This is a genomic window from Flavobacterium sp. WC2421 (genome assembly GCF_040822115.1).
In the GTDB taxonomy this organism is placed as follows: Bacteria; Bacteroidota; Bacteroidia; order Flavobacteriales; family Flavobacteriaceae; genus Flavobacterium.
On the sequence record NZ_CP162004.1, the window covers coordinates 2,998,916 to 3,056,586 of the forward strand.

Below are 57,671 nucleotides of genomic sequence, written 5' to 3' on the forward strand. Positions count from 1 at the left end.
AATCGTTATTCCTTATGTTGCTTTTGGAGTAGTTTTAGCAGCAAATGCAATTTCTGGACAAGATGTTACGCCATTGTATGCTTATGCTTTTGTAATTGCATTTCAAATTGTAGGTTTCTTTTTAGGAAAAGATCAACCTTCAAGAACATTAATGATTTTTGGTTTAATGGGTATGATAGCAATGTTAATTGGATTATCAACTACTGGTACAATTGCTATTTTTGCTTTTATGAGTGGTGGTTTGTTTTTAAGTATCATGTGGCCTTCTATATTCTCTCTTGCTATTGCTGGATTAGGAAAATACACTTCTCAAGGTTCTTCATTCTTAGTAATGATGATTTTAGGTGGTGGTATCATCCCTCCATTACAAGGAAAGTTAGCTGATATTATTGGTATCCATGCCTCTTATTTCATTCCCGTTTTATGTTTTGCTTTCATTGCATTCTACGGTTGGAAAGTAATTGCTATATTAGAAAAACAAGGTATTGGACATGACATTGAAGTTGGTGGAGCGCATTAATTCCTTTTTCAAGAAAAAACTATTTTAATATAATAGCGTTTCAATTTTTAATTCAAAATAATAGAACCATCAAAATTTAATTTTGGTGGTTTTTTTTTGGCATTAAAATTGATTTTAGATAATCAAATAAATACATTTGTTTAAACTATTCCTTATGAGAAAATCTTTACTCCTCCTTGCATTTATAATTATTTTTTCGGCTTGTGGCGTTAAGCAAACTCGCAATTTATTAACTTCAGGAAACTATGATGATGCTATTGATAATTCAATTTCTAATCTAAGGTCCAATAAAGACAAAAAAGGGAAGCAAGACTATATTTACATTCTTGAAGAGGCATTTGCAAAAGCAAAAGAACGCGATTTAAACACTCTTAATTTGTTGAACCAAGATGCAAACTCATCGAATTTAGAAAAAATTTACACTACCTACATAGGACTAAATATTCGTCAAGAAAAAATAAAACCATTACTCCCCTTAAAATTTATACCACAAGGAAAAAATGCTCGATTTCCATTTGATAATTACAACACACAAATTATAGAAAGTAAAAATGCTTTATCACAATATTTATATGGTAATAGTAAAAAATTATTAGCGTCTAATTCAAAAATAGATTTCCGACAAGCTTACGACGATTTGGTTTACCTCAATCAAATAAACCCCAATTTCAAGGATGTTTTAAAATTAATAGAAGATGCCCAATTCAAAGGAACTGATTTTGTACATGTATTTTTGAGAAATGAAACCAATATGGTTATTCCAATTATTTTACAAAATGAGCTGTTAGACTTTAGCACTTATGGCATGAATGACAAATGGACCGTTTATCACAACAATAAACAGAACGGAATTAACTATGATTATGGCTTAATCATGAATTTTAGAGAAATTAACATCTCCCCTGAGCAAATTAAAGAGAAAGAATTTTTCAACGAAAAACAGATAAAAGACGGGTTTAAAACAGTTATAGATAGAAACGGAAAAATAGTAAAAGACAGTCTTGGAAATCCAATAAAAGTTGATAATTTTAAAGCAATCAAAATTAGAATTTACGAATTCAATCAATTTAAAGCGTGTCAAATAACCGCTAAAGTTGATTATGTAAATCTAAAAACCAATCAATTATTAGAATCATTTCCAATTGCATCTGAGTTTATATTTGAAAATAGATATGCAACTTACAAAGGAGACAAAAGAGCTGCTGATATTGATTACTATAACTATTTTGACCGAAGACCATTACCATTTCCTTCCAATGAACAAATGGTATATCATACTGGTGAAGACTTGAAAGAAAAACTAAAAGCTATAATTACACAAAATAAATTCAGAAAATAAATAATCTTCAATTTGAATAGTACATTTTAGCAATGAAATATTAAAATATCGAGTTTTACTAACATTTTGCTAAAAAATTGTTAGAAAATATAAAATAAAGATTACATGTCAAAAATAAGTGTACTTTTGCACCAATGAATTATACAAGATTACATATAACATCTATCTCACGGATAAAACCAGCTAGTACTTCGCCCGAAGTACGGATACTATCTTTATAGTAGCCAAAACAAGTTTAGTTATATAGTATTCATTTTTCATTTTACCGTTTTGAAATCCCAACTGTTAAACATTGGATTATCATATCCTAAAAACAATAAAAAACAACATTCAATAACATTTATATCTAATTGTTATTCAATACTTTATTACTTTGTTTTTACATATAAATTCTTTAACTTTTGCTTCTCAAATTTAATTTATAGCTTATTTTTTAACCAAAAAATTCATCTTCTGAAATGAATATCTCTATTATTATAGCCCAGGAAGAACATTTTAAGTACGCACAAATTATATGCGATACCATAGAATCATCTGCCTTATTGAGAGGAACTGGAATTGCAAAACGTACTCCTGAATACATCCAAAAAAAGATGGAAAATAAGGATGCCGTAATTGCTTTAGACAATGGTGTATTTGCAGGCTTTTGTTATATCGAAAGTTGGCAAGACAGTAACTATGTTGCACATTCTGGATTAATTGTACACCCTGATTATAGAAATTTAGGTTTAGCCAAAAAAATTAAATCTAAAGTTTTTGAATACTCTTTAAAGAAATATCCAAATGCTAAAGTATTCGGAATCACAACAGGTTTGGCCGTTATGAAAATAAATTCAGAATTAGGATACAAACCCGTGCCTTTTTCTGAACTAACTACCGATCCAAGTTTTTGGAAAGGTTGTCAAACTTGTACGAATTATGAGATTCTAAAAAGCAAAGACAATAAAATGTGTTTGTGTACAGGAATGCTTTATGACCCGAAAGAAAAACAAAAGATCCCACCAAAGCATCCTTTTAATGTCCGGATTTGGAACCGTTTAAAAAAAATTAAGCAGGCCCTTTTTTTGGAAGACTAAAAAGGAAATTAAAATTAAAATAAAATTAGCTAAATGAAACTAACACATTTAGCCCATAAAAGCTCAAAAATGAAAAAAGTAGTATTAGCATATAGCGGAGGTTTAGATACTTCATATTGTCTTAAATATTTAAAAAACGAAAAAGGATATGAAGTTCACACTGTATTAATTAATACAGGAGGATTTGATGATGAAGAATTAACAGCAATTGAAGAAAGAGCATATGAATTAGGAAGTGCACAACACGCAAACCTGACTATTGTAGACAAATATTACGATAAAGCTATCAAGTATTTAATTTATGGTAATGTACTTAAAAACAATACCTACCCTTTATCTGTAAGTGCCGAAAGAGTTTTTCAAGCAATTGAAGCCATAAAATATGCGAAATCTGTAGGTGCCGAAGCTATCGCTCATGGAAGTACTGGTGCAGGAAATGATCAAATTCGTTTTGACTTGATTTTTCAAACCATCGCTCCTGAAATCGAAATCATCACTCCTATTCGTGATTTAAAATTATCAAGACAAGAAGAAGTAGACTATTTATCAAAAAATGGTGTACACTATTCTTGGGAGAAAGCACAATACTCTATCAACAAAGGACTTTGGGGAACTAGTGTTGGTGGTAAAGAAACACTTACTTCACACCAAGCTTTACCAAGTGAAGCCTACCCTTCTCAATTAACAAAAGAAGGCGAAGAAAAAGTAACTCTAGAATTTAAAAAAGGGGAATTGGTTGCCGTAAATGGAAAAGCAGATAAGCCATCCAATAATATTGTTGTTTTAGAGAAATTAGCAAACGCTTTCGCAATTGGTAGAGACACTCATGTAGGCGATACCATTATTGGAATAAAAGGAAGAGTTGGTTTTGAAGCAGCTGCTCCGCTGATCATAATTAAAGCACACCATTTATTAGAGAAACACACTCTAGGAAAATGGCAGCAATACTGGAAAGAGCAACTAGGAAACTGGTACGGAATGTTATTTCACGAAGGTCAATTTCTTGATCCTGTAATGCGTAACATCGAGGCTTTCCTTGAAGATACTCAAAAAACAGTTAACGGAACAGTTACAGTTTCTTTAAAACCATACCATTTCTCATTGGACGGAATAGAATCTGCTAATGATTTAATGAATACTGGTTTTGGTCAATATGGGGAAATGAACAATGCTTGGACATCTGACGATGCGAAAGGATTTATTAAAATTCTAGGTAATGCTCAAAACATATTTTCATCGGTAAACAATGAAACTTACGAGTAAAAATTTAACAGTCGAAAGTCAAAAGTCATAAAGTCGAAATTACTTGGTATTATAAAATAATCCCATGTGATGAAGCAATTGACTTTATAAACTTTAAGACATTTGACTTTCTACTAAAAAAACATAGATTATGATTACTATTGGAATAATAGGTGGTTCAGGATATACAGCAGGAGAATTAATTAGAATTCTAATGTTTCACCCTAATGCAAAATTAGATTTTGTTTACAGTACAACTAACGCAGGAAAACCACTTTCTATAGCGCATCAAGATTTAATGGGCGATATCGAAATGAATTTTACGGACACTATCAATCCTAATGTTGATGTTCTTTTCTTGTGCTTAGGACACGGAAAATCAATTTCGTTTTTAGAAAACAACACATTCTCTGATAAAACCAAAATCATCGATCTAGGAAATGATTTCCGTTTAACGAAAGACAAAGATTTTGAAGGAAAATCTTTTGTTTACGGTTTACCTGAATTGAATAAAATAGACATTCAAAAAGCTAATTATATCGCAAATCCTGGTTGTTTTGCAACAGCTATCCAACTGGCTTTATTGCCATTGGCCGCTGACGGATTATTAACCGAAGATGTTCACATCAACGCTACTACGGGTAGTACTGGTGCTGGTGTTGGTTTATCCCCTACATCGCATTTTAGTTGGAGAAACAACAATTTCTCACACTACAAAGCTTTTGAGCACCAACATTTGGGCGAAATCAATCAAAGCATCAATCAATTGCAAGCTTCCTACAGTGACGAATTAATTTTTGTTCCAAACAGAGGTGATTTTCCAAGAGGTATTTTTGCAACTTTATACACAAAATCTGAGGAAAGTTTAGAAGATTTAGTTGCTAAATATGAAGCATTTTATGTTGACCAACCGTTTGTAACCGTTACTACAACTAACATTAACATGAAGCAAGTAGTACAAACAAACAAATGTATTATTAGTTTATTGAAAAAAGGGAACCGGATATTAATAACCTCTGTTATTGATAATTTACTCAAAGGCGCCTCAGGTCAAGCCGTTCAAAACATGAATTTAATGTTTGGATTGGAAGAAACTACAGGATTGCATTTGAAACCATCTGGATTCTAAAAAAGTTTAATCGGTGAATCGTTTAATCGATTAGCCGAATAAGCGATTAAACAATTAAACAAAAAATCAAAATGAACTTATTTGACGTTTACCCATTATACCCTATCACGCCTGTAAAAGCATTAGATTGCACTATTACAGACGATAAAGGAATTGAATATTTAGATTTATACTCTGGTCACGGAGTAATTTCAATAGGTCACACTCAGCCAGATTATGTGGCTAAAGTAAAAGCACAATTGGATAATTTGAGTTTTTACTCGAATGCTATCCAAAATCCATTGCAAGTAGAACTAGCTGATAAATTAGGAAAAGCGTCTGGCTTGACTGATTTTAGTTTGTTCTTATGTAGCTCTGGAGCTGAAGCCAATGAAAACGCTTTAAAAGTAGCTTCTTTTCATACCAATAAATCAAGAGTGATTGCTTTTGACAACTCGTTTCACGGAAGAACATCTGCTGCTGTTGCAGTAACCGATAACAAAAAAATTGTAGCGCCATTAAACGCACAACAAGCAGTTACTTTCTTGCCATTGAACCAAATCGAACTGGTTGAAACAGAATTGAAAAAAGGAGATGTTTGTGCCGTAATCATTGAGCCTATTCAAGGGGTTGGTGGTTTAGACCAAGGAACAACGGAATTCTTTCAAGGGTTGGAAAAAGTTTGTGCTGCTAATGAAGTCGTATTAATTTTAGACGAAGTACAATCGGGTTACGGAAGAAGCGGAAAGTTTTTTGCACACCAACATCACGGAATCAATCCTGATATTGTAACCACTGCTAAGGGAATGGGGAATGGTTTCCCAATTGGAGGTGTTTTAATTTCTCCAAAATTCAAAGCAAGCTACGGATTACTAGGAACTACGTTTGGTGGAAGTCATTTGGCTTGCGCTGCTGGTATCGCAGTTCTAGACGTGATGGAAAGCAAGAACTTACTTGAAAACACGAATAAAGTATCCGAATACTTTTTTGAAGCAATTAAAGTAATTCCAGAAATCATCAAAGTAAAAGGAAGAGGATTAATGCTTGGAGTTGAATTTGACTTTGACGTGAGTGCTTTGAGAAAGAAAATGATTATTGAAAAACATATATTTACAGGTGGAGCCAACAATAAAAACTTATTGAGAATCCTTCCTCCATTGACTATTACAACCGAAGCAATTGACACATTTATCGTTGCTTTACAAGAATCATTGGCCGAATTGAAATAATATTTTAAACATATAAGTCTAATAAGCCCTCAAACTTATATGACTTATATGTTTAATTTCTTCTATACTATTAAACTAAAAACGATGAATACCTTATTATCCATAGAAAAACGAAATGCTGTTTTAAGTAGAATGGCTGTACTTCTTGAACAAGAGAGAGCCCCTCTTAAAGCAATCAATCAACAGGATTTAAACAATTATTCTGGGGATGATTTGGCTATGGAAAAACGTTTATTAGTTGATGATACTAAGATTGATGGAATGATTTTATCGTTGCAACAATTGGCTAGTCAGGAAGATCCAGTAGGTAAAGTTCGTTTTAACTTCACTCATGATAACGGATTAAAAATCAGTAATAAAACTGCTGCATTTGGAACAATTCTAATCATCTACGAATCACGTCCAGACGTAACTGTTGAAGCAGGCGGAATTGCTTTCAAATCGGGAAATAAAATTTTATTGAAAGGCGGTAAAGAATCGTTACTTTCGAATCAAAAAATCGTGAGTCTATGGCATCAAGCATTGACTGATAATGACGTTGCCACTTCTTGGGTAGAATACCTAAATTATGATAGAACTGAAACCCAAGCTTTCTTAGAAAAACCAACACAAAAAGTTGACTTAATTGTTCCGCGTGGTGGAGAAAAATTAATTGCCTTTACAAAAAAACATGCTACTTGCCCCGTTATTGTAAGTGGTAGAGGAAACAATTTTGTTTACGTAAATGCAGAGGCCAATTTAGACCAAGCACTTTCTATCATTGTAAACGGAAAAACCTCAAACATATCTGTTTGTAATGCTTTAGATAAATTATTAATTGATACTAATCTTCCTAATTGGGAAGTATTTGCAAATAGAGTTGTGGCAAAATTAAAAGAGTTCAATGTAATTGTTTTAGGAGATTCAACTGTAGCTGCAGCTACAAACGTTCCTGCAATCGAATCCGATTTAATTTGGTATGAAGAGTTTCTAGATTATAAAATTGTAATTGGTACAACCAATTCTGATCAAGGCGCCATTGATAAAATAAATAAATATTGTGGCGGGCATTCAGCTTCGATAATTACAACAAATAATGAAACAGCGCAGGTATTCATGGACAATGTAGATACTGCCGCAGTTTATCAAAATGCCTCTACTCGATTTACAGACGGTGGTCAGTTTGGCCTAGGAGGAGAATTAGCAATAAGCACTGATAAATTACATCAAAGAGGTCCTATTGGTTTACAGCACCTAGTTACTAATAAATGGTATATTTACGGTGAAGGACAGATTAGATAGGGATTTAAAGATTAAAAGATTCATGTATTAAAAGATTGGGATAAAGAAATTTTTAAATTCTTAAATCTTTCAATTTTTAAATTAGAAATAATGGCTAAAAAAAGAATATTACTAAAAATAGGAAGCAATACCTTAACCAAGGAAACCAATCATATTTCGAGAGGAAAGATTGAAGATATTGGAATGCAAATAGCTGCTTTAAACGATCAATACGAATTTGTAATTGTAAGTTCTGGTGCTATTGCAGCTGCAAAACAATTTGTAAAGTTAGAAAGTAAAGGAAAAGAAATTTTCGTTAAACAAGCATTAGCATCTATTGGACAACCCCATTTAATGCGGATTTTCCATGAAAACTTTAGTGATTTAGGATTATTGACTTCACAGTGTTTATTGTCATATTCAGATTTTGAAAAAGAACAATCCAAAGTGAATATCGTTAACACCATCAATGTATTGATTGAGAATAATTATATCCCAATAATTAATGAAAATGATACAGTTGCTACAGACGAAATCCAATTTGGAGACAATGATAAATTAGCAGCTTTAACAGCGGTACTTTTAAAAGTTGATATTTTAATAATCGCAACAAACACAAACGGAATCTATACAAAAGCTTCAATTCATAACGATATTCCAGAAACCATTACATTAGTAACTGATTTAGCTTTAATGCAACAAGAAGTTGGCGATTCTAAATCATCGCATGGTACTGGTGGAATGCAATCTAAAATTGAAGCGGCAGCAATTGCAAAAGCCGCCAATATTGAAACTTGGGTTGTCAATGGATTAAAAGATGATTTTATTTTGAATGCGATAAACAACAGTATTCCGTTTACGAAAATTATATAAATGTTTATGTGTTTAATCGGTTAAACGATTAACTGATTAAACAAAAACCGATTAAACAATAAAACAATGAACTACATATCAGTAAAAAATATAGATTCACTCGACACATGGGTGAAACAAGCTTTAAAAATTAAAAAGAAGCCTCTTAAAAACAAAAAGCTAGGTAAAAACAAAACCTTAGGAATGTTGTTTTTCAACCCGAGTTTAAGAACGCGTTTGAGTACTCAAAAAGCAGCTTTAAATTTAGGAATGAATGTGATGGTAATGAATTTTACCAATGAAGGTTGGACACTAGAGTTTGAAGATGGCGCAGTGATGAATCAAGGCGCTTCAGAACATATTAGAGAAGCTGCCGAAGTAGTTTCTCAATACTGTGATATTATTGCGGTAAGAGCATTTGCTGGCTTAGTTGACAAAGAAAAAGACAATGCCGAAACAGTTTTGGCTGGATTCTTAAAATTTGCAACTGTACCCGTTGTCAACATGGAAGGTTGTACAGGACATCCATTACAAGCATTGGCTGACGCCATAACCATGGAAGAACACAAAACGGCACACCGTCCAAAAGTAGTTTTGTCTTGGGCGCCACACCCTAGAGCTTTACCTCAAGCTGTAGCCAATTCTTTTGTGGAAATGATGCAGTTACAAGATGCCGACTTTGTAATTACTCATCCTGAAGGCTACGAATTGAATCCAGAAATTACAAAAAATTCAATCATTGAATACGATCAAAACAAAGCGTTTGAGAATGCCGATTTTATTTATACTAAAAACTGGAGTAATTATATTGATTACGGAAAAATAACAAATTCAGACCCAAACTGGACTGTGACTGCTGAGAAAATGGCATTAACGAACAATGCCAAATTCATGCACTGTTTACCTGTGAGACGAAATGTAATTGTTACAGATGAAGTGATAGACAGCGAAAATTCAATCGTGATTGAACAAGCCAACAACAGGACTTATGCAGCGCAATTAATATTACAAAAAATATTAGAAAATGCACAATAAAAAACCCATTACAGTAGTTAAAATTGGTGGAAATATTATTGATGATGCCGCAGAACTTAAACAATTCCTAGCTGACTTTTCAAAAATAGAGGGGCATAAAGTATTGGTTCACGGTGGAGGAAAATCGGCTACCAAAATGGCAAAAAGCATTGGCCTAGTTCCTCAAATGATTGATGGACGTCGCATTACTGATGCGGCCATGCTTGAAGTTGTGGTCATGATTTATGCAGGACAAATCAACAAAGATATTGTGGCTCAATTGCAAGCCAATAACACTAATGCAATCGGATTTTCAGGAGCTGACGGGAATTTAATCCAATCCGAAAAAAGAAACCATCCTACCATAGATTATGGTTATGTGGGTGATGTCAAAAAAGTCAACACTTCCCTACTTTCAACTTTAATAAATAGCGCCATTGTTCCTGTATTTTGTGCCATTACGCATGATAAAAAAGGACAATTACTAAATACTAATGCAGATACAATTGCCAGCGAATTAGCGATTGCTTTATCGGATGTTTTTGAGGTAACATTGAGTTACTGCTTTGAAAAACCTGGTGTTTTATACGATGCCGAAGATGATTCATCAGTAATTGAAAAAATGAATTACGAATTGTACGCCAAATTAAAAGCCGAGAAAGCCATACATTCCGGAATGATTCCTAAATTAGACAACTGCTTCAATAGCTTATCCAAAGGAGTGCATAGCATAAAAATTGGTCATCATAAAATGCTGAAAGACGCTAATGCAGTTTGCACACAAATTGAATTATAATAAAAGTTAGTCACACCCTTAAAAAAAGAATTGTGGCAAAACATAATAAAATATGAAAAACAAAGAAACACTTACTCAAGAAGCGATCACCTTATTAAAAAACCTCATTGAAACCCAATCTTTTTCAAGCGAAGAAGAGCATACAGCGGCTTTAATCGAAAAATGGTTTATAGTAAACGAAATTCCATTTGAGAGAGAAAATAACAATATTTGGGCATACAACAAGACTTTCGACAAGAGTAAACCAACACTTTTATTGAATTCGCATCACGATACGGTAAGACCCAATCAGGCGTATACCAAAGATCCTTTGAAAGCAATTGTTGAGAATGGAAAATTATACGGTTTAGGGAGCAATGATGCTGGTGGATGCTTGGTTTCACTTTTGGCAACATTTGTACATTTTTATCCTGCTGAAAATCTTCCTTACAACATTGTAATGGTAGCATCGGCAGAAGAAGAAAGCAGTGGAAAAAAAGGGCTAAATAGCGTGCTTAAAAGTTTACCTGAACTAGAGTGTGCCATCGTTGGAGAGCCTACTTTAATGCAATTGGCCATAGCCGAAAAAGGTTTATTAGTTCTTGATGTTAAGGTAAAAGGAACGCCAAGTCATGCCGCACATCAAAATGATGATAATGCACTCTACAAATCAATTCCTGTGATGGAATGGTTTAAAAACTATACTTTCGAAAAAATATCAGCCCAATTAGGACCAGTAAAAATGACTGTTACCCAAATAAATGCTGGAAAACAACACAATGTTGTACCATCTGAGTGTGATTTAGTTGTGGACATTCGTGTCAACGATTGCTACACCAATCACGAGATTTTAGCTATCGTAAAAGAAAACGTCCCTGCAGAAGTTACACCACGTTCTATGAATTTGAGTTCGTCATCAATCCCAGAATCACATGGGTTAGTACAGGCAGGAATTGCTTTAGGAAGAACCACCTACGGCTCACCTACCCTTTCAGACCAGTCCGTTTTGAGCTGTAAATCCTTAAAATTAGGACCTGGTGATACCCTGCGTTCACACTCTGCTGATGAATTTATCTATTTAAATGAAATAGAAGAAGGAATCGAATTGTATATTAAAATACTTAGTGATTTTTTAAAGCAATAAAATAATTAGGAGCTATTTCCTGCTATCCACTATATCTTTCCCTGCTTAAAAAAAGCAGGAAAAGGATGTCGCTACTATCAGGGCTAGAAGATCTTAATAAACAACAAAAATACTATTTAAGTTTTAACCATAAACTTGACACATTGAACCTGAAACAAAAAAACAATATGAAACTTTGGGAAAAAGGAATACCAACTGATAAACAAATAGAACAATTCACTGTTGGTAACGACAGAGAACTGGATTTAGTTTTGGCAAAATACGATGCTTTAGGATCTATTGCTCATGCTAAAATGTTAGGAAACATTGGTTTATTAACTACCAATGAAACTGATGCTTTAGTCTCTGCTTTAAACGAAATCATTGCAGATGTAGCTCAAGGAAATTTCGTTATCGAAGATTCATTTGAAGATGTACATTCCAAAATTGAATATTTACTGACAGCAAAACTAGGTGATGCTGGTAAAAAAATCCATACAGCTCGTTCTCGTAACGATCAAGTTTTGGTTGATGTCAACTTGTATTTAAAAGATGTTGTAATCGAACTAAAACAGCAAGTAAAATCACTTTTTGATTTACTAATGGAATCGGCTGAGAAATATCAAAGCGTATTGTTACCAGGCTATACGCATTTACAAATTGCTATGCCATCGTCATTTGGGATGTGGTTTTCCGCTTATGCCGAAACTTTGATTGATGATATCACCATGTTGAATGCCGCTTTGAAAGTGGTAGACCAAAATCCATTAGGTTCCGCTGCAGGTTATGGAAGCTCCTTCCCTATCAATAGAACATTCACAACCAAAGAACTAGGATTCGAAACCTTAAAATACAATTCGGTTGCCGCTCAAATGAGCCGTGGAAAATCAGAAAAAACATTGGCTTTTGCCATGAGCAGCGTGGCAGCAACATTGGCTAAGTTTTCGATGGATGTATGTTTGTACATGAGTCAAAACTTTGATTTCATTGGTTTACCAGCACATTTAACTACAGGTTCGAGCATTATGCCTCACAAGAAAAACCCTGATGTATTTGAGTTGATTCGTGGAAAATGCAATAAAATTCAAGCCTTACCTTATGAAATCACTTTAATTACAAATAATCTACCTAGTGGTTACCACCGTGATTTACAGTTATTAAAAGAGGGATTGTTCCCTGCCATTCAAAATTTACAAGCTTGTCTTGATATTGCGATTTTCTCTATCAAAGATATCAAAGTAAAAGACAACATTCTAGCAGATCCAAAATACAACTACTTGTTTACTGTAGATACTTTAAACGAAATGGTGGTTGCTGGAATGCCATTTAGAGATGCTTATAAAGCGGTTGCAGAGCAACTGGAAAATGGAACTTACACTTCTCCAAAAGAAACCAAACACACGCACGAAGGAAGTATAAACAACTTATGTTTGGCTGAAATAAAAGAAAAAATGAATCAGGCTTTCTAAAAACTGGAAATCAATTTAAAAAATACTACGCACTGTAAATCACAGTGCGTTTTTTTATTCCCTATTTTAAACCTCAAAATATCATAATGCTAAATGTTAAAAAAATAACTATATATTTATAAAAGTAATTTTAAACGATTCGTATGGGAAAATTTGAAGAAAACGCCACAAATAGACTTTTTGAAAAAAATTTAATACCAGAGGAGCAATTCAAAGAAATTACTGTTCACCGAGATTTAAATATATTTTCATTGCATTCAGAATTAAAATTCTCCTTATACTTATCTGTTTTACTATTTACTTCGGGAATTGGTATTTTAATTTATGAAAACATTGATACCATTGGCCATATCGCAATTCTCTCCTTATTATTGATAGTAACAACAATTTGTTTTTATTTTAGTTTTAAAAACACGGTTGGATTTAAAAAACAAGAAACTAATTTTGAAAATCCACTATTTGACTACTTAATTCTTACTGCTGTACTATTGAGTTGTATTTTCATAGGATATCTACAATTTCAGTACACTGCTTTTGGTACTCATTATGGATTAGCAACATTAATTCCCACAGCAATCGGACTCTTTTGCGCTTATTATTTTGATAATAAAAGCATCTTATCTATTGCTATTACAGGATTAGCTGCATATATCGGTTTATCTGTAAGTCCACAATCATTACTAAACAATAGTTTTTACGAAACAACTACATTAAGTTATTCGGCAATAGGTTTAGGAGTTATATTAGTTCTATGGTCCATTTACAGTAATAAGATTGCATTAAAAACCCATTTCACTTTAATCTATTTAACATTTGCCTTACACCTAATCAGTTTTTCCTGCATCAATAATTTATTCAATCCGTATTGGGGAATATTTGGATTTCTATTACTAGCCTCATCTTATTATTTTTATAAATCAAGCTATGAAGTTAAATCTGTTTCTTTATTCGTCTTCACCATTATATATGCTTACGTAGGTATCAATATTTTTATTTTTAAACTTATTGATATAGCAAATATCTCTGATTTTCTAATCCCGCTATTATATCTAGCTCCCTTTTATTTCATTGGTTCTATAATTTTATTTATCCGACTTATTAAAAAATTCAATAAAAATAGCAATGATGATACAATACGATAAAACCGAATTAGAGAATGTATCTTTAGTTGAAGAAGCACATTCTTTGAAAAATGCTGGCTTTATAAGCAAAGAACAATACAACTTGATAGTAAAAGAATTAATTATATTAAAAAGTAATACTAACATCCTTGTACGCATTGGTTTTTTTATACTTGGCAGTTTTTTATATTCTTCTATTTGTGGATTTATTTCTTTAATTCTCCTTCAAGCACTTACTGAAAATTATAAAGTTCTTCTTTTTATCTATACTATTATAGGTTTTGTAGGAACGGAAATTTTAACCAAGCAAAAATATTATGGACATGGTCTTGACGATGCCTTTTTGATTGGCTCCCAATTAACTTTGGCAATAGCCATAGGAATTTCAACAAATGGAAACGGATTAGTAATTGCCTCGATTCTTACTATTACTTCATTATTGAGTTACCTTCGTTATCTTCATTTATCAATGGCATTTCTGTTTTGTATATCAGGAACTTCGACATTGGTGTATACCCTATTTGAGTTTGGCGCCATGGGTAAAACGATTTTACCATTTGTAATTATGCTTTTTTCTGCAGGCATTTATCTTTATAGCAAAAAGGTTTTGGAAAATTTAAAAACGTTTTACTACTACAAAGGAATTCAATTAGCCTATAGCTTTAGTCTTATTTTATTTTACCTATCGGGAAATTATCTAGTAGTTAGGGAACTTTCAGTAGCATTACTTGGTGCGGGTATTGCTCCAAATAGTGATATCCCTTTTGCTTTTTTGTTTTATGCTTTTACGTTTATTGTTCCTATTGGCTATGTGGTGTACTCTTTGTTAATTAAGGACCGAATCATGCTTTGGATTGGATTAGTAGCACTATGCTTTTCTTTTTACACTATACGCTTCTATTACGCTATTTTGCCTATTGAAACAGTCTTAACCATAGGCGGATTAGTATTGTTTGCCTTTACTTATTTTTCGATAAAAAAATTAAAAAATAATACTACAGGAATCACATTCAAACCAGATCGTTTTAGTACAAAAAATGCATTTATGAATGCTGAAGCTTTAATTACTTCTCAACTGGGATTAAAACCCGAAATTAATCAAGAATCCAATATAGAATTTGGTGGTGGTGGTTTTAGTGGTGGTGGATCGTCAGGCAACTTTTAAAAACAAAAAATAAAGCCACGAATTCACGAATTATAATGATTTTAATTCGTGAATTAGCGGCCTTATTTTAAACTTTCAGGATTATACTTTAGTCTTCAAAACTGTAGCGTCAATATCACTGTGAGAAGCATTATAAATCGCTTTTCCATCTTTTATAAGTAGCAACTGAGGAGATTGATGTTGTACTCCAAAACGATTTGCAATTTCATTAGAAACTTCACGATACGCTATTAAATCTAAAAAATATGGCGTAACTTTATCTGAGCTATCAAACTCATTTTCAAACTGTTTCAATGCCATTCTGCTTACACTACAACGTGTACTGTGTTTAAAAATAGCCACTGGCTTTTCATTTGAAAGTGTCATTATTTCGTTCAACTGCCCCAAATCAGTTAAGTTATTCCAGTCCATTTTGCTACTAGAATCATTTTGGTTCTCTGAACCACTAAAAATATTTTTAAAAAAACTCATAATTTGTCGTTAATGCAGTCATTTTGACTGGTTTTTATGATAAAAATCATATTTTATACGCCATTTTGTCTATAATATTGTAATGGAATATAAATTGAAGATCTGTCTGCAAAGTTATCAATTAACTATAATTATATAACTACAAAAACAATAAAATCATGAACATAAATAAATTTACCATAAAATCGCAAGAAGCCATACAGCAATCGCAACAATTGGCTCAAAGCTTTGGACAGCAACAAATAGAGAACGAACACATTTTCAAAGCCATCTTTGAAGTCGATGAAAATGTAGCACCTTTTATTTTGAAAAAACTAAATGTAAATGTTCCATTATTCATACAAATATTAGATAGTACAATCCAGAGCTTCCCTAAAGTTTCGGGCGGTGAAGTGATGCTTTCGAGAGATGCAAATACGGCACTAAACGAAGCGGAGATTATTGCTAAGAAAATGAACGATGAATTCGTTTCTATTGAGCATTTAATTTTGGCTATTTTTGGTTCTAGAAGCAAAGTTTCCCAAATCTTAAAAGATCAAGGTGTAACCGAAAAAGGATTGAAAGCAGCCATTGACGAACTACGTAAAGGAGAAAGAGTTACTTCAGCATCAGCGGAAGAAACGTATAACTCATTGAATAAATACGCTAAAAACCTAAATGAATTAGCCAAAGCAGGTAAACTAGATCCAGTTATTGGTCGGGACGAAGAAATTAGACGTGTATTACAAATTCTTACGCGTCGAACTAAAAATAACCCCATGTTGGTTGGGGAACCTGGAGTTGGTAAAACTGCAATTGCCGAAGGTTTAGCACACCGTATTGTGGATGGCGATGTTCCTGATAATCTGAAAGACAAGATAGTTTTCTCACTAGATATGGGAGCGCTGATTGCGGGAGCCAAATTCAAAGGAGAATTTGAGGAACGCCTCAAAGCGGTAGTGAAAGAAGTCACTGCTGCCGAAGGTGACATTGTGCTTTTTATTGATGAGATACATACTCTTGTAGGTGCAGGTGGTGGCGAAGGTGCTATGGATGCTGCTAATATTTTGAAACCAGCTTTGGCTCGTGGAGAATTAAGAGCCATTGGTGCAACGACATTAGACGAATACCAAAAATATTTTGAAAAAGACAAAGCCTTAGAACGTCGTTTCCAGAAAATTATCATCGAAGAACCCGATACCGAAAGTGCGATTTCTATCCTTCGTGGTATAAAGGAAAAATACGAAACACATCATAAAGTACAGATAAAAGACGAGGCTATTATTGCTGCGGTCGAATTATCACAACGTTATATTACCAATCGTTTTCTTCCAGACAAAGCGATTGATTTAATGGATGAGGCCGCTTCTAAAATCCGAATGGAAATCAATTCAAAACCAGAAGAACTGGATGTTTTAGATCGAAAAGTGATGCAACTCGAAATCGAAATCGAAGCCATCAAAAGAGAAAAAGACGAGACCAAGCTCAAAACCTTAGGAATGGATTTAGCCAACCTAAAAGAAGAACGCAATAAAATCTATGCCAAATGGAAATCAGAGAAAGATGTAGTTGATAATGTGCAGGCAATCAAAACGGAAATTGAAGATTACAAATACGAAGCAGAACGTGCTGAGCGTGATGGTGATTACGGTAAAGTAGCCGAAATTCGTTACGGAAAAATCAAAGAAGCCCAAGAGCGTCTCGATGTCTTACATAAAGAATTAGTCGAAAATCAAGCCGGTGGAAGCTCTCTAATCAAAGAAGAAGTTACTCGTGAAGATATTGCCGAAGTAGTGGCTAAATGGACTGGAATTCCAGTGATGAAAATGCTACAAGGAGAACGCGAAAAACTATTGCATCTAGAAGAAGAGCTACACCGTCGTGTGGTAGGACAAGAAGAAGCGATTGAAGCCGTGAGTGATGCCGTACGTCGTTCTCGTGCTGGATTGCAAGACATGAAAAAACCAGTAGGAACTTTTCTATTCTTGGGAACAACTGGTGTAGGAAAAACCGAATTGGCGAAAGCCTTAGCTGAATACTTGTTTGATGATGAAAACGCCATGACGCGCATTGATATGAGTGAATACCAAGAACGCCACAGTGTGAGCCGTTTAGTAGGTGCGCCTCCAGGATATGTAGGTTATGATGAAGGCGGTCAATTGACCGAAGCCGTGCGTAGAAAACCGTATTCTGTGATTCTATTGGATGAGATTGAAAAAGCACATCCTGACACGTTCAACATCTTGCTACAAGTACTGGATGAAGGACGTTTAACAGATAACAAAGGACGTTTGGCCGATTTCAAAAACACCATTATTATCATGACTTCTAATATGGGTAGTCAGATCATACAGGAAAAATTCGAAAATCTAAAAGGAAGTATGGAAGCCGCTACTGAGGCTGCCAAAGTAGAAGTTCTTGGTTTATTAAAACAAACGGTACGCCCTGAATTCATTAACCGTATTGACGAAATCGTGATGTTTACCCCTTTAACAAGTGCCAATATCACAAGAATTGTGAGTCTACAATTGAAATCAGTGACCAAAATGCTTGCCCTACAAGGCATTACCATGGACGCCACACCAGAAGCCATAGAATATTTAGCCGAGAAAGGTTTCGACCCACAATTTGGTGCCCGCCCCGTAAAACGTGTGATTCAAAGAGATGTATTGAACACCTTGTCCAAAGAAATTTTGGCTGGTAAAATAGCTACTGATAGTATCATACTGTTGGATGCATTTGACGGAGAATTGGTTTTTAGAAATCAATCCGAATTAGTAGAATAATTATTTATAGTTTTTTTGTAGTAAGAAAACACCAGTCATGAAGCTGGTGTTTTTTTATACCTTATTTTTAAGGAGCAGAACTAGTGTTTTCCATAAAAACCCTCTCTCCTGCTGTCGGCTGTATCTCTCCGTTGCACTACGAGGATGCCGCCTCCATCAGGGCTAGAAAGAACGAGCTATTTTCATAATTTGAAGTAAATTATATATATTAATGTGCTTACCGGAGCGTTCCGCTCGTGACCACAAAAAAAATAACCCCACTGGTTCACGTTTGTCTCAATTATCTGGAACTTGTTTCCTACGAGTACTTGCCTAAATTAGAAAATGAGTAGTAGCATTTTGAATGTGGCTAACAAAAGCGAAACTTATAAGCGAAACCTCATTTTGTTAATTTAAATTATAGTATACTTTATATTGTAAATAATTATTTGCTAAATTTGAAAAAGCACCGTTTACTCTATAAAACCAATTCATTTAATAAATATTGGTCTAAAATCCCAGTTAGTCTAAATTTTCAAACGCAATGACAATAAATAAAAGTCCTACTTCAGTTATAGAATATCATTTTGATAATTTTTTTAATATCTCAGCTGATCTAATTTGTATTGCCGGATTTGATGGGTATTTTAAAAGAATAAATCCCGCTGTCTCAGAATTATTAGGGTACACCGATGAGGAATTGTATGCTAGACCCATACATACATTTGTTTATGCACCAGATCTTAAAATGACAATCGAAACGAGAGAACAAGTGTATAAAAATAAAGCGCTGTTAAATTTCGAAAATAGATACTTAACCAAAACTGGGGAGCTGGTATGGTTATCTTGGACTTCGATGCCAGTTGAAGATGAAAAATTAGTATATGCCATAGCTAAAAACATTACTCATAAAAAAAGAATTGAAGAAGAGCGAAATATACTCCTTGCAAATTTGACAAAAATTAATAAAGACCTTAAACATTTATCCTATACCACCTCGCATGACTTGAAATCTCCCGTAAATAATTTACTATCGGTATTTGATCTTATTGATATTTCTAAAATTAATGATGAAGAGACCCTTGAATTTATAACGATCTTAAAAACAACAACAGAACGTTTAAGCCAAACTTTAAAAAAATCCGTAGATGAATTAATTCAAAAAGATGAGTTAAATGCTTCAATTGAAGAATTAAGTTTAAAAGAAAATTTAAAAGAAGTATTACTTTCTATAGACTCTTTAATAAAAGAGTCGAAAATTAAAATAGCTATTGATTTTGAAGCAGTTCCTACTATTAATTTCAATAAAGAATACCTCAAAAGCATATTCTTAAACTTAATCACAAATTCAATAAAATATTCAAAACCAGATACTTTCCCTTCTATTTCTATTACTTCTACAAAAGAAAATGGAAAAAGTCAGTTAATTTATTCCGATAATGGATTGGGTTTTGACATGGATTTAGTCCGTGATAAAATATTTGGATTGCATCAAAAATTCCACAATCATATTGATAGTAATGGTATCGGACTTTACTTAATATACAATCACATCACTAATTTAGGTGGTCGGATTGAAGTAGAAAGTCAAATAAACGAAGGAGCAAAATTCACAATAACATTCAAGGACTAAAAACAGAATAACGTCAAAAACACACGATTAAATCATCGCTACCATGAATTATTTGGTGTGGGCTTCGTTTTAAAAGCACAAATTATTTTTATAAAAATACCATCTAGCGTTACCGTTTGAACGTAAGAAACAAACAAAATCTAGATTTTAAAAAACATAATACATTAAAAAATAAATCATGTTAACCTTCAATAAAAACTACTTTGGAGTTACTATTCTACTTTTTGTAATCGAAGTTATAATTGCTGTTTTTGTACATGACAATTTTGTAAGACCTTATCTTGGGGATGTTTTGGTAGTAATTTTAATCTATTGTTTTATTAAATCATTTTTAAAATTAGGCGTTTTACCAGCCGTGCTATTTGTATTGATTTTCTCTTTTTCAATAGAGTTTCTTCAATATCTAAATATTGTCAAGACCTTACATTTAGAAAATTCTAAAATAGCACGAACAGTAATAGGAACTTCCTTCTCTTGGATTGATTTATTAACCTATTTGATAGGTTTAATTATCGTTATTGTCGTAGAGAAATATGTACTAAGAAAGGATATCGAAACAATTAGATAATACTCCTCAAGCAAACCAAAAATGCGATTCCACGGTTAAGATTAATCAAAGTGTTGATTCATAATAATCGTACTTTATTTTATTTATGCTTATTATAATATCCTAAAAATTCTATTAATGGGAATTTCAACACCTTGCTTTAAAACGACACTTTCATCAGTTAGTGCCCAAACTGTTGTTTCTACCATTTTTTTAGAGTTGCTGTCTTCGAAGTAAATTTGGATTTTTGAATGTTCTAAATTCCCTAAAGAAAGCGCACGTTCCAAATCATTTTTTCGTTGCTTGATTGCAACATCGTCTTCTAATACTTCAATATGAGGGAATTTTAAAGAATGGATGCTTTCTTTTTCGATGGTTTCAAAATCACTAGTCATAATTATTGGGGTTTTTATTAATCAGTAGTTTTAATTTATTGGCAATGCTATTTTAATAGGGTTTTAATTAGTAATACAAATATAAAATACATTTCCTTTCTCCATACATTGTTATTACTATTTTAACAAACGTCTTTTTAATAGTCACATAAATTCCTATTTTTGTACTCTAAAATTTATCTGATGCCAAATAAAAAATACAAAATAGCCGTAATCCAATTGAACCTTAACGATGTTGCCGAAAACAACTTGAAAAAATGTTTAAGCTGGGTTCGTGATGCGGCAAGTCAAGGTGCGGAAGTAATTTCGTTACCAGAATTATACAGCAGTCATTATTTCTGTCAAAGTGAAGATGTTGATAATTTTGCTTTAGCAGAACCATTGTATAGTACTTCATTTATTGCTTTTAGTGCTTTGGCAAAAGAGTTAGGTGTTGTAATCATTGTTCCTTTCTTCGAAAAAAGAATGGCTGGCATATACCACAATAGCGCTTACATCATTGACACAGACGGATCAGAAGCAGGATTGTATCGCAAAATGCATATTCCAGATGATCCTCATTTTTATGAAAAATTCTACTTTACGCCAGGTGATTTAGGTTTCAAAACAATTCCTACTAAAAAAGGAAAAATTGGAACACTAATTTGTTGGGATCAATGGTATCCAGAAGCCGCTCGTTTAACGGCGCTTCAAGGTGCTGAGGTTTTATTTTATCCTACCGCTATTGGATGGCATCCAGCCGAAAAAGACGAATATGGTGTCAACCAACACGGTGCTTGGATGAGCGTGATGAAAGGACATGCTGTTGCAAATGGCGTTTATGTAGCTGCTGCAAATAGAATCGGACTAGAACAATACTTGCCAGATACAGCAGGAATTCAATTTTGGGGATCTTCATTTATTGCCGGACCACAAGGAGAAATTTTGGCGCAAGCCTCACATGATAAAGAAGAAATCTTAATTGCCGAAGTAGATCTTGACTTACAAGAAAATGTACGTCAGAACTGGCCATTTTTTAGAGACAGACGCATTGACGCTTTTGGAGATATTACTAAAAGAGCAATCGACTAAATATGAATACTACAAATAATAGAAGATTTCCTGCAGAATGGGAAAATCAACAAGGCATATTACTTTGTTTTCCTCATAACGGAAAAGATTGGCCAGGAAAATACGAAGCCGTTCAATGGGCTTTTGTTGAATTCATTAAAAAAGTAGCTACTTATGAAACGGTTTTCTTAGTAGTCATAGATGAAAAGCTAAAAGACAAAGTGACCGAAATGCTAGAAATGGCAAGAGTAAATCTTAATCAGGTTTCTTTTATTATTCAAAAAACGAATAGAAGCTGGATGCGTGATTCTGGACCTATTGTTGTTTATAATGGCTATCAAAGAGAAGCATTGAATTTCAACTTTAACGGTTGGGCAAAATATAAAAACTACCAATTAGATAAACACGTTCCTGAAAGGGTAGCAAATTTTCTAGATATGCCACTTACGCAAGTGATGTACAAAGGAAAACCAGTTATCGTTGAAGGAGGTGCAATTGACAGTAATGGAAAAGGAACATTATTGACTTCAGAGGAATGCTTGATGCACCCTGATATTCAAGTTCGGAACCCTGGTTTTACTAAAGTCGATTACGAAGCTGTTTTCAAGGAATACCTTGGAATTACTAACGTGATTTGGCTTGGAGATGGTATTGAAGGCGATGACACTCATGGTCATATTGATGATTTATGTCGTTTTATTAACGAAGATACAATCGTGACCATTGTAGAAACAGATCAAAAAGATAATAACTACCGACCATTACAAGATAACTTGAAACGTTTGCAAAATGCTAAGCTTGAAAATGGAAAATCACCTGTTATTGTTGCTTTACCAATGCCTAAACGCATTGATTTTGAAGATTTAAGATTACCTGCTAGTTACGCTAATTTCTTAATTTTGAACAAATGCGTTTTAGTTCCAACATTTAATGATCCTAACGATCGTAAAGCCTTAAATATTCTAGCGGAATGTTTCCCTGATAGAGAAATTATTGGGATTAGTGCCATAGACTTTATATGGGGGTTTGGAACTTTACATTGTTTAAGTCAACAAATTCCAACTTAAAATATCATTTGATTATTCTTATAATAAAAAACACCAGCAAGTTTGCTGGTGTTTTAGTATGATAAAATTCGTAAGCTTCTATTTATCCTTTGTAAAAGGAATTTTTTGAGTTTCACTGATAATCATATCGAATCCTGTTTTATCTTCATTAAACTGGAATTTAAGACCTGCTCTTTTAGATTCAAATAAATCTTTACCAATAGGCTCTACAGAGAACTGAGGATAATTAGTAATTAACGCACTAAGAACCGAATTCTTTTCTGTAAAAGTAATTTTAATTGGTGCTTTTGTATTAGAGTATGTTCCTAAATAACCATCTAAAATAACATCTTTTTCAACAACTCCTGAACCTGATTTCCACATATTATTTCCTTCATTATTATCAGGAAAAACATGATCTGGATCCAAAGTGATGCTTTCGATTTCTTCAGTAGAATTATGTTTAAATGACCAAGTGGTATTTTTCTGCCAAACTTCTACAGGCAATTTTACTCTATCCACTTTACCACTTTTAGTTTTTATATCCAAAACGATTGGCATTGGCATTTTTTCAAAATTCTCCACTGTAATAACAACCCCTTGTTTTGGGTCATTTTTTACGTATTTAATAGAATTAATTCCTTGATCAAATTTCCAGTTATTCACAAACCAACCTCTCCAAAACCAACTTAAATCCTCACCAGCAACATTCTCCATTGTTCTAAAGAAATCATCTGGTGTAGGGTGTTTAAAAGCCCAACGTTCTACATAAGTACGGAACGCTAAATCAAATCGAGCTTCCCCTAATACCTGCTCTCTTAAAATAACTAAACCAGAGCTAGGTTTTGAATAACATAAAAGACCAATATTAGCCTCTTTCATATTATCAGGAGAACTCATAATTACTTCTAAATTAGAATCCGTATATCTATTGGCTAATTTATGCATATCAGAATCTTCCGTTTTATACTCTCCATTATTGAAATCAACAGAGCTCAATGAATTGATAAAAGTGTTAAACCCTTCATCCATCCATCCAAATAAACGCTCATTTGATCCTACAATCATTGGAAACCAGTTGTGACCAAATTCATGATCAGTAACGCCCCATAAATCTTCTCCTTTTGATTCCCATCCACAAAAAACAATTCCTGGATATTCCATTCCTCCTTCATTTCCAGCAACGTTAGTTGCTACAGGATATGAATACTCGAACCATCTTTTAGAATAGTTTTCTATAGATCCTTTTACAAATTCAGTTGAACGACCATACGCATCATTTCCTGCGCTTTCAACAGGATAAGCAGATAATGCTAAAGATTTTTTACCGCTTGGTAAATTAATTTTGGCTCCATCTAAAATAAATGCTGCCGATGATGCCCAAGACATATCTCTAGCATTTTTTAATTTATAATGCCATGTTTTCGTTGCAGTTCCGGTAGCACTTGATGTTGTAGCAACTTCATCAGCAGTACGAATAAAAACGGTTTTATCGCTTTGCTTTGCTTGTGCTAATCTCGATTGCTCTGTAGCTGAATAAACTGCCGTTGGATTTACTAATTCCCCAGAACAAACTACAATGTGATTTGCTGGAGCTGTAATATTTACATCAAAATCTCCATATTCCAAGTAAAACTCTGATGCGCCTAAATAAGGATTCGTATTCCATCCTCTTACATCATCATACACGCACATACGTGGATACCATTGTGCAATTGTAAAAATCTTACCATTTTTAGTTTCCAAAACGCCTGTTCTATCCGATCCTTCTTTAGGAGAGATATAAGAGAAATCTATTTTAATTTTTACTGACCCACCTTTTGCTTTTAATTCCTGCGGAAGAAAAACTTGCATTCTTGTATCCGTAATTAAAAACTTAGCTTCTACTTCTGTAACTTTTCCTTTTACAGCATTTACAATCGTTACTAATTTAATTTTATGACCTCCGTCAAAAACCTCACCTTGAGCTCCGTTACGACTTCCAGTAAGTGGTACAACTGAATTACCACGTGAATCAGCTTTAAATAAATTTTGATCCACATTCATCCACACAAAAGACATTTTGTCTGGACTATTATTTGTATAAGTAATAATATCTGTACCTACAATCTCGTTTTTGTTTTCATTCAATTTAGCAGTCAAAACATAATCTGCTCTATTTTGCCAATACTCAGCTCCTGGCTGACCACTAGCAGAACGGGTCGTTGTTCCATTTTTCGAATAAAAAAATGGTGCAAAAGCATCATGATAATTGTAATTTGAAATTGGAGCAGCTGATGTAGTTGCTGGAACTTGTTGTGCCGATAAGGACGAAATTCCAAATAATAAAGCCAATTGGAAGATGGCTTTGAACCGAATATTTTTCATGTTTTTGACTGTTTATAAAGCAAATTAATGAAAAAAAAACTTATGAGTAAATTAAATTCAACGCTTTAATCAAAAATTATGAAAATTTTATTAAAATTACAATTAGCTCAAATCCTAGTTTAAAATAAAATTATAAAATATATTTACAGTAATTATTAAATCACGTAAAAAAGAAAATTTTGACTGTAACACTTCTTAATTCAAATTTAACTGCTAAAATTAATACTATTGGAGCTGAATTATTTTCACTAGTATCGAATGGGAAAGAATATATCTGGGAAGGAAATCCAGCATTCTGGGGTAAGCACTCCCCTGTTCTATTTCCAATTGTTGGAACATTAAAAAATAATACGTACACTTATAATACTATTTCATACCAACTATCACGTCATGGTTTTGCAAGAGATACTGAATTTAAATTAATAGATAAAAAAGAGAGTAGCGCTATTTTTTCTATACAATCTAATGAAGAAACATTAAAAGTATATCCATTTAATTTCGAACTTCAAATAATTTATACTTTAGAAGATAATAATTTACATATCCAATACAAAGTAATCAATAAAGGAAATGTACTAATGCCATTTTCAATAGGTGCGCACCCTGCTTTAGCCTTGCCAGGAGCATTTGAAAACTATAGTATGGAATTTGAAATTGAAGAACCATTAGTGTATAACTTATTGGAAAATGATTTGATTTCGAATAATACAAAAACACTTTCGACAATTGAAAATAAAGTGACATTAAACTATCCACTATTCGAAAATGATGCCTTAATTTTCAAAACTTTAAAATCAAATTATTTGACCATTTTTGAACATCAAAAACCTTTGATACGAATGCACTATAAAGATTTTCCACATTTAGGAATTTGGACAAAAAACAATGCCCCTTTTCTTTGTATTGAGCCTTGGTTTGGGTATTCTGATTCTACTGAAAGTACTGGTAATATAATGGAAAAAGAGGGAATCCAAATTCTAGAGCCTAAAGCAATATTTAATTCCCAATTCAGCATCGAAATTCTTTAAATAAATACTATAAAACAATATGTTAACTATAAATTTCAATCCATTTCCAAATCTTGAAACAGAACGTTTAATTTTAAGACGAGTAGTAAAAAGTGATGTCAAAGAAATTTTTTACTTACGTTCTGATAAAGAAATAATGAAATACATCCCGAGACCTCTAGCAAAAACAAATGAAGATGCTTTAGAACATATAGCTACTATAGATGCAACCATTGATAAAAATGAAGGGATTAACTGGGCAATTACTTTAAAGAATAGCTCCAAGCTTATTGGAATTATTGGTCACTATAGAATCCAACCTCAAAATTATCGAGCTGAAGTGGGTTATATTTTACATCCTGATCATCATGGAAAAGGTTTTATTCCAGAAGCATTAAAAAAAATTTTAGAATATGGTTTTAACGAAATGAAACTACACACTATTGAAGCTGTAATTGATCCAAATAATGCTGCCTCTGAAAAAGTCCTCCTAAAAAGTGGTTTTAAGAAAGAAGCTCATTTTATAGAAAATCAATTTTATGAAGGTCGTTTTTTAGATACTGTCATCTATTCACTTTTAAATAAATCATAAGTAAATCAATTTTTAATTGTAATAAATATAGTAAATTGGTTACAATATTTTATTTTTGTACTTAAACTCAATGCCATTAATAATAATACACAATACATTTCATCTTATGAAAAGAATCTTTTTTTTTATAATTCTATTTTTTTCAATTCAATCTCAAAGTCAAACGTATATTAAAGCTAATGCATTGACCGCACTAATTGCTGTCCCAAATGTGGGTGTAGAAACAAGCATCGGTAAAAAATCAACACTGCAAATTGACGCATTAGCTTCATTCTGGAAGTCTATAAATGGTTTACCATATCAAATTTTTACTTTAACACCTGAATATCGGTATCATTTTAAAGAAAAATATAATGGATTTTATGCAGGAGCGAATGTAGGTGGCACTGTCTATAAATTATCAAAAGGAGTACATATGGGACTTGGACAATATGAAAAAGGTTTTGGGTATTTTATGGGAGCAACTGTAGGATATGAAACTAAAATTAATGATAAATTTATGTTAGATTTCTTTGTGGGAGGTGGTTGGCATCAAGGGTTCTATAAAGGATATTTTGCCGCAACTGGCGAACGATACGAAACTGCCCAACATTACAATAAGAGCGGAGAATGGCTTCCTTATAGAGGTGGCGTGATGATTTCTTATAAATTAAATTAATTTTGAAAATTTAGACTCATTTTTAACATACAATTCTTCCACTTGTTTTCGAGCCCAATCGGTTTTTCGTAAAAAAGTAAGACTCGATTTTATACTGGGGTTCTCATTAAAACATTTAATTTTAATTAATTCTCCCAAAGTATCAAATCCATAATGATTAACCAGTTTTTCTAAAATAGTTTTTAGAGTAATTCCGTGAAGCGGGTCTTTTGATTGTTGCTTTTCCATATTGCAAATTTATGCCAATTTTATAAAAAAAATTGCTGATTCATACATTTGTTGCTACATTTGTCATCCTATGCTAAAAACTATCAACATACTTAATAAAAGAGCTCGATTTGATTACGAAATAATCGAAAAATTCACTGCTGGAATTGTCTTGGCTGGTACTGAAATTAAATCAATACGTCTTGGAAAAGCGAATATCACCGAAAGTTTTTGTGAATTTAGTGGTACAGAGCTTTTTGCAATAAATACTTATATCGAGGAATATACTTTTGGAAACCAATTCAATCATAAAGCAAGAAGTGAACGCAAACTTTTATTAAATAAGCGTGAACTTAAAAGCTTATCAAGATCAGTACAAGCGAAAGGACTTACGATAGTCCCTTTAAAATTATTTACCAACGAAAAAGGAATGGCCAAACTCGAAATTGGTCTTTGTCGTGGTAAGAAAACCTATGACAAGCGTGAGTCTTTGAAAGAACAAGATACTAAACGTGATTTAGATCGAATTAAGAAGGCTTTCTAGAAACCTATCCCCAATTTTATCCAAAAAGAATCGATTTAAAATAGTATTTTTATTTAAAAAAATGACTAAATTTGTCAAGACAATAAAAAACATTTTCATTTTATGAAAACCTTACTAAAAAACGGAAGAGAGAAAAAAGCGCTAAAAACAAGAGAATTAGCGCAATTAATGGGTATTGATCAAGCTTTAGTAAGTAAGTTTGAAAGTGGCGCACGCAAACCAACTAAAGATCAAATTATAAAATTGGCTTCTATTCTTGAAATTGATTATGAAACTTTGATGATTACTTGGTTAAAAGAAAAAATCCTCTATGAAATTGGTGAAGAAACTTTTGCTCTTAAAGCATTAAAAGAAGCCGAAGACGAATTAAAATATATTAGAACAACAGTACCAAATCAAAAAATCTCAAAAGCGTTAGGAAAACTTTTAGATGAAATTGATGCTTTAAAGATTAAACTAGATAAATTTCGTCAATTTGATAGTTTTAGAATTGCACAAGCTCTAGAATTGGAATATACTTTTGAAAGTAATCGCATAGAAGGGAATACTCTTACGCTTCGCGAGACTGATTTAGTCATCAACGAAGGATTAACCATTTCTGGAAAAAGTATGCGCGAGCACCTTGAAGCCATTAATCATCAAGAGGCTATTGCTTACATTAAACAGTTAATGGAGAAAAACAACACTCTTAACGAGCGTGAGGTTTTATCAATTCATAATTTGATTCTGAGGGGAATTCAATCCGAAGACGCTGGTCGTTATAGAAAAGTTCAAGTAATGATTAAAGGAAGTACTTATATGCCTCCACAACCTTATATGGTAGCCAAAAACATGGAAGATTTCTATATTTGGTATGAGACTCACAAAAACAGCCTACATCCCATCGTCTTAGCTGCCGAAATGCACGAACGCTTAGTTACCATCCATCCTTTTATTGATGGAAATGGCAGAACTTCACGCTTGGTCATGAACTTAATTTTATTGCAACATGGTTACGTTATTGCCAATATTAAAGGAGATTATGAAAACCGTATGCATTATTATCAATCCCTAGAAACGGCACAAACCCAAAACAACAAAGAAGATTTCTTATTGTTTATTGCGCAAATAGAAAAGGAAAGTTTGGAGCGTTATATTGGTATCATAGCGCAATAAACTTTTTTGATAGCAATGCCGATATTTAGTATCGTTTCGCAAAGATTCACAAAGAGAAAACAGAGAACTGTAAAAGAATAAAAAAATCTGCGTGCAACCTCGCAGTATAATTTCAAAAAGAAAACGGGAGTGTTTTAATTTTTATCTTCTAATAAAGGAACAAATCGAAACTCTCCCAATTCATGTTTCTCAAACTGAGTTTCATTTTTACGAATAAGCAAAGTCATAATTTGCACATCATCTCCCAAAGGAATAACCAATCTCCCTCCTATTTTTAATTGCGCCATTAATGGTTTTGGAATAAATGGTGCTCCAGCTGTAACAATAATACTGTCAAATGGAGCATAACTTGGTAATCCTTTATACCCATCGCCAAAAGAAAGATGCTTGGGACGAATACCTAACTTAGGCAACAAGGTTGATGTTTGCTTAAATAATTCATTTTGGCGCTCTACACTATATACTTTAGCGCCCATCAAATATAAAACAGCAGTTTGATACCCTGAACCAGTACCAATTTCTAAAACTTTATGATCTTTTTGAATTTCTAACAATTGCGATTGAAATGCAACGGTATAAGGTTGCGAAATAGTTTGCCCTGCACCTATAGGAAATGCCTTGTCTTGGTACGCATAATCTTCAAAGCTAGAATTCAAAAAAAGATGTCTCGGGATCTTTTTAATAGCATCCAAAACATTTTTATCTGTTATTCCTTTTTCTTGTAAAACACTTACTAATTGGTTTCGAAGTCCTTGATGTTTACCTGTATCTTTCAAACTTTATTAATTTTATTTTGGTAAAAATAGAAAAGAAATTCTAATTTCAATTGCCAATTTTTAATTTTTAAATAGGCAAATAATTGTGCCTCATCTCTAATGGATTAATCATTTTATTCCTATTTTTGTAGAAATTACAATCATTATGCTGAAAATTGGAGTATTGGGTGCTGGCCATCTAGGAAAAATACATTTGCGATTATTACAACAATCTGAAAAATATGAATTAGTTGGTTTTTATGATCCGAATCAAGAGAATGCTGAGAAAATTTCAAAAGAATTTGGGTACAAACATTTTAGTACAATTGCTACTCTTATTCATGCTGTAGATGTTATCGATATAGTTACGCCAACACTTTCCCATTACAAATGTGCTAAAGTAGCCATCAAATCTGGTAAACACGTTTTTATAGAAAAACCAATTTCAAACACACTCGAAGAAGCAGAAGAAATCATAGCTCTTGCAAATGAATTCAATGTAAAAGGGCAAGTGGGACACGTAGAGCGTTTTAATCCTGCATTCATTGCTACCAAGAACATGATTGAAAATCCTATGTTTATTGAAACACACCGTTTAGCTGAGTTTAATCCTCGCGGTACAGATGTACCTGTAGTTTTAGATTTAATGATTCATGATATTGATGTGATTTTAAGCGTAGTGAAATCCAAAGTAAAAAACGTGAGTGCTAGTGGAGTTTCTGTAATTAGTGACACGCCTGATATTGCTAATGCCCGAATCGAATTTGAAAATGGTTGCGTAGCTAATTTAACTGCTAGCAGAATTTCAATGAAAAACATGCGTAAAACACGTTTCTTTCAAAAAGACGCTTACATTTCTGTTGACTTTCTAGAGAAAAAATGTGAGGTGGTAAAAATGAAAGATGCGCCAGAAATCCCTGGAGATTTTGACATGATTTTGCAAAATGCCGAAGGCGTTAAAAAACAAATTTATTTCTCTAATCCTGAGGTAGAGCAAAACAATGCTATTCTTGAAGAATTAGAAACTTTTGCCGATGCAATTAATAACAATACTACTCCTATTGTAACTTTAGAACAAGCAACAGAAGCATTGAGAGTCGCTTATCAAATAATTGATTGTTTTAAAAAATAAAACAGACTTTCTGATTTAAAAGTTAAACGAGAAAACTTTAAAATTTAAACAAAAATAAATGAAAATAATAGCAGTAATTGGAGCAGGAACAATGGGTAACGGAATAGCCCACACTTTTGCTCAAAGTGGTTTTACAGTAAAATTAATTGATGTTTCTGAAAAATCATTAGATAAAGGAATGGCAACTATAGCTGGAAATCTGGACAGAATGATTGCAAAAGGAACCATCACTCAAGAAGATAAAGCAAAAACAATCACCAATATTATTACTTATACAGACATTAAAGACGGTGTTGTAGGAGTTGACTTAGTTATTGAAGCTGCTACTGAAAATGTAGCATTGAAATTAGATATTTTCAAGCAATTAAACGAAGCTTGTTCACACAATACTATTTTAGCAACAAATACTTCGTCGATTTCAATAACTCAAATTGGTGCTGTAGTTACGCATCCTGAAAGAGTTATTGGTATGCATTTTATGAATCCAGTGCCTATTATGAAATTGGTTGAAATCATTCGTGGCTATAACACAAGTGATGAGGTGACTAAAATTATTATGGCACTTTCTGAGAAATTAGGAAAAACGCCAGTTGAAGTTAATGATTACCCCGGTTTTGTTGCTAATAGAATTTTGATGCCTATGATTAATGAGGCCATCGAAACTTTATATAATAAAGTAGCGGGTGTTTATGAAATTGACACTGTAATGAAATTAGGTATGGGACACCCAATGGGACCATTACAATTGGCCGATTTTATTGGTCTAGACGTATGTCTTGCCATATTAAATGTGATGTATGACGGTTATAAAAACCCAAAATATGCTCCTTGTCCTTTATTAGTTAATATGGTTCGTGCAGGAAAACTAGGAGTGAAATCTGGAGAAGGTTTTTACGACTATCGTGAAAGTAAAAAAGCAGAAAAAGTTTCTAAACAATTTATATAATATTTTTGTTTTCATTCGCAGTTTTTTCATTGAATTCTGCGAATGAAAACCTATAATCCCACTAAAGCTCTTTATTCAAATTTCCAGAAGCTATTGATTCTAAAAAAGTAAAACATACTTTTATAATGAATTTCATGGTTTAGTTTTAAGATACTAAATCAGTAGCACTAAAAATTCGTAATACAGATCAGACATTACAAGGAATGATTTAATTCACCTTAGAAAAAGTTTGAACAACAAAAAAATAAAAATGGATATAGCAGCCAATTTACAATCTATACAATCTACTTTACCTCAAAACGTAACTCTTGTTGCTGTTTCAAAAACAAAACCCATTCCAGATTTAATGGAAGCTTATAATGCAGGTCAACGCATTTTTGGCGAAAATAAAATCCAAGAAATGGCTGAAAAATGGGAACAAATGCCCAAAGACATTCAATGGCACATGATTGGTCACGTGCAAACGAATAAAGTCAAATATATGGCATCATTTGTGAGCTTAATTCACGGAGTAGATAGTTTGAAATTATTACAAGAAATAAACAAACAGGCCTTAAAAAACAATCGCGTTATTGATTGCTTATTGCAAATGCATATTGCAGAAGAAGAAACTAAATTTGGCCTAGACGAAGAAGAGTTAGCTACGCTCCTATCCTCAAATGATTTTCTAGAAATGAAAAATATTCGAATAGTTGGATTAATGGGAATGGCTACTTTTACGGATAATCAAAACCAAATTAAAAAAGAATTCATACATTTAAATTCTATTTTCAAGGGATTACAATCTCAAAAAGATACATTACCACACATTTCAATATTATCCATGGGAATGTCGGGAGATTATAAGTTGGCTATTGAATGCGGTAGCACGATGGTTCGCATTGGAAGTAGTATATTTGGAGGAAGATAATAGTTACGAACTAGTTACTATTTATTCTAGCTGTTTTTCAATTTTAAACCTCAAACTTTAAACAAACAAATTTGTACGCAATATTAGACATAGAAACTACCGGAGGACAATTCAATGAAGAAGGGATTACAGAAATTGCTATCTACAAATATGATGGTCATGAAATTGTGGATCAATTTATTAGTTTAGTCAATCCTGAAATTCCAATTCAACCCTTTGTTGTGAAATTGACAGGAATTAATAATGCGATGTTGACAGGTGCTCCTAAATTTTTTGAAGTAGCCAAACGTATAATTGAAATGACCAATGACTGTGTTCTTGTAGCACACAATGCCGACTTTGATTATCGTATTTTACGCACTGAATTTCGACGTTTAGGATATGACTTCAATCAACGTACACTTTGCACAGTTGAGTTATCAAAAAAACTACTACCAGAGCAACCTTCACACAGTTTAGGAAAGTTAGTCCGTGCCTTGGGAATTCCTATGGCTGATAGACACAGAGCAAGTGGAGACGCTATGGCAACTGTCAAATTATTCAAAATGCTCTTGGATAAAGACATTGAAAAAGCAATTGTCAGAGATCTAATCAAGACTGAAATCCAAAAAGGGATCGCGCCAAAACTACAAGATATTATAGAAAGTTTACCTTCAAGAGTAGGTACTTACTATATTCATAATGAAGCTGGTAAAATAATTTTTATTGGTAAAAGCAGAAACATTAAAAAAAGGGTCAATCAGCATTTTACGGGTATTACTACTAGTGCAAAAAAAATACAAAAAGAAGTTTTCACGGTAACCTTTGAAGAAACGGGATCAGAATTAATCTCTTTTTTGAAGGAAATCGAAGAAATTAAAATAAACAAACCAGTTTACAATAGAATGGCAAGAAAAAGCAATTTTTCATGGGCTATATATTCGGAGAAAGATGCCAATGGATATTTAAATTTAAAACTTCAAAAAGCAGATGGGAGAAAAAAAGAAATCATAGCTTACCCCAATGCGCTTGAAGGAAAAAATGCTTTATATAGAATTTCAACCGAATTCAATTTATGTCAGAAATTCACTGGATTGTATCAAACCAAAAATCATTGTTTTCAACATACCATTAACGAATGTGATGGCGCTTGTATTGGAAAAATTACACCCTCAGAATACAATCTCCGGGTTCAAGCTTTCATAGACAAAAATGGATTTGAAAACACCAACATGATTATTATTGATAAAGGAAGAAAAATCAGTGAGCGCTCAGCTGTTTTAGTTGAGAATGGCATTTTAAAAGGGTACGCTTTTTATGATTTAAACTATCAAATAACAAATGTTGAGATCTTAAAAAACATTATAACCCCTATGGATAGCAATCGAGATACCCGCAATGCCATCCAAGGGTATATTCGAAAAAACAAAGGTTTTAAGATTATCAAATTCTAGCAAAAAAACCAAATTTTATTTCCTGTAAATGCGTAAAGTCAAATCTAAATATGATCTTTTTAAACAAAAAACGCATATCATTATTTATGGTACAAGCACAAAAGCAGGGCGTTTATTTGATTTAATTCTGTTAGGACTTATATTACTAAGTGTCCTTTTAGTAATGATGGAAACGGTTGCTGCATTTGATTTGCAATACCATACAGAACTTGTTTTTCTAGAATGGCTAATCACGGTATTTTTCACGATGGAGTATCTTTTGCGCATCTTAACAATAGATAAATCTTGGAAATATATTTTTAGTTTTTATGGCATCATCGATTTACTCGCCATTTTGCCCATGTATTTATCGATTTTCTTCATTGGGACTAGCATTTTTAGTGTCGTTCGTTCGTTGCGATTACTTCGATTATTCAAAATACTAAATCATCCACAATTTACCAGTCAATCTACACAATTGAGGCAAGCCATCAATGCCAGTCGCGGTAAAATTGTTGTTTTTATTTATTTTGTACTCATAATTACTATCATTATAGGCTCCATCATGTACGTAGTCGAAGGCAAACAAAGTGGTTTTACTAGTATTCCAGCAGGAATTTACTGGACTATTGTAACACTAACTACCGTAGGTTATGGAGACATTTCCCCTGTAACCCCATTAGGACAATTTATTGCCTCCTTTGTAATGATTTTGGGATATGGCATAATAGCAGTACCCACAGGAATTGTTACCGCAGAAATTGCCAAAAATGTCCAAAAACCAGCAGTTAATACAAAAATTCCCTGTAAAACTTGTGGTAAAAATGATTATCCAGATAAAGCTAATTTTTGTCACCGCTGTGGACAACCACTTTAAATAATAATAATAATAATAATAATAATAATAATAGGAAGCTTCTTCCAGCTATTCATTGCAACTCCTCCGTTTGCAATTGTATTTCTAAGCAGTAAAAGGAGCTTCAAAAGGCGCTCTTTTACGTCAAGAAATACTAACTTGCAATCGTCCGGGGTTTTCATTTCTATCTGGGCTAAAAATAAATATGAAATACCTACTTACCATCATCGGACCTACGGCTATTGGCAAAACAGCGTTGAGTATTCACCTAGCTAATCATTTTAACTGTGAAATTATTTCCTGTGACAGCCGACAGTTTTTTAAAGAAATGACTATTGGAACTGCTGTTCCAAGCAAAACTGAATTGGCTGCCGCAAAACATCATTTTATTCAAAATAAATCAATATTTGAGTCTTATACTGTTGGTGATTTCGAGAAAGAAGCTATTGCTAAAATTGATGAATTATTCTTAACTAATGATTATGTAGTTCTTGTGGGAGGTTCTGGTTTGTATGTCAATGCAGTTCTAAAAGGATTTGATGAATTTCCAGAAATAGATTCCTCAATTCGAGAATCAGTAAATGCAACTTATGAAAAATTAGGGATTGGGTATTTGCAAGAACAACTCCAAAAATTAGATCCTACTTATTTTAAAACCCTAACAACCGAAAATCCACAAACCCTACAAAACCCACAACGCATGATGCGTTTTGTAGAAGTATGTATTGGTTCCGGAAAACCGTATTCTTCTTTTTTAAATCAGAAACAAAATAGTCGCAACTTCAATCCTATTCTTATAGGACTTGAAGCTGATAGAAGCATCATGTACAATCGCATCAATCAACGAGTGGACATCATGATGAAAGAAGGGCTATTAAAAGAAGCTAAAACAGTATATCCTAACAAAGAGCTCAATGCATTACAAACTGTAGGATATAGAGAATTATTCAGTTATTTTGACGGGGAGTTTACACTAGAATTTGCCACCGAAGAAATCAAGAAAAACACTAGACGCTTCTCTAAACGCCAACTCACTTGGTTTAAAAGAGACGAGAATACAAAATGGTTTAATTACGAAACTCCATACCAAACTATCTTTAATTATATAGAATCGAAAATTCATAATTCATAATTCATAATTCATAATTATTTATATGCCAATAAGTCCAAATTTCACTTCAATACTAAGCAAGGATTGGGAAATCAATTTTACACAATGCATGCCTAACGGCTACTTAAAATACACTGATTTGTGTAATCTTTTACAACTAACTGCTGCTGCACATTCGGATATGGGTGGGATTAGTTTTTCAGATATGCAGGAATTTAATCAAGCCTGGGTTTTGAGTAGAATGCGCGTTGAAATCACTGCATTGCCAAAATGGGGAGATCTTGTGACTGTAAAAACTTGGATCAACACATTAGAGAATTCTCGCTCAGTTCGTGCATTAGAAATGCATCTCAATGGTAAAAAAATCATTGGTACTGAAACTTTTTGGGCCGTTTTTAATACCGAAAAACGTCGTCCAGAAGGACTAGCTTTACCTTACGAACACTTTGAATTGTATCCAGAAAAGAAAGCAACTGTAGCACCTTTTTCTAAAATAAGCATTAGCCCCGAAAAAGAAGAGTTATTTGAAAAAACAGTCTTTTTATCTGATTTGGATATTGTAAATCACGTCAATAATGTGAAGTACTTAGAATGGTGCCTTGATTTAGTAGATGAAAAAACAATCTTAAATCAAGAAATCAAAAGTTTTGAAATGAATTTCATGAAAGAACTCTCTTTAAAGGACCAAGTGGTTATTCATGAAAATGTATCCGAAGAATCAGTTGTATTTAGCATTACTAAAGAGGAAAAAAACTGTTTTGCATTACAACTTAACTTGAAATAGATACCATTCCCTAACCCTGACTGAAACAAAAAGCATTTTGAAATAAAAAAATGAATTTCCTACCTAAAAAAAGCGACCAGCGGAAGCTCTTTTTTAGGTATTGGAAATTGTTTCTTTTATGATAAATGGTGTAGTGTAAGACAGGAATAGTTTCAAAAAAAAAAGCTCCGATTTCTCGAAGCCTTATTTTAATTTATGCTGTTTTGTTCTTAACAACCAATCTAAACCCTTCTCCGTGAATATTTAGGATTTCAACATCCTCATCTAGTTTAAGATACTTTCTTAATTTAGCGATGTAAACGTCCATACTTCTTGAAGTAAAATAGTTGTCATCTCTCCATATTTTAGTTAAGGCCAATTCTCTTGGCATTAAATCATTTTCATGAAGGATTAACATTTTTAATAATTCATTCTCTTTTGGAGACAACTTAATTGGTTCTTCTCCATTAAAAGTTAAGAATCTCAATTTTGAATTTAGGTGGAATTTTCCAACATTAAATTCAAACTGAACTTGTTCTGCTTTCACATCTGAAGACTTTCTTTGAATAATTGCTTTGATTTTCATAAGTAAAACTTCTGAATCAAAAGGCTTGTTCAAATAATCATCAGCACCAGCTTTGTATCCTTTTAAGACATCCTCTTTCATTGATTTTGCTGTCAAAAAGATAATAGGCACTTCGCTATTTTTCTCTCTAATTTCCTTAGCCAAAGTATACCCATCTTTATAAGGCATCATGACATCAAGAATGCATAAATCGTAAGTATCTTTTTTGAATTTTTCAAATCCTTCCATCCCGTTTTTAGCTAAAACGACATCAAAATCATTTAACATTAAATAATCTTTAAGTACAGCACCAAAATTTAGGTCGTCTTCTACTAAAAGAATTTTTTTATTTATATTTTCCATATTTTAATTTATTAGTGGTATTTTTATTATGAAGGTACTCCCTTTTCCCTTTTCACTTTCAACGTATACTTGACCATTATGGTCTTCAACTATTCTTTTTACATACGCTAAACCTAATCCGTGTCCTTTAACATTATGAAGGTCTCCTGTATGCTCTCTATAAAATTTTTCAAAAACTCTTTTCTGAGCAACTTTACTCATTCCTAATCCTTTATCTTTTACCTTTATAAGAATCATGTCTTTTACATTTTCAGTATAAACATCAATTTCAGGTATATCTGGTGAGTACTTAATGGCATTTTCTAATACATTTACAATTACATTAGTAAAATGAACCTCGTTTATTAAAACGGTAGTTCTTGCAGCATCAAAATGACAATTAATTGTACCTTCTCTGTCTTCTAATATTAAATTAACATGCTCAATAGCATCATTTATAACTTCCTCAACATCGCTTGATTCTTTTTCGATATCAAGTTCTTTTTTCTCTAATTTTGAAATCCTCAATACATTTTCTACCTGAGCATGCATTCGCTTATTCTCGTCACGAATCATTTGCAAATATTTCAAAACCTTCTCTTTATCATCAATTATCTTTGGATTTTTAATGGCATCCAAAGCCAAATTGATTGTCGCAATAGGAGTCTTAAATTCATGCGTCATGTTATTTATGAAATCTGTTTTGATTTCTGAAATTTGACGTTGGCGGATCAATTGGTTCAATGCACTTGAATAGGCCACCAAAATAATCAATGTGAAAACGATTGACAATACTGTAATTCGTATCAGTTCAGACAACAAGAATTTTTTCTTGTGTGGAAACGTAACTAATAACTTATATTTTTCATTTCCTTCATTATCCGCGAAAACAGGAATAGAATACGTTGCCTCTTTATCATATTTAAAATCATCAGATTTTATTTTAGTAGCTAAACCATTACTATATATTCCAAATTCAAATTTTGTTTTAACCCCATATTCTTCCAATTCTTTTTTGATTAATTTCTGAAGAGTTTCTTTAGAAATCCTTTCTTGAAGAGGCATTGCAGAGGCAATATCTTTAAAGAAAATTTCAAATTGAGCATTATCTAAAACATCTAAATTTCCTGATTTTTCAATTTTCACATCTGGAGTAAGACTTTGAGATAAATTTGATTTATCAATGGTATTGTTGTTATAAACCTCAGTAACACGTTTAGAATTAAAATTCTTAAAACGTTCTGCACCTGAACCAAATTTCTTTTCAAAGAACGAAGGAGATATGTTATAATCTTCCGAAATAATACTATTAGAATAAACAATAGTTTTATTTGTTAAAGGATTCTTTTGAACATAATAAAACTCTAGTAAATCATTCTTTTGAGGAATTTTTCCAGTACTATCTTTATAATGATTGTATTTATCATAAAAACTATATGCTTCTTGTTTTTGAAGTTTATCAGCAACATTAGCAATAACTTGTGTTACGTGAAATTTAAACTGTTCATCGTTATTTTTAAACGAAGAATTAAACCAATACACTTGAACGAGAATTATTCCTATTAAGGATAAGCTCATTAACAAAACAAGTAATCTAAAAAATAATTTATTCATCGGAACAAAATTAACATTTTAACAGTATGAATGATAATATATTAACCAAACATTAACATCTAGGACTCCTTTTGTTTTATCCTTAAAATTTTAAGAATATTGTCAATTTCGTTTTTTGAAATATCTAAATTAATATTTTCAATTATATAATCACTTTTCGAAATACGTTGTGCATCAGTCCATTGCGAATTTATTCTTTTTAAAACAAGATCTCGGGTTGTATTATCTCGTTGTAAAACTCTTTCAATCCTTAATTCAATAGGTGCTGTAACCGTAATTATTATATCAAAATCTTTATAATTACCGCTTTCAAATAAAATAGCCGATTCATACATTACAAAAGGAAATGCATCGTTTTTCAAAAGCCAAGCTTTAAAATCCTCTTTTACAGCTGGATGAACAATACTATTGAGCACTTTCAATTTATCAGAATCATTAAACACAATTTCAGCCAGCTTTTCTCTATTTAAAGTAGTCCCTTCAAAGATGGTCTCGCCAAATTCTTTTTTAATAGCATGAACGATTTTTGAAGATTGCATTACTTTTTTTGCCTCATCATCTGCAATATAAACGGGAATTCCTCTTTTTATGAAAAGTTTTGCAATAGTAGTTTTACCGCTCCCAATACCACCCGTTAAGCCAATAATTTTTGCCATAATTAAACTTTAAAAAATAATTCTGGAAAAGCAATTTGAGGTTTTTGCTTTAAAACGATAACTTTAATATAGGATTCTATAAATCCCAAACCATAACCGTAAAATTGTTTCCAAACAGCAACTATCGATAAATAACCAATTTTGACACTTTTATTTTGATAAGCTGAAACAATAAATAGAATTAGAAAATAAACAAAATACAATTTCAACAAATAATCATACGTAAATATCAATAAGAAAACGGCCAATCCAAATCCAATTATAAATACAGAAGGAAAGAAAAAGGTAAGCTTATTGTATTTTGGATACCAACTATTCAATATAGGTCTAGCTTTACCAAATTTATTTACTTGAATGGAAAACTTCTCCCAATCAATCCTTCTCTTATGATATACATACGCATTTGGAAATAGTTTGGTTTCAAAACCAAGATTCCACAATCGGATAGATAAGTCTGGATCTTCACCTGGATGAATGTTTCCAAAGCCTTTAGACGCTTCAAAAGCTTTGCGAGACAAACCCAAATTAAAACTCCTAGGTTGGAATTTATCGATTTTTTCAGAACCACCACGTATTCCTCCTGTTGTTAAAAAGGAAGTCATGGCAAAATTAATTGCTTTTTGTATATCCGAAAAACTATCTAAAGCTTTATCAGGACCTCCGAAACAATCCACATAATTTTCTTTTAAAGCTTTATCAACTTCATTCAAATACTGCTTTGGAATAATACAATCTGAATCGAATATGATAAAATAATCTCCTTTGGCTTTGAGCATTCCAAAGTTCCTTGAATCTCCAGGGCCTGAATTTTCTTTATAATAATAGGAAATAGATAATTTAGCTGAATATTTTTGAAGAACATCATCACATTTTAAATACGATCCATCTTCAACAAGCACAATTTCAAAATCTTCTTTATAATCTGTTTGTGACAAACTTTCTAAAAGTTCATCAACTTCATCCGGTCGATTATAAACGGGAATAATTAAAGAAAACAACATATATAGCTATGTGGTATTAGTTAAAATAAATTGGATAAATAAGGGAGCAAAGATATACTTTTAAAGTATATCAATAAAAAAACCATCACGAATTAAGCAATGGTTTTAACAAACATTTTATTATGAATTGACTTATTATTCAAACATTTCCATGACTTCCTGACTCACTCCCATAGTAGAGAATCCACCATCATGAAGCAAGTTTTGAAGTGTAACCATTTTGGTTAAATCGGAGAACATGGATACGGTATAATTAGCACAATCCAGCGCCGTTGCATTACCAAGAGGAGACATTTTATCCGCAAATGAAATAAAACCACCAAAACCTTTAACTCCCTGTCCCGCTTTTGTAGCTGTTGGCGATTGTGAAATTGTATTCACTCTTACCTTTTTATCTCTACCAAAGAAATAGCCAAAACTACGGGCAATTGATTCTAAATATGCTTTATTGTCTGCCATGTCATTATAATCTGGAAAAACACGTTGTGCCGCCATATAAGACAATGCAACAATACTTCCCCACTCATTCATAGCATCTTTTTTATACAAAACTTGCATTACTTTATGAAACGAAACAGCAGATACATTCCATCCTTTTTCGGTGTAATCGTAATTCTGATTCGTGTAATGATTTCCTTTTCGGACGTTGACAGACATCCCTATAGAATGCAAAACAAAATCAATTTTTCCTCCAAGAATTTCGATAGCTTGATCTACTAAATTTTCTAAATCAGGTACTGAAGTAGCATCTGCAGCTATGACTTTAGAACCCGTTTTTAAAGCTAATTCATCAATTGACCCCATACGCATTGCCGCTGGAGCATTTGACAAAATAAAAATACCGCCTTCTTCATGAACTCGTTCAGCTGTTTTCCATGCTATTGAATTTTCATCTAAGGCTCCAAATATAATTCCTCTTTTCCCTTTTAGTAAATTGTACATTTATTATACTTTTTTAGTTAAAAAAACACCTTAATTTCTAAAGGAATGATCCAATATGAAATTAAGGTGTTATTAAAAATTTATTACTGTAAATGAATATTATCCAATACTTTCGACACCAACCATTTCATTTGTATCTGCTTTGTAATCTACTCCTTCAAATCCAAATCCGAATAGGTTATGAAAGTCACTTCTGTATCCTTCTAAATCTCCTAATTCTGCTAAATTTTCAGTTGTAGCTTCTTGCCATAATTTGGCTATTTTAGCTTGTACATCAGCACGCATCTCTAAATCATCGATACGAATTCTTCCTTTTTCATCAGTAGTAACTGCTGCACCTGTATACAATCTATCTTGGTACAAACGTTGTATTTGCTCAATGCATCCTTCATGAATTCCTTCTTCTTTCATTATTTTATACAATAATGAAATGTACAATGGAATAACTGGAATAGCTGAACTTGCTTGCGTAACCAAAGCCTTGTTTACTGATACATACGCTTTACCATTAATATCCGCAAGACTATCTGTAATTGTAAAAGCAGTAGCTTCTAGATGATCTTTAGCACGACCAATTGTTCCTTTTCTATAAACCGCTTCAGTCAATGATGGTCCAATATAAGAATAAGCAACTGTTGTAGCTCCAGGAGCTAATAAATTCTCTGCTTTTAAAGCATCAATCCACATAGCCCAATCTTCACCACCCATTACTTTAACGGTATTCTCAATATCATCACCGCTACAAGGCTCGATAGATATTTCAGAAACTTTACCGGAGTGAAAATCAACTGTTTTATTTGTAAAAGTACTTCCTATAGGTTTCAAAACAGAACGGTGCAAGATTCCTGTTTTAGGATCCAAACGAACTGGAGAAGCCAAACTATAAATTACTAAATCAATTTGTCCTAAGTCCGCTTTAATTAAGTCTAATGTTTGTTTTTTTACTTCATCTGAAAAAGCATCTCCATTGATACTTTTTGCATATAATCCCGCTTTATGCGCTTCTTTTTCAAAAGCTGCAGAATTATACCAACCCGGAGAAGCTGTTTTACCTTCGCTAGGTGGTTTTTCAAAAAACACACCAATAGTTGAAGCATTCGATCCAAAAGCACTTGTTATTCTAGATGCCAAACCAAAACCAGTTGAAGCTCCAATAACCAAAACTTTTTTAGCACCATCAATAATGCCTTTTGATTTCACATATTCGATTTGATTTTTAACATTTTGCTCGCATCCTTCTGGGTGAGATGTCAAACAAATAAATCCTCTCATTCTTGGTTCTATGATCATTTTTATACTTTTTATTCGTTGATTTATAATTTTAATTACTTCGGTTTTCTTTACGTAGGCTTTTCAAAGCAGAACAAATATAATCCAAAAATCTAGTTCAGCAAGGCTTTTGCATGATTTAGAGCCGAATCAGAAACAACAGTTCCTGATAACATTTGGGCTATTTCAACAATACGTTCTTCATCTGATAAGAGTTTCAACTCTGATTGTGTGTCCTCCCCGATAGTTGATTTAAACACTTTAAAATGTGCATTCCCTTTGGCAGCTATTTGTGGTAGATGTGTGATAGCAAAGATTTGCATTCCGCTACTCATTTCTTTCATTATCTCTCCCATTTTAATAGCAATCTCACCGGAAACCCCTGTATCAATTTCATCAAAAATTAAAGTAGGCAATTTTGAATATTGTGCTAATATCGCTTTAACAGCAAGCATTATTCTAGACATTTCACCACCAGAAGCCACTTTCTTTAATATTCCAAAGTCGGTTCCTTTATTAGCCGAAAACAAAAATTGAAGTTCCTCTTTTCCATTAGCTAGGTAAGAGTCTGATTCAACTAACTGAATATCAAAACGAACATTAGGCATCCCTAGAGTTTCTAAAATAGTAATCATTTTTTGAGACAAAACTGGAATAGCTTGATGTCTTTTATCATGAATACTTTTTGCAATTAAATCTAAGGCGATTATTTTCTCTTCAATTGCAATCGTAATACCTTTAATTTCTTCTTCTAAATTACCTAATTCTAAAACAGACTGCTCTAAATTAGCTTGAATTTCTACTAATTCATCGACTGAGGTAACTTGATGCTTTTTTTGCAAATTGTAAATAAGTTGCAATTTTTGTCCAATCGCATCCATTTTTTCTGGATCATTGCTTAATTTTTCTGAGCAACGATTTAACTCATTCGAAATATCATCAAACTCAATTGTCAAACTTACTATTCGTTCAGATAACGCGCTATAATCTGTTGAAAATGAAGCTATTTTTTGTAATGAACTTTTAATTTCTTTTAGATTATTCAAAACACCAATTTGTTCATCGTTTCCAATAGCTAAAGAGCGATCAATAGATTCTTTTATTATTTCGACATTATTTAATTTTTCAAAATCAGACTCTAAAACCTCTTGTTCACCTGATACTAATTTAGCTTCAAGGAGTTCGTTCAGTAAAAAGGTATTGTATTCTTGCTCTTTTATTGACTCCCCTTGTTTTTTAATTAGGGAATTAAGTTTAGATTTATCTTGTTTATACGATTTTAAAAGAGACTGATATTTTAAAATATTATCCTGATTGTTTGCAATTGCATCAATTATTTCAAATTGAACATTTTCATCAGAGAGTTCTCTTGTTTGTTGTTGTGAATGAATATCAATCAAAAACAAACCCAAGTCTTGTAATTCTTGAAGATTTACAGGACTGTCATTAATAAATGCTCTTGATTTACCTGAAGGAAGAATTTCACGCCTAATTATAGTATCGTCTTCGTAATCTAAATCGTTTTCTTTAAAAAAAGGAGCTAAATTATATTTAGAGATTTCAAAATGAGCTTCGATAATACACTTTTCCTCTTTGTTTTTTAAAGAAGAGAGATCCGCTCTTTTCCCTAATACCAATCCTAATGCGCCTAATATTATCGATTTACCAGCACCTGTTTCTCCTGTAATTATTGAAAATCCTTTAGAAAAATCGATCGTTAATTTTTCTATTAGGGCATAGTTTTTTATCGATAGTGCAGTAATCATTTAGCTGTTTTTAGGGTAATTATGAGTGTAATATTCTTAAAATTGAGCAAATGTCAATATTTTAACATGGCCCATTTACTTGAATTTAAAGGAGAAACTTTATTTAAGTTTTCAATTAAATCCGAAACTGTTATAGAGGGACCTCCAGAAAAAATAGAAACAATTTCATCAGACTTAGCATCAAAAAAAATGCGAGTTAGGAATGCATTAGGTTTGGAAGCATTCAGTTTTCCAATATTTAATAATGATAATTTAATTTTTTCTTTAGCCGATTTCAAATCCTTTGACATTACATCTAATCCCGTATGATATTCAAAACTCGTTTTGCGTAATTGAGAATAAGCAGGAGATAACATATCGTTGATTAAAAAATACCTGTTTTGATTTCCATCAATTTGGCTCCATCCTTTATATCCACTTTGCTGAGCAATTCCAGCAATATTTTGTGCAGTTTCAAAATTAGAATTTCCCGATTCGGACTCAAAGGTATCATTATCCATTCCTAGTATAATATAACTATAGAATGAAATAACTGAAACTAAATTAGATTCAAAAACGGTTGGGTTAAAAATTAAACTCTCGTATTCTGTATATCTAAAACTAAAATCTTTATCATTATAATTCAAAACTGGTGAAGAATAAGAAGAACCATAAATAGGTCTGGAGGATTGAACTTGTATCGTTGCAACAAATTGATCTGAGCTGTTTGACTGTATTGTAATAAACATGGAGCAATTAATTTTCTCCTGCTGTTTATAGTTTTGCCCGTTCCAATCGGTTTTATTTACAAATTCATTTAAAGAAGTTTCTAAAGTTTTAAAAACTTGTTGATTTGAATTACTCAATTTTTGTGAATTTACCGATACTGTACAATTTAGCTGTTGCGCTTGCACAAGCCCAAATGACAATAACACAAAAAAGGTAATTATTTTATTCATGAAAATAGTTTACTACTTTGTTTAAAATATCGTCAGAAACTGCTTCTTTCGATTTCAAATCCATTGGTTCAATATTAAAATCTTTGTCGATAAAAGTAACTTTATTAGTAGTTTTACCAAAACCAGCTCCTTCATCTTGCAAAGAATTTAGAACAATCAAATCTAAGTTTTTTTTCTGGATTTTCCCCTTTGCATTTTCAATTTCGTTTTCAGTCTCCAAAGCAAATCCAATTAAGAACTGTTTTTTCTTGATTGCTCCAAGTGAAGCTAAGATATCTTTTGTTTTTTCTAATTCAATTGTAAAGTTGTCCGGTGCTTTTTTTATTTTTTGTGTAGCTACCGTTTTTGGTCTATAATCCGCAACGGCGGCTGCAGCAATAGCTACATCTACATCATTAAAATACAGATGACAAGCATCATACATTTCTTGCGCAGAAACCACATTAAGCACTTTAATTAACGAATGGTTAGCTTTAAATTTTGTTGGCCCCGAAACTAAAATAACAGATGCTCCTAAATTTGCTGCGCTATTTGCAATATCAAATCCCATTTTTCCCGAAGAATGATTTCCTATAAAACGCACAGGGTCTATTGCTTCGTACGTAGGACCAGCTGTTATTAGTATTTTTTTTCCTTTTAAAGGCAATTTACTTTCTAAATCAGCTTCAAGAAAAGCGATGATGTTTTCTGGTTCAGCCATTCTACCTTCACCAGAAAGTCCACTTGCTAATTCTCCGCTTTCTGCAGGAATGATCGTATTCCCAAATTCATTTAAAGCCTTAAAACTAGCTAATGTTGAAGGATGTTTGTACATATCTAAATCCATTGCTGGAGCAAAGTAAACTGGGCATTTAGCCGAAAGATAAGTAGCGATAAGAAGATTGTCACAACTGCCATTTGCCATCTTAGAAAGCGTATTTGCAGTTGCTGGAGCTATGACCATTAAATCAGCCCATAATCCCAATTCGACATGATTATTCCATTTCTCGTTTTCTTCCTCTTGATTAAAAAAAGTAGAATGCACGGGATTTTTGGATAATGTAGATAAAGTAAGAGGAGTTACAAAATCCTTAGAAGCAGGTGTCATTATCACTTGGACATGTGCACCTGCTTTTATGAAAAGTCGTACTAAAGACGCTGTTTTATAGGCGGCAATTCCACCAGATATCCCTAGTAAAACTTTCTTACCGCTTAAAACTGACATATAGTATTATTTAGTTGAATCTCTATGGTAAATTTTACCATCTAACCATTCTTGAACTGCTAAAGCATGTGGTTTAGGCAATTTTTCATAGAATTTTGAAACTTCAATTTGTTCTTTGTTTTCAAAAACTTCTTCAAGACTGTCATTATATGTAGCAAATTCTTCCAATTTCTCTGTCAATTCTTTCTTGATCTCAGAGTTAATTTGGTTCGCTCTTTTAGCCATAATGGTTATTGCTTCATACACATTACCAGTAGGTTCTTCAATAACAGTTTTATTATATGTTATTGTATTTACTGGAGCATTCGTCTTTTTTAAATCCATGACTTTATTTATTTAGTAAATTTTTGTAAATCTTGTTCAACACGAGCTAACATTACGTTCGCTTTTTCTTTATATTGGGTATCTGCCTTAAATTTTATTAAGTTAGAATACGCCGTTTTTGCAACATTTAATCGATCCTCCATTTTAGAATCAATACTATTAATCCCTAATTGATAAGCAGAATCAAATTTATAATACAAAGCATCTTCTTTGTATTTTGTACCAGGATAATCAGCAATAAAATTATCTAAAGCTACTAACGCTGATTTATAATCAGAAATTGTATTGTATCCTTTAGCATTTTCAAAAACTTTTTTCTCAATTTTTTCTGCTAATACCTTTACCGTTTCATTAGCTTCCGCCAAGTATTCTGAGTTAGGATAACTATCTATAAAAGCTTGTAACTTATCAATTGCTTTAGTAGTATCTGTTTGATCTAAACTATAGACTGGAGATAATTTTGAATAACTTTTTGCTCCTAAAAATGCAGCTTCTTGTAATTTTTCACTTTTTGGATAACCCGATACAAAACTTTCGAACTGATATCCAGCTAAGTAAAATTGACCTGTTTTATAATAAGACTGTGCAAACATATAAAACAATTTTTCTGCTTGAGGTTTTCCTCTATATGCTGGTGCAATTTGCTCAAAAAGTCGAATTGCTTTAGTATATTTTCCAGCATCATATAACTTAGTTCCCATTTCAAACTTTACGGCTACATCATCCTTTTTTAAAGCCTTTTGATATTCATTACAAGAAGTAAAAAAAGCAATCAGAAGTATTAGAGATACAATTTTTTTCATTTTTTTATTTTTTTAAAATCTCATGAACTGTTAACAATCCACAAAAAATCATACCGAAGTTTCGGTTGCAAATTTAGTTATTAATTTAGCTACTACAAAATATTTCTTTGCTTAAAAAAAAGCAGTGTTTAAAAGGCTTATTTATCGATATTTTTAACAAATTCCGATATTCTATTACTTAAAGATTCATCTACTTTTACTAAAGGTAATCGTACAAAATTCTCTGTAATCCCTAGTGATTGAAACACTTGTTTGATTCCCGCAGGGTTTCCTTGTTCAAAAATCATATCGATACAGTCCATTAAAAGATAATGCAGTTTATAAGCATCATCTACCTTACGGTTCAAACCCAATCGTATCATTTCAGAAAATTGTTTAGGAAATCCTTGCCCAATTACCGATATAACACCTGAACCTCCTGCTAAAACCATTGGTAAGGCAATCATATCATCACCGGATATTACAAGGAAATCTTTTGGTTTATTTTTCAATAATTGAAGTGCTTGAGCCATATCACCCGCAGCTTCTTTAATAGCTACAATGTTTTTAAAGTCATTAGCTAAACGAAAAACGGTTGACGGCAACATATTACTTGCTGTTCTTCCAGGCACATTATAAATAATTACTGGTACAGGAGAAGCTTCAGACACTGCCTTAAAATGCTGATAAATACCTTCCTGTGTTGGCTTATTATAAAATGGTGAAACTGATAATATTGCTACAAAAGGAGAAAAATCTCTTGTCTTCAATTCTTCTACAATCTTTCTAGTATCATTCCCTCCTACTCCTAGTACTAAAGGTAATCTTCCATTATTAGCTTCAATAACCGTTTTTATAACTAGTTCCTTCTCTTCTTGAGATAGTGTAGCATTTTCTGCAGTTGTACCTAAGATAACAAGGTATTCAATTCCTCCATCTACAGAAAAATTTACTATGCTTTTTAAAGCTTCTGTATCAACTGAAAAATCTTCTTTAAATGGAGTTACTAGAGCAACACCAGTTCCTATTAATGATTGCATGTTAGATTATATTTTGTTTAAAATTTTTAAATACCTAAATAATTCGTGAGTAAAGACCTTATAGTTTTCTGCATTTGTATTGATCATTAAATCATTTAATCTTTTATCAATAGAAGAAAAACCAACTTTAAAATGCGCTTTTGATTCGTTTGTAACAACTAACAAAATTGCTTTTTCTATATCATAATAGCTTATTAGTAAATCAAACTCTTTATTTACAAAATCATTTACAGCTGAATTGCTTATCGTTGCATTCCAGTTTAAATTTTTTGAACTAAAAGTAGCTTGCGAAATACTTTTATTTTTTTTTAAGCGATTTCTATAAACTAATACTTCTATATTCTCTTCCAAGATTCCGTTTAACCGTAACTCATTAACTAAAAGATTTATTTCAGAAAAATAACTCTCGTCAATAAGTAAACCTACTGTTTTAATAGTTCCTGAATCCAGATTGCTCTTTACATTAAGTAAACTATTTTTTACTGTTTTTTTTACAGAAAACTCTTTTATATAATTTAAAAACATACTATTTTTACTCGCTTACAAAATTAATTAATTAAGTCATATTATAAATGGTAAATCTAAAAAAGTATAACGAAGTTTTAAAACTTTTTGTTATATTCTTAACATTTTTTTTCGTTTTTTCTTGCGGTAGTTCGAAACTGCAAGTTGCAAGAATAGAAGGAAAACAAATACCAATCACCGATAAAGAAAATCAAGTTACTGAAATAGAAAACTTTATCAAACCCTACAGAGAACACATTAATAAAGATTTGGATAGTGTTTTAGCATACTGCCCCATAACATTAGATAAAAAAGCCATAAATGGGCAAACCACTATTGGGAATCTAATGGCAGATGTTACTTTAAAAAGAGGAAACACTGTTTTTAAAATGCGTGAAAATAAAACAATTGACATCTGCTTGCTTAACCATGGCGGTATTCGCGCTATACTTCCAAAGGGTAATGTTACTACAAGAACCGCATTTGAAATAATGCCTTTTGAAAATACGATGGTTGTGATTGCCCTAAAAGGAGAACAAGTTTTTGAAATTGTTGATTATTTCATACTTGAAAAACAACCACATCCACTTGCTGGATTGACATTTACTATTGACAAAAACAATCATCCCAAAAATGTATTAGTACAAGGCAAACCTATTGAAAACGACAAAGTTTATTATGTGGGCACCAATGATTACTTATCTAATGGTGGTGACAATATGAATTTCTTCAAAAAAGGAATAGCTACCTATGATCTAGATTACAAATTAAGAAACATATTAATTGATTATTTCAAAGAAACCGATACGATTAAATCAACTCAAGACAATCGAATTATTGTTGAATAATTATAACCTATTTATTAGCACTGTATTTTAGCCCCGATTGAAGTAAAAATCCTTTTTATTTTTTCTTTAAAAATAAAAAGATTGCAACGGAAAGCGGGAAACAGCTCCAAAAACAAACAAATGAAAAGAAGAGATTTTATAGAGAAAACGGCTGCAAGCACCGCAATGTTGAGTTTAGGTTTATCATTGAGTAGTTTTACAACTCCTGATATAAAGAAAATAACAATTCTTCACACCAATGATGTGCACAGCCACATTGATCCTTTTCCTGCTGATGATCCTAGAAACGCAAATATGGGTGGTGTTGCAAGAAGAGCTTCGTTGATAGAAAACATACGAAAAGAAGATCCTAATGTATTGTTGCTTGATGCTGGAGATATTTTTCAAGGGACGCCGTATTTTAATTATTATGGTGGAGAACTGGAATTTAAATTAATGAGCATGATGCAATATGATGCTTCTACGATAGGGAATCATGACTTTGATAATGGTATTGCAGGGTTGTATGCTCAAATGCCTCATGCAAAATTTGAGTTTCTATCGGCCAACTATGATTTTAAAAATACCATGATGAATGGCTTAGTAAAACCGTATAAAGTTTTTAATAAAAATGGAATTAAGGTTGGCGTTTTTGGAATTGGAATTGAACTTGATGGTCTAGTTGATAAAAAAATGTACCAAGAAACGGTGTATAACAATCCTGTTGAAACGGCGCAAGAAATGGTTCGGATATTAAAAAAGGAACAAAAATGTGATTTAATTATTTGTCTTTCACATCTGGGTTATAATTATAAAAATGAACCAAATAAAATTTCTGATTTAAAATTTGCAGCACTTACGGATGATATAGACTTAATAATTGGGGGACACACCCATACTTTTCTTGATAAACCAACAGTTACTAAGAATCTATCAGGAAATGATGTTTTGGTCAACCAAGTTGGTTGTTATGGAATAAATCTGGGCCGAATCGATTTTTATTTTGATTCAAATAAGAGAAAAGCTTCTGAAGGGAAATCAATTATCGTTTAATCGTTCCGTGGTAATAACAAACTTATAAAAAGAAAAACAAACTATGGTGTTTAAAAATAGAGCCATTGGTCTTAAACTGGTAATCTTAAAATCAGAAAGGTAAAACTTCTCAATAAATACTACAAAAGTCTGCATAAGAGACATGATTCCAAAAACAAATAACCAAATGTCTTTTCTATTAAAAGTTAACAGATATTGGGACAATATAATTCCGCTAAGTACTGATATTAAGATAATTTGAACTACTAAAACCACATAACTTCTTATCAATATATCATCGGGGATAGAAACTAAATACAAAAAATAAATCAAAAAGGGTATTGAAGCCAATAATGGCGGTATGTAATCCTTTATTTTAACCAACTTTACTACATAATATATCTCAATTATACGATGAAAAAAAACAGCTATCAAGGCATAAAAAAGCATGTTTTTGTCGTTTGGTATAAATAACAATCTACCTATTAACAAGAATAGCATGTTAATAAAAAAGAGCGGGTTTTTCCGTATGGAAGAATAGCTATACAATGCAAATAACAAAACTATTTCTAAGGGCTTAATTATATATAGAATATAACTATCGTCAGAAACTACCTCAATAAATCCCATTAAAAAAAATAATGCAATTAATGATTTTTCAAGAGTAGTTTCTTTACTTAAAACCTTCATTTTTTTAAAAATTATCAGTAACCATCTTCAAAAAATCATCTTCAGATAGAATAGGAATATTTAACTTATTGGCTTTTTCTAATTTAGCCGGCCCCATATTGTCACCTGCAACAACATAATCTGTTTTGGTAGAAATTGAACTTCCTACTTTACCACCATTTTCTTCAATTGCTTTTTTCAAATCATCTCTTGAAAATTTAGAAAATACACCTGAAACCACAAATGTTTTTCCAATCAATTTATCCGTAGCATTAGGGTTCACTTTTTCAACGATTTCAAATTGTAGTCCGTACTCTTTTAACCTTTCGATAATAATTCTATTTTCATTGTTTTCGAAAAAATCAATCACACTTTGCGCAATTCGTTCCCCAATTTCATCCACCAATACTAAATCCATCAAGCTTGCCTCACTTAAAGCATTAATATTTTTATAGTGTTTAGCCAGTTTTTTAGCCACCGTTTCACCTACAAACCGAATTCCAAGAGCAAATAAAACACGTTCAAAAGGAATATTCTTAGATTCAGCCACACCCTTAACTAAATTTTCAGCTGATTTTTGTGCCATTCTTTCCAAAGGGAGAATTTGCTCCACAGTCAACTCATACAAATCAGCATAATTATGAACTAGATCATTATTAAAAAGTAGTGCTACCGTTTCTCCTCCTAGTCCTTCAATATCCATCGCTTTTCTAGAAATAAAATGCTGAATTCTTCCAATTATTTGTGGAGGGCAACCATAAAAATTAGGACAATAATGATTCGCTTCGCCTTCAGAACGCACCAGCTCAGTATTGCATTCAGGACAGTGTTTAATATATACAGTTGGTTCTGTGTTTTCTGGACGTTTCGTTAAATCAACAGCAATAATCTTAGGGATTATCTCCCCACCTTTTTCAACAAAAACAGTGTCTCCAACACGAATATCTAGTTTTTCAATTTGATCTGCATTATGCAAAGAAGCTCGTTTTACAATTGTTCCTGCTAGTTGTACAGGCTCTAAATTAGCGACAGGAGTAATAGCTCCCGTTCTCCCAACTTGATAAGAAATTGAATTTAATTTTGTCGAAACTTGCTCTGATTTGAATTTGTACGCCATAGCCCAGCGTGGTGACTTTGCAGTATAACCCAATTCATCCTGATATTGAAATGAATTTACTTTTACGACTACTCCATCCGTTTCATAAGGTAAATCATGTCGATGAACATCCCAGTAATCAATAAACTGAAAAACTTCATCTAGATTGTGTGCTAATTTAGCTTCTTTTGGTACTTTAAATCCCCAATTTCTAGCTGTTTCCAAGCCATCGTATTGTGTAGTAAATGGCAATTGATTACCAATTAAGAAATAAAGCAAGCAGTCTAAGGGCCTCTTAGCCACTTCGGCGCTTTCTTTTAGTTTTAAACTACCAGAAGCTGTATTTCTAGGATTAGAATACGGCGTTTCTCCTATTTCAATGAGTTCTTGATTCATTTTTTCGAAACCAGCAAATGGTAAAATAATTTCTCCTCTAACATCAAATTTTTCGGGGTAATTGCCTTTTAATTGTAATGGAATGGATCGTATTGTTTTAATATTATTAGTAACATCATCCCCTTGAAATCCGTCTCCACGAGTAACAGCGCGTTTCAGTTTTCCATTTTCATAAGTTATACTTATAGAAGCACCATCATATTTCAATTCACAAGTGTATTGTAAAGGTACTTCGCCTAAAACTTTTTGAATTCGCTTTTCCCATTCCATTAAATCTTCTTTAGAATAAGAATTATCTAGAGAATACATGCGATATTCATGAGGAACAGTTTGAAAATTCTTTGTAATAGAACCACCTACTCTTTGTGAGGGTGAATTTTCATCAAAATACTCTGGATGTTTATTTTCTAAATCTAGTAGCTCTTTCAGTTTTATATCAAACTCATAATCAGAAACTACCGGTTTATCCAGCACATAGTAATTGTAATTGTGTTGATTTAACTCCTCCCTTAAAGTTTTAATCGAATTTTGAATATCCATAGAAAATAAAATTGGCTATTTTAGTCTTTAAAATAAAGGACTAAAATAACCAATTAAAAAGAAACCTACATCAAAAAAATATTTTTCTTCTAAGAAATAAAAGTGAGTTTCCGACCTTTCAAAATTAATTAATTTGAAGAATAAATAACTACTGAATTATGATTCAATAATCGTATTTATTTGCTTGTACAACTGACCGTCACTTAAGAAAGCACCTTGCTGAATCAATGCAAAAAGAGACGAATTACGCTCCTCAGTAAACTCTTTTTTACCAGTCTTCATTTCGATAGTGTCTGTAAACATATTATCACTAAGCCATTGCAATCCCTCTTTAGTTAAAAAATCAACTTCAGGAACTAATGATTTAAGCACAATGGATTGAACATAAGTATCAAAACTATGGAATAGGAAAATATGATTTTTTGAAAAATGCTCTAAATATTCTGCTCTTGTAAGAACTCCTTCCCAAACTAGATCTGAAAAAACGTCTAATTCTTGCTCAGCAACTTCTGGCTTGTCTTTTTTAATTGTATCCCATTCTGCTTTATCAATTGTCTGAGTTGCTAAGAAAGTACTAAATTCTTGTGTTAACTCTTCAAATTGTTCTTTAGTTAATCTTGTATATTTCATGTTTATTTTAATTTTTAGAATTCCAATTCAAAACGCTCATTAATTGATTTATTCTCGCAAATTCTTCTATCGTTACTATATTCTTAATCCCAACTACATTGAAAGTTGTGCTGCAAATTTAATACTAAATTCTTTTTAAAAATTAATCAAAAATCACAACATAAAAAAAAGCCTCACATCCCTGTGAGGCTTTTCTATTATAAGAAAGATTGAGAATTATTTTTTCTCAGACTTTTCCATTTTAGCTTTCAATGCAGCTAATACATCATTGCTATCTCCTAAAGTAGAAGCAGGTGCATTAGTTGAGTTTGAAGCTGAAGAAGTATTTTCTGTAGCTGCTTTCACATTTTTCTCTTCTTCTTCACGGAAGATAGCAGTGTGAGATGCAACAACTCTTTTAAATTCTTTGTTGAATTCGATTACTTTGAAATCAGCAGATTCTCCTTTTTTCAATTTCTTACCATCTTCTTTTTCAAGGTGACGAGTAGGAATGAAAGCAACGATATCATCTCCAAATTCTACAGTAGCTCCTTTGTCAACAATTTCAGAGATCTCTCCGTTGTGGATAGTTCCCACTGCGAATGAATCTTCGTATTGATCCCAAGGATTAGCAGTAGTTTGTTTGTGACCTAAAGATAATTTACGTCCTTCAACATCTAATTCTAATACTACAACATCAAGTTTCTCACCAACATTTACAAATTCAGATGGGTGTTTGATTTTCTTAGTCCAAGATAAGTCAGAGATGTAAATTAATCCATCAATTCCTTCTTCTAATTCTACGAAAATACCAAAGTTTGTAAAGTTTCTAACGATACCTGAATGTTTAGAACCTACAGGATATTTAGAAGTGATATCAGTCCAAGGGTCTTGAGACAATTGTTTGATACCTAATGACATTTTACGGTCATCTCTATCTAAAGTTAAGATAACTGCTTCAACAACATCACCTACTTTTACGAAATCTTGAGCAGAACGTAAATGAGTAGACCATGACATTTCAGAAACGTGGATTAAACCTTCAACACCTTCAGCAACTTCGATAAAAGCACCGTAATCAGCGATTACAACTACTTTACCTTTTACTTTATCTCCAATTGCTAATTTAGCATCTAGAGCATCCCAAGGGTGAGCGTTTAATTGTTTCAATCCTAATTGAATTCTTGTTTTCTCATCATCGAAATCAAGGATTACAACATTTAATTTTTGATCTAATTCAAGAACTTCAGATGGGTGGTTAATTCTTGACCAAGAAAGGTCAGTAATATGAATTAATCCATCAACTCCACCTAAGTCAATAAAGACACCATAAGAAGTAATGTTTTTAACAACACCTTCTAATACTTGTCCTTTTTGTAATTGACCGATGATTTCTTTTTTCTGTACTTCAATATCCGCTTCAATAAGCGCTTTGTGAGATACAACAACGTTTTTAAATTCGTGGTTGATTTTTACCACTTTGAATTCCATTGTTTTATTTACGTAAACATCGTAATCTCTAATTGGTTTAACATCAATTTGAGATCCTGGTAAAAACGCTTCAATTCCGAAAACGTCAACGATCATACCACCTTTAGTTCTGCATTTTACAAAACCATTAACGATTTCTCCTGTTTCGTTAGCCGAAATAACTCTATCCCATGATTTGATAGTACGTGCTTTTCTGTGAGATAAAACTAGTTGTCCAGTTTTGTCTTCACGGATGTCAATTAATACTTCAACAGTATCACCTACTTTTAATGCTGGGTTGTAACGGAATTCGTTTAAAGAAATAACACCTTCCGATTTTGCGTTGATATCAACGATAACGTCTCTATCTGTGATTCTAACAACAGTACCATCTACTACTTCTTCTTGGTCAGTAGCGATAAAAGTTTTTGATACTAATTCTTCGAATTCTAATAAGTTTTTTTCATCTACTGGATCGATACCTTCTTCGA

The 57,671-nt window shown here is 32.4% G+C and carries 55 protein-coding genes (2 of these 55 running past the window's edge); 33 read left to right on the forward strand and 22 right to left on the reverse strand.

Annotated features, from left to right (window positions below):
- From AB3G33_RS12775 to AB3G33_RS12840, 14 genes are all read left to right on the forward strand, one after another.
- Positions 1-520 carry the 3' portion of an MFS transporter gene (locus tag AB3G33_RS12775; RefSeq protein WP_367770118.1) on the forward strand. Its footprint begins 1,142 nt before the window's first position, so only the last 520 of its 1,662 coding nucleotides appear in the window; the start codon falls outside the window, past its left edge; the stop codon is at positions 518-520.
- Between the two features lie 154 nt (positions 521-674).
- Positions 675-1,859 carry a hypothetical protein gene (locus AB3G33_RS12780; protein WP_367770121.1) on the forward strand — a complete coding sequence of 395 codons (1,185 nt, stop codon included), beginning with the start codon at positions 675-677 and terminating at the stop codon, positions 1,857-1,859.
- Positions 1,860-2,317: 458 nt separating this feature from the next.
- The gene (locus AB3G33_RS12785) at positions 2,318-2,935 is read left to right on the forward strand and encodes a GNAT family N-acetyltransferase (RefSeq protein ID WP_367770124.1); all 618 of its coding nucleotides are present in this window, start codon (positions 2,318-2,320) and stop codon (positions 2,933-2,935) included.
- Positions 2,936-3,004: 69 nt separating this feature from the next.
- The gene (locus tag AB3G33_RS12790; RefSeq protein ID WP_367753280.1) at positions 3,005-4,198 is read left to right on the forward strand and encodes an argininosuccinate synthase; all 1,194 of its coding nucleotides are present in this window, start codon (positions 3,005-3,007) and stop codon (positions 4,196-4,198) included.
- A gap of 130 nt (positions 4,199-4,328) precedes the next feature.
- Positions 4,329-5,306 (forward strand): N-acetyl-gamma-glutamyl-phosphate reductase, encoded by a 978-nt coding sequence (gene argC / locus AB3G33_RS12795; protein ID WP_367770126.1) that lies wholly within the window; start codon positions 4,329-4,331, stop codon positions 5,304-5,306.
- A gap of 71 nt (positions 5,307-5,377) precedes the next feature.
- On the forward strand, positions 5,378-6,514 hold the full coding sequence (locus AB3G33_RS12800) for an aspartate aminotransferase family protein (RefSeq protein WP_367770128.1): 1,137 nt from the start codon (positions 5,378-5,380) through the stop codon (positions 6,512-6,514).
- 84 nt (positions 6,515-6,598) lie between these two features.
- Entirely contained in the window at positions 6,599-7,795 is a 1,197-nt protein-coding gene (locus tag AB3G33_RS12805) for a glutamate-5-semialdehyde dehydrogenase (RefSeq protein ID WP_367770130.1), read from the forward strand.
- Positions 7,796-7,885: 90 nt separating this feature from the next.
- Positions 7,886-8,647, forward strand: a complete 762-nt coding sequence (gene proB / locus AB3G33_RS12810) for a glutamate 5-kinase (protein ID WP_367770132.1) — start codon at positions 7,886-7,888, stop codon at positions 8,645-8,647.
- A gap of 66 nt (positions 8,648-8,713) precedes the next feature.
- Positions 8,714-9,661 (forward strand): N-acetylornithine carbamoyltransferase, encoded by a 948-nt coding sequence (locus AB3G33_RS12815; protein ID WP_367770135.1) that lies wholly within the window; start codon positions 8,714-8,716, stop codon positions 9,659-9,661.
- On the forward strand, positions 9,651-10,436 hold the full coding sequence (argB, locus tag AB3G33_RS12820; protein WP_367770138.1) for an acetylglutamate kinase: 786 nt from the start codon (positions 9,651-9,653) through the stop codon (positions 10,434-10,436). Before AB3G33_RS12815 ends, argB begins: the two co-directional genes overlap by 11 nt.
- Positions 10,437-10,488: 52 nt before the next feature.
- Positions 10,489-11,559: a M20 family metallo-hydrolase gene (locus AB3G33_RS12825; protein WP_367770141.1), complete on the forward strand. Its 1,071-nt coding sequence runs from the start codon at positions 10,489-10,491 to the stop codon at positions 11,557-11,559.
- A 167-nt stretch (positions 11,560-11,726) separates the two neighbouring features.
- Positions 11,727-13,007 (forward strand): argininosuccinate lyase, encoded by a 1,281-nt coding sequence (gene argH, locus AB3G33_RS12830; protein ID WP_367770144.1) that lies wholly within the window; start codon positions 11,727-11,729, stop codon positions 13,005-13,007.
- A gap of 143 nt (positions 13,008-13,150) precedes the next feature.
- Complete coding sequence (locus AB3G33_RS12835) at positions 13,151-14,149, forward strand: DUF2157 domain-containing protein (protein WP_367770147.1); 999 nt, start codon at positions 13,151-13,153, stop codon at positions 14,147-14,149.
- Positions 14,130-15,293, forward strand: coding sequence for a hypothetical protein (locus tag AB3G33_RS12840; RefSeq protein WP_367770150.1), 1,164 nt, complete (start codon positions 14,130-14,132; stop codon positions 15,291-15,293). Before AB3G33_RS12835 ends, AB3G33_RS12840 begins: the two co-directional genes overlap by 20 nt.
- Positions 15,294-15,374: 81 nt before the next feature.
- Here the strand turns inward: AB3G33_RS12840 and ytxJ are convergent, their stop codons facing one another.
- A complete protein-coding gene (ytxJ, locus tag AB3G33_RS12845) occupies positions 15,375-15,764 on the reverse strand; it encodes a bacillithiol system redox-active protein YtxJ (RefSeq protein WP_367753301.1) in 390 nt (129 codons plus the stop codon).
- Positions 15,765-15,922: 158 nt separating this feature from the next.
- On the opposite strand from ytxJ, the gene clpB reads away from it, so the two are divergent.
- The 3 genes from clpB (at position 15,923) to AB3G33_RS12860 (ending at position 20,709) form a co-directional block, all read left to right on the forward strand.
- Positions 15,923-18,529, forward strand: a complete 2,607-nt coding sequence (gene clpB / locus AB3G33_RS12850; RefSeq protein WP_367770152.1) for an ATP-dependent chaperone ClpB — start codon at positions 15,923-15,925, stop codon at positions 18,527-18,529.
- Between the two features lie 523 nt (positions 18,530-19,052).
- A complete protein-coding gene (locus tag AB3G33_RS12855; RefSeq protein ID WP_367770154.1) occupies positions 19,053-20,141 on the forward strand; it encodes a PAS domain S-box protein in 1,089 nt (362 codons plus the stop codon).
- Positions 20,142-20,319: 178 nt separating this feature from the next.
- On the forward strand, positions 20,320-20,709 hold the full coding sequence (locus AB3G33_RS12860; protein WP_367770157.1) for a DUF2809 domain-containing protein: 390 nt from the start codon (positions 20,320-20,322) through the stop codon (positions 20,707-20,709).
- A gap of 92 nt (positions 20,710-20,801) precedes the next feature.
- Here AB3G33_RS12860 and AB3G33_RS12865 read toward each other — a convergent pair whose 3' ends face one another.
- Positions 20,802-21,083 carry a hypothetical protein gene (locus AB3G33_RS12865; protein WP_367753311.1) on the reverse strand — a complete coding sequence of 94 codons (282 nt, stop codon included), beginning with the start codon at positions 21,081-21,083 and terminating at the stop codon, positions 20,802-20,804.
- A 183-nt stretch (positions 21,084-21,266) separates the two neighbouring features.
- On the opposite strand from AB3G33_RS12865, the gene AB3G33_RS12870 reads away from it, so the two are divergent.
- Both AB3G33_RS12870 and AB3G33_RS12875 read left to right on the forward strand, forming a co-directional pair.
- Complete coding sequence (locus AB3G33_RS12870; protein WP_367770160.1) at positions 21,267-22,154, forward strand: carbon-nitrogen hydrolase; 888 nt, start codon at positions 21,267-21,269, stop codon at positions 22,152-22,154.
- Between the two features lie 2 nt (positions 22,155-22,156).
- Positions 22,157-23,200, forward strand: a complete 1,044-nt coding sequence (locus tag AB3G33_RS12875; RefSeq protein WP_367770162.1) for an agmatine/peptidylarginine deiminase — start codon at positions 22,157-22,159, stop codon at positions 23,198-23,200.
- A gap of 78 nt (positions 23,201-23,278) precedes the next feature.
- Here AB3G33_RS12875 and AB3G33_RS12880 read toward each other — a convergent pair whose 3' ends face one another.
- Entirely contained in the window at positions 23,279-25,546 is a 2,268-nt protein-coding gene (locus tag AB3G33_RS12880; protein WP_367770164.1) for a M1 family metallopeptidase, read from the reverse strand.
- 179 nt (positions 25,547-25,725) lie between these two features.
- Here AB3G33_RS12880 and AB3G33_RS12885 point away from each other — a divergent pair, with 179 nt between their 5' ends.
- The 3 genes from AB3G33_RS12885 (at position 25,726) to AB3G33_RS12895 (ending at position 27,803) form a co-directional block, all read left to right on the forward strand.
- Entirely contained in the window at positions 25,726-26,574 is an 849-nt protein-coding gene (locus AB3G33_RS12885) for an aldose 1-epimerase family protein (protein WP_367770166.1), read from the forward strand.
- Positions 26,575-26,593: 19 nt separating this feature from the next.
- On the forward strand, positions 26,594-27,145 hold the full coding sequence (locus tag AB3G33_RS12890) for a GNAT family N-acetyltransferase (RefSeq protein WP_367753319.1): 552 nt from the start codon (positions 26,594-26,596) through the stop codon (positions 27,143-27,145).
- Positions 27,146-27,251: 106 nt separating this feature from the next.
- Positions 27,252-27,803, forward strand: a complete 552-nt coding sequence (locus AB3G33_RS12895) for a DUF3575 domain-containing protein (RefSeq protein ID WP_367770168.1) — start codon at positions 27,252-27,254, stop codon at positions 27,801-27,803.
- Here the strand turns inward: AB3G33_RS12895 and AB3G33_RS12900 are convergent.
- Entirely contained in the window at positions 27,795-28,031 is a 237-nt protein-coding gene (locus AB3G33_RS12900) for a VF530 family DNA-binding protein (RefSeq protein WP_367770171.1), read from the reverse strand. The two genes, AB3G33_RS12895 and AB3G33_RS12900, sit on opposite strands and share 9 nt — an antisense overlap.
- Positions 28,032-28,101: 70 nt before the next feature.
- Here AB3G33_RS12900 and smpB point away from each other — a divergent pair, with 70 nt between their 5' ends.
- Together smpB and AB3G33_RS12910 are read left to right on the forward strand one after the other, a co-directional pair.
- Entirely contained in the window at positions 28,102-28,554 is a 453-nt protein-coding gene (smpB, locus tag AB3G33_RS12905) for an SsrA-binding protein SmpB (protein WP_367770174.1), read from the forward strand.
- Between the two features lie 102 nt (positions 28,555-28,656).
- Entirely contained in the window at positions 28,657-29,709 is a 1,053-nt protein-coding gene (locus AB3G33_RS12910; RefSeq protein ID WP_367770177.1) for a Fic family protein, read from the forward strand.
- A 134-nt stretch (positions 29,710-29,843) separates the two neighbouring features.
- Here AB3G33_RS12910 and AB3G33_RS12915 read toward each other — a convergent pair whose 3' ends face one another.
- The gene (locus AB3G33_RS12915; protein ID WP_367753329.1) at positions 29,844-30,485 is read right to left on the reverse strand and encodes a protein-L-isoaspartate(D-aspartate) O-methyltransferase; all 642 of its coding nucleotides are present in this window, start codon (positions 30,483-30,485) and stop codon (positions 29,844-29,846) included.
- A 145-nt stretch (positions 30,486-30,630) separates the two neighbouring features.
- Between AB3G33_RS12915 and AB3G33_RS12920 the strand changes: the two genes are divergently transcribed.
- The 7 genes from AB3G33_RS12920 (at position 30,631) to AB3G33_RS12950 (ending at position 37,615) form a co-directional block, all read left to right on the forward strand.
- A complete protein-coding gene (locus AB3G33_RS12920; protein WP_367753331.1) occupies positions 30,631-31,596 on the forward strand; it encodes a Gfo/Idh/MocA family protein in 966 nt (321 codons plus the stop codon).
- A gap of 58 nt (positions 31,597-31,654) precedes the next feature.
- Positions 31,655-32,542: a 3-hydroxyacyl-CoA dehydrogenase family protein gene (locus AB3G33_RS12925; RefSeq protein ID WP_367770180.1), complete on the forward strand. Its 888-nt coding sequence runs from the start codon at positions 31,655-31,657 to the stop codon at positions 32,540-32,542.
- Between the two features lie 250 nt (positions 32,543-32,792).
- Positions 32,793-33,452, forward strand: a complete 660-nt coding sequence (locus AB3G33_RS12930) for a YggS family pyridoxal phosphate-dependent enzyme (RefSeq protein ID WP_367753335.1) — start codon at positions 32,793-32,795, stop codon at positions 33,450-33,452.
- A 71-nt stretch (positions 33,453-33,523) separates the two neighbouring features.
- The gene (locus tag AB3G33_RS12935; protein WP_367770183.1) at positions 33,524-34,885 is read left to right on the forward strand and encodes an exonuclease domain-containing protein; all 1,362 of its coding nucleotides are present in this window, start codon (positions 33,524-33,526) and stop codon (positions 34,883-34,885) included.
- Between the two features lie 28 nt (positions 34,886-34,913).
- Positions 34,914-35,741, forward strand: a complete 828-nt coding sequence (locus tag AB3G33_RS12940; protein WP_367770186.1) for an ion transporter — start codon at positions 34,914-34,916, stop codon at positions 35,739-35,741.
- A 184-nt stretch (positions 35,742-35,925) separates the two neighbouring features.
- Positions 35,926-36,852 carry a tRNA (adenosine(37)-N6)-dimethylallyltransferase MiaA gene (gene miaA, locus AB3G33_RS12945; RefSeq protein WP_367770188.1) on the forward strand — a complete coding sequence of 309 codons (927 nt, stop codon included), beginning with the start codon at positions 35,926-35,928 and terminating at the stop codon, positions 36,850-36,852.
- 22 nt (positions 36,853-36,874) lie between these two features.
- A complete protein-coding gene (locus tag AB3G33_RS12950) occupies positions 36,875-37,615 on the forward strand; it encodes an acyl-[acyl-carrier-protein] thioesterase (protein WP_367770191.1) in 741 nt (246 codons plus the stop codon).
- A gap of 193 nt (positions 37,616-37,808) precedes the next feature.
- On the opposite strand, the gene AB3G33_RS12955 is transcribed toward AB3G33_RS12950, so the two are convergent.
- The 13 genes from AB3G33_RS12955 to AB3G33_RS13015 all read right to left on the reverse strand — a co-directional run bounded on the left by AB3G33_RS12955 (position 37,809) and on the right by AB3G33_RS13015 (position 50,562).
- Positions 37,809-38,522, reverse strand: coding sequence for a response regulator transcription factor (locus AB3G33_RS12955; RefSeq protein WP_367770194.1), 714 nt, complete (start codon positions 38,520-38,522; stop codon positions 37,809-37,811).
- Positions 38,523-38,525: 3 nt separating this feature from the next.
- A complete protein-coding gene (locus tag AB3G33_RS12960; protein WP_367753347.1) occupies positions 38,526-40,115 on the reverse strand; it encodes a sensor histidine kinase in 1,590 nt (529 codons plus the stop codon).
- Positions 40,116-40,174: 59 nt separating this feature from the next.
- Positions 40,175-40,771: a dephospho-CoA kinase gene (gene coaE, locus AB3G33_RS12965; RefSeq protein WP_367770197.1), complete on the reverse strand. Its 597-nt coding sequence runs from the start codon at positions 40,769-40,771 to the stop codon at positions 40,175-40,177.
- 2 nt (positions 40,772-40,773) lie between these two features.
- Positions 40,774-41,772: a glycosyltransferase family 2 protein gene (locus AB3G33_RS12970; RefSeq protein ID WP_367770200.1), complete on the reverse strand. Its 999-nt coding sequence runs from the start codon at positions 41,770-41,772 to the stop codon at positions 40,774-40,776.
- 135 nt (positions 41,773-41,907) lie between these two features.
- Positions 41,908-42,714 carry an enoyl-ACP reductase gene (locus AB3G33_RS12975; RefSeq protein WP_367770202.1) on the reverse strand — a complete coding sequence of 269 codons (807 nt, stop codon included), beginning with the start codon at positions 42,712-42,714 and terminating at the stop codon, positions 41,908-41,910.
- A 99-nt stretch (positions 42,715-42,813) separates the two neighbouring features.
- Positions 42,814-44,004 (reverse strand): enoyl-ACP reductase FabV, encoded by a 1,191-nt coding sequence (gene fabV, locus AB3G33_RS12980; protein ID WP_367770204.1) that lies wholly within the window; start codon positions 44,002-44,004, stop codon positions 42,814-42,816.
- A 92-nt stretch (positions 44,005-44,096) separates the two neighbouring features.
- Positions 44,097-45,749, reverse strand: coding sequence for a DNA repair protein RecN (gene recN / locus AB3G33_RS12985; RefSeq protein WP_367770207.1), 1,653 nt, complete (start codon positions 45,747-45,749; stop codon positions 44,097-44,099).
- A 53-nt stretch (positions 45,750-45,802) separates the two neighbouring features.
- Positions 45,803-46,687, reverse strand: a complete 885-nt coding sequence (locus tag AB3G33_RS12990) for a DUF4835 family protein (RefSeq protein ID WP_367770210.1) — start codon at positions 46,685-46,687, stop codon at positions 45,803-45,805.
- Positions 46,680-47,891, reverse strand: coding sequence for a bifunctional phosphopantothenoylcysteine decarboxylase/phosphopantothenate--cysteine ligase CoaBC (gene coaBC / locus AB3G33_RS12995; RefSeq protein WP_367770212.1), 1,212 nt, complete (start codon positions 47,889-47,891; stop codon positions 46,680-46,682). The genes AB3G33_RS12990 and coaBC overlap by 8 nt, the downstream gene beginning before the upstream one ends.
- A gap of 6 nt (positions 47,892-47,897) precedes the next feature.
- Complete coding sequence (locus AB3G33_RS13000; protein WP_007138306.1) at positions 47,898-48,215, reverse strand: DNA-directed RNA polymerase subunit omega; 318 nt, start codon at positions 48,213-48,215, stop codon at positions 47,898-47,900.
- A gap of 8 nt (positions 48,216-48,223) precedes the next feature.
- Positions 48,224-49,018: an outer membrane protein assembly factor BamD gene (locus AB3G33_RS13005; RefSeq protein ID WP_367753363.1), complete on the reverse strand. Its 795-nt coding sequence runs from the start codon at positions 49,016-49,018 to the stop codon at positions 48,224-48,226.
- A 137-nt stretch (positions 49,019-49,155) separates the two neighbouring features.
- Positions 49,156-50,037, reverse strand: a complete 882-nt coding sequence (gene dapA, locus AB3G33_RS13010) for a 4-hydroxy-tetrahydrodipicolinate synthase (protein WP_367753365.1) — start codon at positions 50,035-50,037, stop codon at positions 49,156-49,158.
- A 6-nt stretch (positions 50,038-50,043) separates the two neighbouring features.
- The gene (locus AB3G33_RS13015; RefSeq protein ID WP_367770215.1) at positions 50,044-50,562 is read right to left on the reverse strand and encodes a hypothetical protein; all 519 of its coding nucleotides are present in this window, start codon (positions 50,560-50,562) and stop codon (positions 50,044-50,046) included.
- A gap of 47 nt (positions 50,563-50,609) precedes the next feature.
- On the opposite strand from AB3G33_RS13015, the gene AB3G33_RS13020 reads away from it, so the two are divergent.
- Both AB3G33_RS13020 and AB3G33_RS13025 read left to right on the forward strand, forming a co-directional pair.
- Positions 50,610-51,389 carry a 5'-nucleotidase C-terminal domain-containing protein gene (locus tag AB3G33_RS13020; RefSeq protein ID WP_367770218.1) on the forward strand — a complete coding sequence of 260 codons (780 nt, stop codon included), beginning with the start codon at positions 50,610-50,612 and terminating at the stop codon, positions 51,387-51,389.
- A gap of 120 nt (positions 51,390-51,509) precedes the next feature.
- Positions 51,510-52,421 (forward strand): bifunctional UDP-sugar hydrolase/5'-nucleotidase, encoded by a 912-nt coding sequence (locus AB3G33_RS13025; protein ID WP_367770220.1) that lies wholly within the window; start codon positions 51,510-51,512, stop codon positions 52,419-52,421.
- On the opposite strand, the gene AB3G33_RS13030 is transcribed toward AB3G33_RS13025, so the two are convergent.
- The 4 genes from AB3G33_RS13030 to rpsA all read right to left on the reverse strand — a co-directional run.
- Positions 52,407-53,090, reverse strand: a complete 684-nt coding sequence (locus AB3G33_RS13030; RefSeq protein WP_367770223.1) for a hypothetical protein — start codon at positions 53,088-53,090, stop codon at positions 52,407-52,409. The two genes, AB3G33_RS13025 and AB3G33_RS13030, sit on opposite strands and share 15 nt — an antisense overlap.
- A gap of 4 nt (positions 53,091-53,094) precedes the next feature.
- Positions 53,095-55,101 (reverse strand): NAD-dependent DNA ligase LigA, encoded by a 2,007-nt coding sequence (gene ligA / locus AB3G33_RS13035; RefSeq protein ID WP_367770226.1) that lies wholly within the window; start codon positions 55,099-55,101, stop codon positions 53,095-53,097.
- Between the two features lie 156 nt (positions 55,102-55,257).
- On the reverse strand, positions 55,258-55,731 hold the full coding sequence (locus tag AB3G33_RS13040) for a DUF6495 family protein (protein ID WP_367770228.1): 474 nt from the start codon (positions 55,729-55,731) through the stop codon (positions 55,258-55,260).
- A 216-nt stretch (positions 55,732-55,947) separates the two neighbouring features.
- Positions 55,948-57,671 carry the 3' portion of a 30S ribosomal protein S1 gene (gene rpsA, locus AB3G33_RS13045; protein ID WP_367770231.1) on the reverse strand. 58 nt of this gene lie beyond the right edge of the window, so only the last 1,724 of its 1,782 coding nucleotides appear in the window; its start codon lies off the right edge, out of view — the gene reads right to left on this strand; it ends in the stop codon at positions 55,948-55,950.

Excerpts from the sequence above, each read along its gene's own strand:
- AB3G33_RS12865 (WP_367753311.1), bottom strand. The coding sequence starts at position 21,083 with ATGACTAGTGATTTTGAAACCATCGAAAAAGAAAGCATCCATTCTTTA.
- AB3G33_RS12780 (WP_367770121.1), top strand. The coding sequence starts at position 675 with ATGAGAAAATCTTTACTCCTCCTTGCATTTATAATTATTTTTTCGGCT.
- AB3G33_RS12875 (WP_367770162.1), top strand. The coding sequence starts at position 22,157 with ATGAATACTACAAATAATAGAAGATTTCCTGCAGAATGGGAAAATCAA.
- AB3G33_RS12920 (WP_367753331.1), top strand. The coding sequence starts at position 30,631 with ATGCTGAAAATTGGAGTATTGGGTGCTGGCCATCTAGGAAAAATACAT.
- argH (WP_367770144.1), top strand. The coding sequence starts at position 11,727 with ATGAAACTTTGGGAAAAAGGAATACCAACTGATAAACAAATAGAACAA.
- AB3G33_RS13020 (WP_367770218.1), top strand. The coding sequence starts at position 50,610 with ATGGTAAATCTAAAAAAGTATAACGAAGTTTTAAAACTTTTTGTTATA.
- AB3G33_RS13025 (WP_367770220.1), top strand. The coding sequence starts at position 51,510 with ATGAAAAGAAGAGATTTTATAGAGAAAACGGCTGCAAGCACCGCAATG.
- AB3G33_RS12840 (WP_367770150.1), top strand. The coding sequence starts at position 14,130 with ATGATGATACAATACGATAAAACCGAATTAGAGAATGTATCTTTAGTT.
- AB3G33_RS12970 (WP_367770200.1), bottom strand. The coding sequence starts at position 41,772 with ATGTTGTTTTCTTTAATTATTCCCGTTTATAATCGACCGGATGAAGTT.
- AB3G33_RS13040 (WP_367770228.1), bottom strand. The coding sequence starts at position 55,731 with ATGAAATATACAAGATTAACTAAAGAACAATTTGAAGAGTTAACACAA.
- miaA (WP_367770188.1), top strand. The coding sequence starts at position 35,926 with ATGAAATACCTACTTACCATCATCGGACCTACGGCTATTGGCAAAACA.
- AB3G33_RS12990 (WP_367770210.1), bottom strand. The coding sequence starts at position 46,687 with ATGAATAAAATAATTACCTTTTTTGTGTTATTGTCATTTGGGCTTGTG.
- AB3G33_RS12790 (WP_367753280.1), top strand. The coding sequence starts at position 3,005 with ATGAAAAAAGTAGTATTAGCATATAGCGGAGGTTTAGATACTTCATAT.
- AB3G33_RS13015 (WP_367770215.1), bottom strand. The coding sequence starts at position 50,562 with ATGTTTTTAAATTATATAAAAGAGTTTTCTGTAAAAAAAACAGTAAAA.
- ytxJ (WP_367753301.1), bottom strand. The coding sequence starts at position 15,764 with ATGAGTTTTTTTAAAAATATTTTTAGTGGTTCAGAGAACCAAAATGAT.
- AB3G33_RS12940 (WP_367770186.1), top strand. The coding sequence starts at position 34,914 with ATGCGTAAAGTCAAATCTAAATATGATCTTTTTAAACAAAAAACGCAT.
- AB3G33_RS13000 (WP_007138306.1), bottom strand. The coding sequence starts at position 48,215 with ATGGATTTAAAAAAGACGAATGCTCCAGTAAATACAATAACATATAAT.
- AB3G33_RS12955 (WP_367770194.1), bottom strand. The coding sequence starts at position 38,522 with ATGGAAAATATAAATAAAAAAATTCTTTTAGTAGAAGACGACCTAAAT.
- AB3G33_RS12785 (WP_367770124.1), top strand. The coding sequence starts at position 2,318 with ATGAATATCTCTATTATTATAGCCCAGGAAGAACATTTTAAGTACGCA.
- proB (WP_367770132.1), top strand. The coding sequence starts at position 7,886 with ATGGCTAAAAAAAGAATATTACTAAAAATAGGAAGCAATACCTTAACC.
- AB3G33_RS12895 (WP_367770168.1), top strand. The coding sequence starts at position 27,252 with ATGAAAAGAATCTTTTTTTTTATAATTCTATTTTTTTCAATTCAATCT.
- fabV (WP_367770204.1), bottom strand. The coding sequence starts at position 44,004 with ATGATCATAGAACCAAGAATGAGAGGATTTATTTGTTTGACATCTCAC.
- coaE (WP_367770197.1), bottom strand. The coding sequence starts at position 40,771 with ATGGCAAAAATTATTGGCTTAACGGGTGGTATTGGGAGCGGTAAAACT.
- AB3G33_RS12860 (WP_367770157.1), top strand. The coding sequence starts at position 20,320 with ATGTTAACCTTCAATAAAAACTACTTTGGAGTTACTATTCTACTTTTT.
- ligA (WP_367770226.1), bottom strand. The coding sequence starts at position 55,101 with ATGGATATTCAAAATTCGATTAAAACTTTAAGGGAGGAGTTAAATCAA.
- coaBC (WP_367770212.1), bottom strand. The coding sequence starts at position 47,891 with ATGTCAGTTTTAAGCGGTAAGAAAGTTTTACTAGGGATATCTGGTGGA.
- AB3G33_RS12925 (WP_367770180.1), top strand. The coding sequence starts at position 31,655 with ATGAAAATAATAGCAGTAATTGGAGCAGGAACAATGGGTAACGGAATA.
- AB3G33_RS12835 (WP_367770147.1), top strand. The coding sequence starts at position 13,151 with ATGGGAAAATTTGAAGAAAACGCCACAAATAGACTTTTTGAAAAAAAT.
- AB3G33_RS12890 (WP_367753319.1), top strand. The coding sequence starts at position 26,594 with ATGTTAACTATAAATTTCAATCCATTTCCAAATCTTGAAACAGAACGT.
- argB (WP_367770138.1), top strand. The coding sequence starts at position 9,651 with ATGCACAATAAAAAACCCATTACAGTAGTTAAAATTGGTGGAAATATT.
- AB3G33_RS13005 (WP_367753363.1), bottom strand. The coding sequence starts at position 49,018 with ATGAAAAAAATTGTATCTCTAATACTTCTGATTGCTTTTTTTACTTCT.
- AB3G33_RS13030 (WP_367770223.1), bottom strand. The coding sequence starts at position 53,090 with ATGAAGGTTTTAAGTAAAGAAACTACTCTTGAAAAATCATTAATTGCA.
- AB3G33_RS12800 (WP_367770128.1), top strand. The coding sequence starts at position 5,378 with ATGAACTTATTTGACGTTTACCCATTATACCCTATCACGCCTGTAAAA.
- argC (WP_367770126.1), top strand. The coding sequence starts at position 4,329 with ATGATTACTATTGGAATAATAGGTGGTTCAGGATATACAGCAGGAGAA.
- AB3G33_RS12900 (WP_367770171.1), bottom strand. The coding sequence starts at position 28,031 with ATGGAAAAGCAACAATCAAAAGACCCGCTTCACGGAATTACTCTAAAA.
- AB3G33_RS12870 (WP_367770160.1), top strand. The coding sequence starts at position 21,267 with ATGCCAAATAAAAAATACAAAATAGCCGTAATCCAATTGAACCTTAAC.
- dapA (WP_367753365.1), bottom strand. The coding sequence starts at position 50,037 with ATGCAATCATTAATAGGAACTGGTGTTGCTCTAGTAACTCCATTTAAA.
- AB3G33_RS12815 (WP_367770135.1), top strand. The coding sequence starts at position 8,714 with ATGAACTACATATCAGTAAAAAATATAGATTCACTCGACACATGGGTG.
- recN (WP_367770207.1), bottom strand. The coding sequence starts at position 45,749 with ATGATTACTGCACTATCGATAAAAAACTATGCCCTAATAGAAAAATTA.
- smpB (WP_367770174.1), top strand. The coding sequence starts at position 28,102 with ATGCTAAAAACTATCAACATACTTAATAAAAGAGCTCGATTTGATTAC.
- AB3G33_RS12975 (WP_367770202.1), bottom strand. The coding sequence starts at position 42,714 with ATGTACAATTTACTAAAAGGGAAAAGAGGAATTATATTTGGAGCCTTA.
- AB3G33_RS12910 (WP_367770177.1), top strand. The coding sequence starts at position 28,657 with ATGAAAACCTTACTAAAAAACGGAAGAGAGAAAAAAGCGCTAAAAACA.
- AB3G33_RS12950 (WP_367770191.1), top strand. The coding sequence starts at position 36,875 with ATGCCAATAAGTCCAAATTTCACTTCAATACTAAGCAAGGATTGGGAA.
- AB3G33_RS12930 (WP_367753335.1), top strand. The coding sequence starts at position 32,793 with ATGGATATAGCAGCCAATTTACAATCTATACAATCTACTTTACCTCAA.
- clpB (WP_367770152.1), top strand. The coding sequence starts at position 15,923 with ATGAACATAAATAAATTTACCATAAAATCGCAAGAAGCCATACAGCAA.
- AB3G33_RS12880 (WP_367770164.1), bottom strand. The coding sequence starts at position 25,546 with ATGAAAAATATTCGGTTCAAAGCCATCTTCCAATTGGCTTTATTATTT.
- AB3G33_RS12825 (WP_367770141.1), top strand. The coding sequence starts at position 10,489 with ATGAAAAACAAAGAAACACTTACTCAAGAAGCGATCACCTTATTAAAA.
- AB3G33_RS12855 (WP_367770154.1), top strand. The coding sequence starts at position 19,053 with ATGACAATAAATAAAAGTCCTACTTCAGTTATAGAATATCATTTTGAT.
- AB3G33_RS12805 (WP_367770130.1), top strand. The coding sequence starts at position 6,599 with ATGAATACCTTATTATCCATAGAAAAACGAAATGCTGTTTTAAGTAGA.
- AB3G33_RS12960 (WP_367753347.1), bottom strand. The coding sequence starts at position 40,115 with ATGAATAAATTATTTTTTAGATTACTTGTTTTGTTAATGAGCTTATCC.